This window comes from Xenorhabdus sp. Sc-CR9 (assembly GCF_963897815.1).
In the GTDB taxonomy this organism is placed as follows: domain Bacteria; phylum Pseudomonadota; class Gammaproteobacteria; order Enterobacterales; family Enterobacteriaceae; genus Xenorhabdus.
In genome coordinates, this window is sequence record NZ_CAWQTY010000044.1 from 1 (window position 1) to 56660 (window position 56660).

Here is a 56660-nt window from a genome sequence, read left to right on the forward strand (position 1 = left end):
TACGAGAACACAACATGCTTTTACTCTATCTTCCCGCTTACAGCCCAGAGCTGAATCTGATTGAAATCGTCTGGAAACAGGCCAAATACCGCTGGCGACGTTTTATCACTTGGACTCAGGATACCATGGAGTATGAGTTAAATACTTTGTTGAAAGGTTATGGCGACAAATTTGCAATTAACTTTTCTTGAGTACTTAATAAGAATACTAATGGGTTAATCAGACAATATTTTACAAAGGTGACTTATTTTATAAAAGTAATTAATATTATAAAATTAACTGAGCCAGAAATCAATTTTGTTTTAAACCGATTAAATAATCGTCCTCGTAAAACACGAGATTACAAAACACCGAATGAGTTATTTAAAGGAATAGCCACTCATTTACTTCGTTCATTACGGTGTTGCGCTTAGTATGTGAATCCAAGTTGCACTTATTATGTGAACTCACCGACAATTATTTATTTTCATTACTCTATAATAAATAAAGTGTATTCAAACGCTGGGATCTGATTAAAACCAGATCCCAGTGTGTTTTTCATCTCTTTTCTATTTATGCTCAGTGAATTAGCCTATTATTTATCTGCCCGATGAATTGACAGGTATTAGGCATTAGAGTCAGGGAATACAACTCAGATTCAATCAGAATAATGCCCAACAATGTCATAAATCCCCGGATTAGCCTTAGCAAGCGCCATGGTACGTTTTGCGTATTCTGCTGATGCTGGGTCAGCCTGAGTTGCCTGAACATCCGCAATGCTTTTCCATTTCGCAATATTTACAATTCGACTACCATCCTTGCTTGCTAACAAGGTAACTGAAATGAAGCCTGGCCGCTTACTAATAACCTTATCTGTTCCCTCTTGCAACAGCTTGATGACTTCAGCTTGCTTACTTGGATCGACTTCAATGATATTGATGAATGTAACTTCAGACATTATAGTTCTCCTTAATGCGTAATAATTATGCCAGCTTTTTGCAGGCAGAGATTTACTAACTTGTACCTTGTTAGATCTAGTACAAAGACGATTCAGTAGTACAATATGTCAGGCCATTCGAAAAAATATTTATTTTTAAGTTTGGAAACTGACATTTTCACACTAATTATCGTCATTAAAGTTTAGAACACTTTTTGAAAGAGGCTAATAAATTGTTAGTACTTCATATATACATACAGGATATTTTATTGTATACACTGTGGGAATAATTAATGACTTATTAGTTTCTGTATTATTTACAAAACTCTTTCCTTGTTCCTAAGAAAAGTAATTTAACATCAATATTATTTACTTTTGTTATAAGATCAAAAGATAGCGATATCTAGATAGCGTTTCAAAATGGTAGTTTACAGTCCTAAGTGATGTACTGGGCTGTAAACTATCACTATTATGGAAACTTATTTAAGTTTAAATTATTTTCCTCAGTATTGAGTTAAGAAAAATAGAATGAGTAAGAAGAAACAAATGAATAAATTTAAGGAAGAAAATCCGGCTCAAGTTTATTCCAATCGCTCCAAACTTGAATCGCTGGCATATAGATTTTTGGGCACTATTCCAGATGCTGAAGATGCTGTACAGGAGACCTATCTACGGTGGCACAGACTTACTCAAACAGAACGCGAACAAATTGTATCCCCTATAGCCTGGCAACGAACAACACTCACACGGATTTGTTTTGATCAACTTAAGTCGGCCAAGTCAAAACGTGAAATCTATATCGGTGATTGGTTGCCTGAACCTGTCTCACAATACGAGTGTTGGGTATCTGCTGTTGAATCATCTGAAACAACCGATCCTGTTGATGATCTTATTTTGGAAGATTCAGTTTCTATGGCGTTGATGATAGTCTTGGACAAAATGACTCCTGCTGAACGTGTCAGTTTTATTCTCCATGATGTCTTCCAATATTCTTTTGGCGAAATCAGTGAGATTGTTAATAGAACACCACAAGCATGTCGTCAATTGGCTTCATCTGGACGAAAGCGAGTCAATCAGGAATGTCATTTTGCGTACTCTTCAGAGGAGCACCGGCGTGTTAATAGTGCTTTCCGCTCTGCATGGCTCACAGGCAATATTAGGGAGCTGGTCGCAGTTTTAGATGAAAGAGCCTGTGCCATTACTGATAGTGGAGGCCTTACCAGCGCAGCTACCGGACCACTGTTTGGCCGGGATGCAATTATCAATTTTTTCCTCTCAGCATTCGAACGCCAACATAACCTCCAGATCGAAGAAGAGTATGTTAATGGTGAGCCAGGGCTTGTCGGCAAAGTGGCGGGTCATACTGTTACTGTGATCTCTACCTATATACAAGAAGGACGGATTAAAAATATCTGGGTTATGCGTAATCCGGAAAAATTGACTGTTTGGCATTAGCCAATTGATTCAAAAGAGGTTAGTTACTATGGCAGCGATAACTGATTGTGAGGGTAAAGTCGTCATTGTTGGTGCTGGAATCGGAGGGGTAACTCTTGCTGCCCTGCTTTCTTTATCTGGCATAGAATGTGACATTTATGAACAGCGGATGAGGTTTTCTGAAGATGGGTTTGGCTTGAATATTCAACCTGAAGCAATATCAGTCTTATATCGTTTGGGACTTGCTGAAAAGTTGGATTCTTGTGGGATACAAACCAGAGCACACCGCTATGTTGACCATTTAGGAAATCTTCTTTTCGAAGAAGCAAGGGGGATAGAAGCGGGTTTTGATACTCCTCAGATGTCTATATCTCGTTCCAAACTGCTTAACCTAATATTTTCTATAGCTAAAACAAGAGCAACCTTTAACTTTGGCACGAAGTTTTTTACTGATGTTTTACATAAAACAGAGTGGGAAAAAAACCTTATCGTGGGCGCTGATGGCATACATTCGGTAGTTCGACAAAACTTATTTACAGATTCTATGCAACTCAATTCCGGTAATATGATGTTATGGCGGGGAATTACTCCCATGCCAAAGTTTCTGGATGGCCGAACAATGATTATCGCGAATAGTGAAGAAGGGGTTCGTCTCATTGCATATCCTGTTTCCAAATCTCATGATCTACGTGGGGAGAGCCTTATTAATTGGGTTATCCTTGTTCCTATGTCACTTGATAAGCCATTTGATATAACAGTCAATCGCTTCCAGGCGACAGATTTCCTGCTTGACCTCATTAAAGAGTGGCATTTTGACTGGTTAAATCTCCAAACATTAATAACCACAAGTAAAACACTGATGCGAACCGCGATGGTAGACAGGAACCCACTGGATAAATGGAGCTACAACCAGTGTGTTCTAATAGGTGATGCTGCCCATCCCATGTTCCCAATCGGTGCAAATGGGGCAACTCAATCTATCATTGATGCCGAGGTCCTTGCCTCTGCTATATATGAAACCCCTGACTTCAAATCTGCAATAACGAAATATGAGCATATACGCATACCTGCAATATCCAGAATTGTAATGGCAAACCGAGAAATGAACTTGCGTGAACTTGCTAGTCAGGCTCTGAATCAACAAGAGCGTGTTCAAGAACTTGTCACCACAACAACCCATTACAAAGCTGAAACAAAAAAGATGTATTCGGATTGACTCTGTTATTTCAATAATAATAACCCATAAATGAATCTATAGAACTGGAGTTCTGAAATGAGTGAACAATCTTCTCTTCCCCAATTCGATGCTATTGTCATCGGTGCAGGTCTTTCTGGTCTTTTTGCAGCCCACAAAATTCATAACGAGTTGGGATTAAAAGTACTTGGTCTTGAAAAAGGTAAAAATGTCGGCGGTACTTGGTATTGGAATCGTTATCCTGGTGTTCAGGCAGATACCGAGGGCTTTGCTTATCGTTACTCCTTTGATAGAGAGGTTTCGCCAAATTGGGATATATATGCTCGATATCAAACTGGTGAACAGATGCGGGATTACTTGGAGAATGTTGCAAGCCGGAACAATATTTTTCAACTGTTCCGTTTTGAAACAGGTGTCAGCGAAGCTATCTATGATGAGGCCAAAAATATCTGGCAGGTTAAAACTACCGATGGAGATATTGTTACAAGCCGATATCTGGTAAGTGCTGTTGGTGTATTATCTGAGCCGGTTCTTCCAAAAATCAAAGATCTTGATCAATTTAAAGGGCAGATTGTACATACTGCACGTTGGCCAGATAACCTGAAAATGGATGGGCTCCGTGTCGGGGTATTAGGGACCGGCTCAACGGGAGCACAGCTTATCGTTGCAGCCAGTCAGGTTGCATCCCATCTGACTGTGTTTCAGCGGTCAGCCCAATATATTGTCCCGGCGGGACAACGTCGCTTGACAAAAAATGAAGTGGAAAAGTATTTCTCAAATTTTGAAGAAATATGGAAAGAATGGCGGGAAACCCGTCTGGCATGTGGTTTCGACGAACCCAATGTAGGGGCGGTTGATGTCTCCTTAGACGAGCAGAAGACTGTCTTTGAACGTGCCTGGAATGAAGGTGGGGGATTCGGTTTTATGTTTGGGACTTTCAATGATCTTGCTGTCAATCTTGATTCCAACCGCGCAGCCTGTGAGTTTATAGCCAAAAAGCTCAAAGATATTGTTAAAGATCCTGATACGGCACGCCGTCTTACACCAACAGAATACTACGCTAAACGACCTGTATCGGTGGATGGATACTATGAAGTTTATAATCAACCTAATGTGGAATTAGTCAGCTTGTTAGATACACAAATAGTTCAGGCAACAGAAAAAGGTCTTCTTACCGCTGATGGCGTTGAACATGAAATTGATATTCTTATTTTTGCTACAGGATTTGAAGCAGTTGAAGGTGCTTACCGGAATTTCAAAGTAGCTGGACGTAATAAAGGTACTCTCCTTGATACATGGGGAGAAAATCCTGCGGCTTATTTAGGTGTTTTTACTCCGGGCTTTCCAAATTTCTTCACTCTCCTTGGCCCTCAGGGAATATTTTCTAATCTTGCAGCAGGCATTGAAGCACAGGTAAATTTTATCGGTGATATTATTTCGTGGTCTGAAAGTCATCAAAAGACAGTTATTGAAGTGACACCTAAAACACTTTCAGAGTGGTCAAAACATTGCGAACAATTGGCAAATCATACCGTCTTTTCTCAGGTGAAATCCTGGATATTCGGAACAAATCGACATGGTACCCCACCCCGTGTTCTCTTTTATTTCGGTGGCCTTAAGGAATATATTGCAGTTTTTGATCATGAACGCAGTAATAATTTCTCTGGCTTTAATAACAGTCATTAAAGTACAGCTAAAAAAGCTTATATCTCAGCTTTAAGGAACAAATAGAAATTTACAAGCATGAGAGGATATAACTGAGAAATTATACGTTATATACGTAGAGAGCAGATACTGTCTTATGAATTAATATAATAATCGCAGTATATTGTACTAATAAACTTAATGACAAATTAAGCTGCGCGGATAGTTATACCCACAGCTTAATTATTTTTTATTAAATGTAAATTACGTTAGTTTAGTTATTATATCATATTAAAAGCATTGAGAAATGCTTAGTTATATATGGCTAACAAAAGTAACAAAATGATGATAAATCAGATGGAAATTATTTTTAATCATCTTCTAAAATTCTTGCTCCAGCTCCTGTTTTTCCCAAAATATCATTAGGATTATGCAAAGGACAATCTGTCAGTGAAAGACATCCACATCCGATACAACTACCTAAATTATCACGCATTCGGATTAATTTCTTAATGCGCTGATCTAATATATGCTGTAACTGTGAAGAAAACATTAACCATTGCTCTGATGTCAATTTATTATTAGGTGGGAACTGATTAAATATTTTATGTATATCTTTCAATTGGATGCCAGTACTTTGCGCAGCCTTGATAATTGCAATATAACGTAACACAATTGAAGAGAAACGGCGTTGATTACCTTGATTACGTGAACTTCTGATTAACCCTTTCGATTCATAAAAATGGATTGCTGATATCGCAATTCCGCTACGTTTTGACACTTCTCCAATCGTCAACATCCTATTACAACCAATGTCTTTATTTTTACTCATCTCTCTTGACCTCAAGTTAACTTAAGGTTTTATAATGTATATTTGTTATGTCTGTCAATCGGAAAAAAGCATTCTGCTTCGTACTTAAACATATCACTATTATTGGAGATTGTTGGCAATAGAAATACAGAAATTACGAATTATTTGAGAAAACCTCAAAACGTAAGAAAATATTTCACATAATGAAAAGGTTGATATAAATGATAGGAAAAAAAATCGTTGTTAGCCTAGGAATTGCTTTATTGCTTGTAGTTGGAGTTTTCGTTTATAGACTAAATAGTTCTGCTAATAATGAATCAGGATATATGGCCTACCCACCTGTAAAGGTAGCTTTGGCTGAAGTAAAAGAAACGAATCTCCCTAGAACATTATATGGCGTCGGCGAGCTTGAAGCTGATAGGCAAGTACACTTGGCGTCAGAAACCAGTGGCAGAGTCATTAGTATTGAGTTCCAGTCTGGTCAATATGTGCAGAAAGATCAGTTATTGGTGCAAATTAACGATTCGGTTGAGCAGGCTGAACTTGTCCGTTTACAGGCTCAGTGGAAAAATGCTGACAGGTTATATCAACGTACCAGCAAGTTATTTACCAACAAGGTTGCTGCTGCTGCTGAATTGGATAATGCTCTGGCAGAGCGCGATATGGCCTTGGCTGCTATTCGTCAGACTGAAGCACTCATTGCCCAGAAAGCAATTCGGGCACCCTTTTCGGGAGTCATGGGAATTCGACAGGTTCATATAGGAGAGTTTCTGCATGCGGGTAATTCTATTGCCAATTTAGTGGATGCAAAACATCTTAAACTGAACTTTTCGTTAGATGAACAGGCAAGCCCTGAACTACAGATTGGGCAGATAGTGAATGTACAGGCAGATGCTTATCCAAACGAAAATTTCCCCGGTAAGATAAGTGCCATTGATCCCTTGATTGGCAAATCCCGTACTGTACAAGTACAAGCACTTCTGAATAATCTTGATGGAAAACTTAAAGCAGGAATGTACGCCAATATACAAGTTATGCGTCAAAATAATATTCCAGTTTTGACAATACCGGAAACGGCTGTGACCTATACTGCTTATGGGGATACTGTTTTTGTGGTTCAAAATACAAAACAAGACGCGGAAAAATCTGTAAAAACGGCAGAACAACAACCAATGATAGTAAAGCGGGTTTCTGTTGAAGTCGGACAACGCTGGAATGGTATGGTAGAAATAAAAAAGGGGTTGGCCCAGAGAGAGCTCGTTGTGACATCAGGCCAATTGAAATTAAATGATGGCGCACAAGTGGTCGCAGTTGCTGATGACACATTAAATATCGCGAAATCATCTGTAACGGACTCTTAATGGAGGCGGAAAAATGACATTTACCGATCTTTTTGTTCGCCGACCAGTGCTTGCTCTGGTAGTTAGTACATTGATCCTGTTATTGGGGCTGTTTGCTCTGAGTAAACTTTCTATTCGGCAATACCCACAATTAGAAAGTTCAACAATTACTGTCACAACGGAATATCCGGGAGCTTCATCCGACTTAATGCAAGGATTTGTAACTCAACCTATTTCACAGGCAGTTTCTTCTGTAGAAGGAGTAGATTATCTATCTTCTTCTTCGGTACAAGGTAGAAGTATCGTGACCATACGTATGGAACTTAATCGCGATTCGACCCAAGCCTTGACACAAGTGATGGCAAAAGTGAATCAGGTCAGATATAAGTTGCCAAAACAGGCTTATGACCCTGTTATTGAATTGTCATCAGGGGAATCAACGGCTGTCGCTTATGTTGCATTTTCCAGTGATACCTTACCGGTATCGGCTGTGACGGATTACCTTTCAAGAGTGGTTGAACCTATGTTTTCTTCCATTGAAGGTGTCTCAAAAGTGCAAGTAATGGGTGGACAACAACTTTCTATGCGCTTATGGCTGGATGCGGATCGCCTTGCTGGGCGTGGATTGACTGCAGCGGATGTTGCAGCAGCGGTGAGGCAAAATAATTATCAAGCCGCGCCTGGTAAAGTGAAAGGAGAATATGTTGTTTCAAATGTACATGTTAATACCGATCTCACTAATGTTGAGGAGTTCCGTGATCTAGTTATCCGCAATGATGGCAATGGGTTAGTTCGCCTCAAGAATGTTGGTACAGTAGAACTGGGTTCGGCAGCAACTGAAACCAGCGCTATGTTGAATGGTAAAGCTGCTGTACATTTAGGGTTATTTTCAACACCAACGGGTAACCCACTTATTATTGTCGATGGTATTAAACGTTTGTTGCCTGATATCCAAAAAACGCTTCCTCCGAGAGTTAAGGTTGACTTAGCATTTGAAACTTCTCACTTTATTAAAGCTTCGATTGATGAAGTTACTAATACTCTGTTAGAAGCATTAATTATTGTTATGACAGTGATCTACCTCTGTCTCGGGTCATTGCGCAGTGTACTTATTCCGATTGTTGCTATTCCTTTGTCAATGTTAGGAGCAGCAGGGTTAATGCTGCTATTTGGTTTCAGTATTAATTTATTGACGCTATTGGCGATGGTTCTGGCAATTGGACTTGTAGTCGATGATGCGATTGTAGTCGTTGAAAACGTACATCGTCATATTGAAGGAGGAATGTCGCCTGTTGCAGCAGCCTTAACTGGAGCAAGAGAAGTAGCAGGTCCTGTGATTGCAATGACAATCACTCTTGCTGCAGTTTATGCACCGATTGGTTTAATGTCAGGATTGACAGGGGCTTTATTTAAAGAATTTGCTTTAACACTGGCAGGTGCTGTTATCGTATCAGGTATAGTGGCTCTGACTTTATCACCAGTCATGAGTTCTTTTTTATTACAGCCGAAACAGCAAGAAGGAAAAATGGCACAGGCTGCTGAGGCATTTTTTGATAAATTAGCTCACTATTATTTTCGTTTACTTAATGTTTCTTTGCGTCATCGCTGGGTAACAGGCATATTTGCTTTATTAGTCGTTATAAGTTTGCCTTTACTTTATAAGCAAGCGCGTCAGGAATTAGCACCAGTGGAAGATCAGGCTGGTGTGCTGGCCGCAATTAAGTCACCACAACATGCTAATTTGGATTATGTAGAGCGATTTGCTCGTAAACTTGACCAAGTATTTAATGAAGTTCCAGAGATGGTCGGTACATGGATTATTAATGGAACTGATGGGGTTTCTTCAAGTTTTAGTGGAGTGAACTTGACAGAATGGAGTCAACGTAATCGCTCGGCCTCGGATATTCAAGCACAATTGCAAATGGCAGTGAACGATGTAGAAGGAAGTAGTATTTTTATATTCCAGCTTCCACCATTACCAGGCTCCACTGGAGGGCTACCCATCCAGATGGTACTGCGTAGTTTGCAGAATTATCCCATCCTATACCAAACAATGGAAGAAATTAAACAGCAAGCGCGTGAAAGCGGGTTATTTGTCGTTGTAGACAGCGATCTGAATTATAACAACCCAGTCGTGCAAATACGGGTTGATCGTACTAAAGCCAATAGCTTGGGAATTAGAATGCAAGATATCGGTGAATCATTAGCCTTGTTGGTTGGAGAAAACTATATTAACAGATTCGGGATGAACGGCCGTTCATATGACGTGATTCCACAAAGTATACGTAGTCAACGATTAGCACCAGAAGCCTTAGCAAATCATTTTGTAAGGACCGAAAAACAAGAGATGATCCCACTTTCTACAGTGGTCACAATTTCAACGAAAGTTGAACCAAATAAATTGACTCAGTTCAATCAGCAGAATGCGGCAATTTTTCAAGCTATTCCAGCACCAGGCGTAACCTTAGGGCAAGCTGTGACTTTCCTTGAGGGAACACTAAATAATTTACCAGCAGGATTTAGCTATGATTGGCAATCTGACTCCCGTCAATATAAACAGGAAGGTCATGCACTGATTTTTGCTTTTTTAGCTGCCTTAATTATCATTTATTTAGTACTGGCTGCTCAATATGAAAGCCTTATTGATCCCTTAATTATCTTGATCACTGTACCACTGTCTATTTGTGGTGCTCTGATACCATTAGCTATGGGATATATTACGCTTAATATTTATACTCAAATTGGGTTGGTAACGTTAATAGGGCTTATTAGTAAGCATGGTATCTTAATGGTAGAATTTGCCAATAAGTTACAGGAAATTGAAGGAATAGATAAGCATTCAGCGATCTTAAAGGCGGCAAAAATCCGTCTTCGTCCAGTATTGATGACGACGGCAGCAATGGTGATCGGCTTAATTCCACTGTTGTTTGCTAGTGGTGCTGGTGCAAATAGCCGTTTTGGTATTGGGTTAGTGATTGTATCTGGTATGTTGGTGGGAACATTTTTTACTTTATTTGTATTGCCGACAGTCTATACATTCTTGGCAAAAAACCACTCTGCCTCTGCAATGACACCGAGAAAACAACAATTGATCGAAGCTGACAAGATGCTGAATATACGAGATCTCTGATTTTGGCTTTTAAATTCTCGTTTTCTCGACAAATACTTCAGGCGTTTTACCTTTTAAGCAACCCATGTGGTCTGCAATAATTGTAAAACGCCTCCTACTCAGAGCCAATTGGCTTCTAAGTAACCTTATATTTTGATAGACACTGATCAAAGAATGCGGTTCCTTTCCAACTGAGCATTACGCGCAGCTTCCCTTGCCTCACGCTTTTTACGGGCATCACAGGGTTCAGGGCAATCACAAACTTTTTCTACACCAATGCTTCCCAGACCACCACAGCTTCCTTGAATGCTCTTACGTTTAAAGATATAGCCCAGCGCCATTCCTGCAAAAGCCAGCAGGAAAAAGATAAAAGTGGCGATAAAGACTTCCATAACTTTCCCCTATCTCATTTTTTCTGTAAGTATGACTTAAAAGCAGCACTATAGCGCTCTTCAAAACCATCTTTGGTTTTCACAATCATAAAAACGGGAATGTTCAACTTCTCAGCCAATTCCATTCCTTTTTCCGGCCCTAATACATCCAAGCCCGTCGAGAAGCCATCTGCGCTCATGCATGTCGGTGCAATCACGGTAATTGAAACCAGATTATGTGTGATTGGTCTGCTCGTTTTAGGATTAATGGTGTGAGAATAACGCACTCCATTCTGTTCAAAATAATTCCGGTAATCACCTGATGTTGCAACAGACATATTGCCCGGCTCAATAATTTCCTGAGCGCTCTGTGCCATGCCTGTATCCGATGGTTTTTCAATCGCTATCCGCCACGGATTTCCTTTACCATTGTTACCCAATGTACGAACTTCGCCACCAATATCAACCATATAATTTCTGATGTTCTGGGCTTCCAGATACTCCGCTACAGCATCAACACCATAACCTTTGGCAATAGAAGAAAGATCGACGTAAAGTTCAGGAATAGCTTTAATCAGATTATTGCCTTCAACAGACAAGTTCCCGATACCCGTCCATACACGGCGAGTCGCTAATTCCTCATCTGTTGGTGCTTTGGTTATTCGTCCTTCCGGCCCGAATCCCCACAGATTGACCAATGGGCCAACAGTGACATCCAACGCACCTTCTGTCAGTTTATTGATTCGAATAGCTTCTTTAACGACTTTCGCCGTAGCGGAAGACACAGGAAAAGGTTTATTCACTTCGCGGCTTTGATTAAAACGACTCAATTCAGAATTTGGCCGATATGTAGACATCTGGTCATTTACTTCTTCCAGTAGCCGATCAATCTCTTTTTGCAGGTTTTCCGGAGCAGGGACAGATGAATCAGCGACATATTTAACGGAATAATAAGTCCCCATCGTCTGCCCATTAAGATTTTGTTGTTCAGGGCCACCACATGCTGCCAGCAGTATAACCGCAAACAACAATGCTCCCCAGTTGATCATTTTTTTACTCAACATAACTTACTCTTTCTGGATCGTCAGCGCCCACAAATGTGGGCGCTTGTCGTTAAATCAATGTATATACCCGCCGTCTTTCAAGTTGCAGCTTGGAATCCATTGGGTATACAACCATCAGCCGCCGAAATCATCCAGCATGATGTTTTCATCTTCTACACCGAGGTCTTTCAACATTTTGATTACCGCAGCGTTCATGACCGGAGGCCCACACATGTAGAATTCACAGTCTTCTGGTGCCGGATGATCTTTCAGGTAGTTCTCATACAGGACGTTATGAATAAAGCCTGTGTAACCATCCCAGTTATCTTCCGGCAAAGCATCAGACAATGCCACATTCCATGTGAAGTTCTCGTTTTCTGCTGCCAGTTGGTCGAAATCTTCGGTATAGAACATCTCACGCTTAGAACGTGCACCATACCAGAAAGAGATCTTACGCTTGGAGCTTAAACGATTGAGCTGGTCAAAAATGTGGGAACGCATTGGTGCCATACCTGCACCACCACCGATGAAGATCATTTCTGCATCAGTGTCTTTCGCAAAGAATTCACCGAATGGGCCGGAAATCGTTACCTTATCACCCGCTTTCAGTGACCAAATATAAGAGGACATAATGCCCGGTGTAACATCTGGGTTTCTTGGTGGTGGAGTTGCAATACGCACGTTCAGCATGATAATACCGTGCTCTTCCGGATAGTTCGCCATTGAATATGCACGAACTGTCGGCTCCTTGACTTCAGAGACATAACGGAACAGATTGAATTTATCCCAATCTTCACGGTATTCCTCTGGTACGTCATAGTCAGCATAACGGGCAACGTGTGGCGGACATTCAATCTGAATGTAACCACCTGCGCGGAATGGAACCACTTCCCCATCAGGCACTTTCAGCTTCAGTTCTTTAATGAAAGTCGCTTTGTTATCGTTGGAGATAACTTCACATTCCCATTTCTTGACACCGAAAATATCTTCTGGCAATTCGATTTTCAGATCTTGCTTAACGTTGACCTGGCATGCCAAACGGCAACCTTCTTTTGCTTCACGCTTATTGATGTGGGAAAGTTCAGTTGGCAAGATATCACCACCACCTTCCTTAATTTTCACACGGCACTGACCACAAGAGCCACCGCCGCCGCACGCAGAGGAAACGAAAATTCCCTGATTGGAAAGCATGTTCAATAATTTGTCGCCGGCGGGGGCAGAGAAACTCTTATCCTCATCGCCATTGACTTCAACTTTAATATCCCCGGTGTTCACTAACTTAGATTTTGCGAACAAAATCAATGCCGTCAGTACCAACACTATCAGGGTAAACATTACTACGCCTAGAATAATTATATCCATGAATTCTTCTCGCCTTTAGAGCTGCACACCGGAGAAGGACATAAAGCCCAATGCCATCAAACCGGTGGTGACAAAGGTAATCCCCAACCCTTTCAGACCTGCCGGAACATCCGCATATTTCAGTTTTTCACGGATAGCAGCCATCAGAACAATCGCCAGCATCCAGCCCATGCCTGAACCGAAACCATATACGATGGATTCACTGAAGTTATAGTCACGCTGCGCCATGAAAGAAACGCCACCGAAGATTGCACAGTTCACTGTAATCAACGGCAGGAAAATCCCCAATGCGTTGTAAAGTGCCGGAACATAACGGTCTAAGATCATTTCCAGGATCTGTACCAGTGCAGCAATTACTCCGATAAAAGTGATGAAGTTAAGGAAGCTTAAATCCACCCCATCCATCAGTGCCCCATCTCGGAGTACCAGATTGTAGACAAGATTATTGGCAGGAACAGAAATCCCCAGGACAACGGTTACAGCAACACCCAGGCCAAATGCTGTTTTAACGTTCTTTGATACCGCCAGAAACGTACACATACCGAGAAAAAAAGATAACGCCATATTCTCGATAAAGACTGCGCGGACAAACAAACTAATATAATGTTCCATTTTGTTTGTTACTCCTTCTCAACCTGCGCAGGTTTCAGAGTCCGCAGACCCCAAATCAGCATACCAATAATGAAGAATGCACTCGGTGCCAGCAGAAACAGACCATTTGGCTGATACCAGCCGCCATTTTTGACAGATTCCAGTACAGTAATGCCGAACAATTTGCCTGAACCAAACAGTTCACGCAGGAAACCAACCAGAACCAGAATAACGCCGTAGCCTAAACCGTTGCCGATACCATCCATGAAACTTTCAACGGGTGGTGACTTCATGGCATAGGCTTCAGCACGTCCCATTACGATACAGTTCGTGATGATAAGGCCAACAAACACCGATAGCTGTTTAGAAATTTCGTAGGCATAAGCCTGCAAAATCTGATCTACCACAATAACCAGTGATGCGATGATTGCCATCTGTACAATGATTCGCACACTGCCGGGAATGTAGTTACGAATCAATGAAATGAAAAAGCTAGAAAATGCAGTAACCAAGGTTACAGCAAGGGTCATAACCAATGCAGTTTCCAGTTTGGTGGTAACAGCCAATGCTGAACACACGCCCAAAACCTGCAATGCAATTGGGTTATTATCAAACAGCGGCCCAAGAAGAACGCGTTTTATCTCTTTACTATCAGCCATCTTTCAAGGCTCCCTCACGTACTTTTTTCAGGAACGGGCCAAAACCGTTATCACCCAGCCAGAAATCAAACATATGCTGAACACCGTTAGAAGTCAGGGTCGCGCCGGACAGACCATCTACACCGTAAGGGTTATCACCTGCTCCGCCACGAACGATTTTCAGTGCCGGCGCACCTTGCGGGTTATAGAGTTTTTTACCTACCCACTGTTTGCGCCATTGCGGGTTATCAACTTCGCCACCCAAACCCGGGGTTTCACCATGAGAGTAGTAAGTAATACCGTGGGATGTAACACCGTCTACATCAATGGAAATGAAGGCATACATCATTGACCATAGACCTGAACCGTATATTGGCAGAACCAGTTCTGTTGTTTTGCCATTTTCACTTTTGACCAGATAGATCTCTGCCATATTGGCGCGACGACGAATTTTTGCCAGATCCTGCTCTGATGATAAAGCGATACTGGTTTCATCACTACGCAGAGCATTACTCAAATCAAAATTACCATCACCTTTTTCCAGCGTTGCGGTTTTTAAATCAAGCAATTCAGGCTGGATACGGCTGTCATAGGTTGCTTTGATTTCCGTACCCGTCATGCCAGGTTTCAGCAAACCTGCCACATCCAGAATATTGCGCTGCTTATCCAGCAGCTTCTGTTCCTGCTGCTGCGCTTTCAAACCTACGGCTGACCCTGCAACTATAATCGAACATACAAGGCACAGTACAAAAACAACGATAAACGTTCTGCCAATGCTGTCATTATTTTTTGGTTTATCATTAGCCACGGGCTTTTCTCCGCTTAATATTGGCCTGTACGACCAGATAATCGAACAGTGGCGCGAACAGGTTAGCGAACAGAATCGCCAACATCATCCCTTCTGGATAAGCTGGGTTGACTACCCTGATCAAAACACACATAACACCAATCAGAATACCGTATGCCCATTTTCCTTTATCTGTAAATGCAGCGGATACCGGGTCAGTCGCCATAAAGATCATACCGAAAGCGAAACCACCCAGAACCAGATGCCACTCCCACGGCATAGCAAACATTGGGTTAGTGTCAGAACCAATCACGTTGAACAGATAAGACGTTGCAATCATACCGAGCATCACGCCAGCAACGATGCGCCATGAAGCGACACGGGCAAACAGAATAATGGCACCACCGATGAAGATCATCAGTGTTGAGACTTCACCAATTGAGCCGGGAATATTACCAAGGAAAGCATCCATCCATGTCACAGGCTGACCAGTGATGGTATTTACCAGACCGTGGCTGCCCGCAGTTGCCCATTGGGACAAAGGAGTTGCACCAGAGAAGCCGTCAGCCGCAGTCCAAACCAAATCACCTGAAATCTGAGCTGGATAAGCAAAGAACAGGAAAGCACGACCAGCCAGTGCAGGGTTAAGGAAGTTTCGACCAGTACCACCGAAGATTTCCTTCGCAACCACAACACCGAAAGTAATTCCCAAAGCAGCCTGCCATAATGGCAGTGTTGGCGGAACAATCAGTGCAAACAGGATGGAACTGACAAAGAAACCTTCGTTGATTTCATGTTTGCGGATAATGGCGAACAGGACTTCCCAGAAACCACCCACCACAAAAACAACAGCATAAATTGGCAGAAAGTAAGTTGCGCCCAGCAACATTTTACTGCTCCACCCTGCATCTGGTGTCAATGATGCACCAAGATACTGAGCAAGCACATAGTGCCAATCAGAAGCCAGGATCTGCTGTAAAGCATCTCCGTTGTATAAGTGAGTCAGGGCAGGTATAGCCTGATTCCCAACGTTATACATCCCCCAAAACATTACAGGGAAAACAGATAGCCATACCAGAATCATCATACGTTTGAGATCAATGGCATCACGAACGTGGGAATTCCCTTTTGTCACTGTTCCCGGCGTATAGAAAACGGTGCTCACTGCCTCATAGAGAGGATAATATTTCTCCAGCTTGCCACCGGCCTCAAAGTGGGGTTCTACTTTTTCAAATAAATTTTTCAGGCCCATGAATTACCCTTCCAGCTCAATCTTAGTCAGTACGTCACGCAATACCGGACCGTACTCATATTTGCCGGGGCAAACATAGGTACACAATGCCAAATCTTCCTCATCCAACTCCAGACAACCCAGCGCCTGAGAACCATCAGTATCGCCTGCAAGCAAGTCACGCAATAGGTGAGTTGCCATAATGTCCAGTGGCATTACCCGCTCATAGTTGCCAATTGGCACCATGGAACGTTCCCCGCCATTTGTCGTGGTTGAGAAAGCAAAACGTTTCTTTTTCAGGAAATGACCAATTGTTGTACGGGTAATGGAGAACTTATTAGCCCCTGGTGCAATCCAACCGAATAACTCTTTTTCACGGCCTTCAGCGAGCACTGAAACCAGAGTATGAAAACGACCAAGATAATGACAAATGTCATCTGATTTTGTACCGCAGAGCACAGAACCAGAAACAATACGGTTTTCACCCTCTTTCAGCTGATCTTGCGTTAACTCAAGCAAATCAGCACCCAATTGAGTACGCATCAAACGCGGTGTTTTAACTTGAGGCCCCGCCAGAGATATTACGCGATCAGTATAAAGCTCACCTGTTGTAAACAACTTACCGATAGCAATGACATCCTGATAGCCCAAATGCCATACCGTTTTATGTGCACTGACAGGTTCGATGAAATGGATATGGGTACCAACCAGCCCTGCCGGATGTGGCCCAACAAATTGGTTATATGTGATTTGAGCGTTGTTTCCTGAGCTTGGAATATTTCCAGCGCCATGGCAGACGTGGACTTTTCCTTCTGTCAATTTTGACAGAATATTCAGGCCATCAACAAAAGCCTCTTCCTGAGTTGCAATAACGACCAATGGATCAGCAGACAAAGGCTGAGTATCCATTGCCGTAACGAAGATTGCCTTTGGTGTGGAACCGGGAACAGGAGAACGACTGAAAGGACGTGTACGCAATGCTGTCCATAATCCTGATACAAGCAGATTTTTTTCTACCTGTTCACGGCTCAGATCAGCAAGTTCCGCACGATCATAACGATCAAACATCACTTTCTCATCACCATTCATTTCAATCACTACAGATTGTAGAACACGGCGTTCACCACGCCCGATAGTTACTACTTTCCCGCTTGCGGGACTAGTGAAAACAACCCCTGGATTCTTCTTATCTTCAAAAAGAATTTGACCTTTTTTGACATGCTCACCTTCCTTAACCAGCATAGAAGGACGCATTCCAACATATTCTTCGCCCAGCAAAGCGACATGGCGAATCGTCGGACCGTCTTCTATAACTTGCGCAGGAGATCCTGCTATCGGGAGGTTGAGTCCTTTTTTAATTTTAATCATAAGATTTGCACAAATTTATCAGTTAAATCATATGCTACAGATTATCCTGCGATATCCCTTGGGTATTTCCTCAGGTAATGCGTAGCGACTTCAGTAATTAAAAACATCTTGAGCGACATATGCCTCAAGTTATTCACTCCGATAATCGTTACAATTTTCTCTTAATTTTCGCCGGCGGTAATTCTAACATCTCCCCCACAGGCTGTCTGATTAATCAAGTGACATAGCTCAAGCAAATAGGAATAATTTCTCTGCTAAATCGTTAACTATTCGAGAAAGACGAAATGAATCCTCATTTTTTTCTACAACAGAGCAATTTTTCACCAAAAATTAACTTCACAGAGGTAGGGTATCATTGCTATCTTTTACTCAAAATTTCACCAAAAAATTTCGTAAAAATAGGACATCCCTCAAACCAGATATTTCATCAATCCTTACTCTTTTACATGGTTACATTATGAAAAAAATAATTTTTTCTCTTTCATTAATCCTGTCATTATTCCATATTCCACTTTTTGCCACAGTACAAACAGTCATAATACAAAACCCTTCATCGTGGCTTAAGTTATCGCCCGATAAACCACCATTGAAACAAATAAGTGCCGAGATTTTCATTCAAATACTCAAAGAAGAGAAACTCCTTGAACTTTATACAAAAAACAACGCAGGTCGTTATCAATTGGTTCAAAGTTACCCGATCTGTAATTACTCTGGTGGGCTTGGTCCCAAAACACTGACTGGTGATTTCAAAAGCCCCGAAGGGTTTTATCATGTTAGCCTTAAACAGTTAAAGCCGAATAGCCGCTATTACCGAGCTATTAATCTGGGCTTTCCCAATGAATTTGATAAATTCAAAGGATATTCCGGCAATAGCTTAATGATTCATGGTGAATGTAAATCCATTGGTTGCTATGCCATGACCAACCGTTATATGGATGAAATATATCAATATGCAAAAAATGCATTTTATCATGGACAGCATGAAATCAAGATCAATATTTATCCTTTCCGAATGACACCACAAAATATGGGGCGGTATAAAAATAACGACAATTATCCGTTTTGGAAACAATTACAGCCCGCCTATGAGTACTTTGCCAAGAATGGCATACCTGCCGGTGTCAGAGTAATAGACGGGCAATATATTGTTAATGCTAAACCTAAAAATCCATAATCTTTTTAATTAATTGTATTAAGCTACCCGCTCACCAAGATAAAATAGCGCATAGCTACCTGGCTCAATACGATGCCAAGTCTCATTTCCGGTTAAAGGTTGGGTAGCAATCACTGATACTACATCCCCCGGTTGGGTGTGCTGCTGAAAATCGATTTCAACATCCTGATCAAGCAATTTGGCACAACCAAAAGGCGCCCGACGAGTGATCCAATGCAAATGAGTCGAGCAATAAGCCATGACAAACTGCCCATCTGACAACAGCATATTGAAAACACCTTTTTTCCTCAATTTGTCAGCCAGAGAAGCAATAAACTTAAATACAGCTGACCAATTGGAAGGGCGCTTGGGATATTTCAGAGACAATTGATGTAATATCCAACAAAATGCCCATTCACTGTCTGTCTCACCAACAGGACGGAGAGTTCCGGTTTTCAGACCACGATATCCCTTCAATTGCCCATTATGGGCATAAGTCCAATATTTTCCCCATAATTCACGGGTAAATGGATGTGTATTTACCAGCGAAACATTGCCTCGATTTGCCTGACGGATGTGAGCCACAATCACTTCTGATTTGATCGGGCAGCCCTGCACAAATTGAGCCACCGGTGAGTCACAACTAGATTGGTGGTCTTTAAAAGTTCTGTATCCCAATCCCTCATAGAAAGTAACTCCCCAACCATCCTTGTGAGGACCGGTATACCCACCACGCTGGATAAGCCCACTCAGACTAAAAACGATATCTGTTGGTACATTGGCACTCATACCAAGTAATTCACACATTGCCTACCCCTAACGCCTGCTCCTGACGCCTATTCCCAATGGACAGCAATCAGGCTTTTACCATTTCTTTTTCAATCAACTGAATCAAAATATGAATCACTTTAATGTGAATTTCCTGAATACGATCCGCATACCCAAAATGTGGTACTCGAATTTCAACATCTGCTGTTCCTGCCATTTTTCCGCCATTTTTACCCGTCAGAGTAATAACTTTCATGCCTTTGGCACGAGCGGCTTCTATTGCTTTGATAATATTGCTCGAATTTCCGGATGTCGAAATGCCCAATAACACATCGCCTTTCTGACCAACAGCCTCAACATAGCGAGAAAAAACGTAATCATAGCCAAAGTCATTGCTCACACAGGATAAGTGACTGGGATCGGAAATTGCGATACCAGGGTATCCCGGACGATTTTCTCGGTAACGGCCTGTCAGTTCTTCTGCAAAATGCATCGCATCACAATGCGAACCACCATTGCCACAGGAAAGCACTTTTCCTCCGTCTTTGAACGAATCCGCCAACAAAACAGCGGCTTTTTGAATGGCGTCAATATTTGTATCATCGTTAAGGAATTTAGCCAGGGTTTCTGCGGCTTCAGATAACTCACTACGGATCAGATCTTGATACATGAAACTTATACTCCTGAAAGGTCTTCGGGATTAATAACATCAGTCACTCAGTGTAACGGATTCCCCCCCTTGAAAGAAGACCATCACATCTCTGTGAAATTATCTCATGCAAAACTGAAATGACTTTGTGAGCTAGATTGTAATTAAGATGTAAAAACATTGATAAATACATTTTCCTCATCTAAAACAGAAGGACATCACAACAGGTCAGACCTCTGACAAGTCAACCTGAGATTTACAGGAGTTTTACTATGACCGCTCTCAGCATTATTTTGTTTTTAGTCTTGATTGGCGGGCTTTGTTATCGCAAAGTCAGCCTGACTATCAGTAGCTTCCTGCTTGCTGCCTACACATTAGTGCTGGGCATCACCGGCCTTTGGAGTTACTGGTTGCTGTTACCACTTGCCATTGTCTTATTCCCTCTTGTCTTTACACCAACACGTATCTCTCTATTCTCTGCACCCGGCTTAAAAGCTTTCCGTAAAGTCATGCCAAGCATGTCCACAACAGAAAAAGAAGCCATTGATGCAGGAACAACTTGGTGGGAAGGCGATCTGTTCCGTGGTAATCCTGATTGGCAAAAACTGCATAATTACCCAAAACCACAGTTAACCGCTGAAGAACAAGCATTTATTGATGGCCCGGTAGAAGAAGCCTGCCGCATGGCAAATGATTTTCAAATTAGCCACGAATTGGCCGACTTACCTCCGGAACTTTGGACTTATCTGAAAGAACAGCGCTTCTTCGCCATGATCATCAAAAAAGAATATGGTGGTCTGGAATTTTCCGCTTACGCACAATCTCAAGTGCTGCAAAAACTGTCTGGTGTCTCTGGCATTCTGGCAATTACTGTCGGTGTACCCAACTCTTTGGGACCCGGTGAATTGCTGCAACACTATGGTACTGATGAGCAGAAAAAACATTATCTGCCGGGTCTTGCCCGCGGCGAAGAAATCCCTTGCTTTGCCCTGACCAGCCCTGAAGCCGGTTCAGATGCTGGTGCGATTCCAGATACAGGCGTTGTCTGTATGGGTGAATGGCAAGGTGAGCAAGTTCTGGGTATGCGTCTGAACTGGAATAAGCGTTACATTACTCTTGCCCCTATCGCTACCGTATTGGGCTTGGCATTTAAGCTGTACGATCCTGAGCATCTGCTGGGTGACATCGAATCATTGGGTATTACCTGTGCCCTGATTCCAACTGATACTCCCGGCGTTGAAATTGGTCATCGCCATTTCCCTCTGAATATCCCGTTCCAGAATGGCCCAACCCGTGGTAAGGATATCTTCGTACCTATTGATTACATCATCGGCGGACCTAAAATGGCTGGCCAAGGCTGGCGCATGCTGGTTGAATGTCTGTCTGTTGGCCGTGGTATTACCCTGCCATCAAACTCAACAGGTGGATTGAAAAGTGCTGCTATGGCAATTGGTGCTTATTCTTACATTCGTCGTCAGTTCAAACTGCCGATCGGAAAAATGGAAGGCATCGAAGAACCGTTGGCACGTATTGCAGGTAACTCTTACCTGATGGATGCGGCTGCAACCATGATTACCAGCGGTATCATGCTCGGCGAAAAACCTGCCGTTCTGTCTGCTATTGTGAAATACCACTGTACCCACAGAGGACAACGTTCCATCATTGATGCAATGGATATCGCTGGCGGTAAAGGTATCTGCCTTGGGCCATCTAACTTTCTTGCCCGAAGCTACCAAGGCGCACCTATTGCTATCACCGTCGAAGGTGCGAATATCCTGACCCGTAGTATGATTATCTTCGGTCAAGGTGCAATCCGTTGCCATCCTTATGTATTGGCTGAAATTGCGGCGGCAGAAAGTAATGATGTGAAAGCCTTTGATAAGGCACTGTTTGGTCATTTGGGGCATGTCGCCAGCAATACTCTGCGCAGCCTGTGGCTTGGTATCACCAAAGGCAGAACCAGTGGTTCTCCAGTAAATGATGCAACACGCCGTTATTACCAGCATATTAATCGCTTAAGTGCCAACCTTGCCCTGCTTTCTGATGTTTCAATGGGCGTATTGGGTGGCAGCCTGAAACGTCGTGAACGTATTTCAGCTCGTCTGGGAGATATTCTGAGTCAAATCTTCTTAGCTTCCGCTACACTGAAACGCTATGAAGACGAAGGCCGCCCGACAGAAGATCTGCCATTAGTACAATGGGCAGTTGAAGATAGTCTACATCAGGCAGAACAGGCCATGAGCGACTTATTGCGCAATTTCCCTAACCGCTTGGTGGCTGGTTTAATGCGAGTGATTATCTTCCCATTGGGTCGTTCACATACCGCCCCATCCGATAAACTGGATCATAAACTGGCTCAGATATTACAAACTCCTTCCGCAACGCGTAGCCGGATCGGGCGTGGGCAGTATCTGACTCCAAGCGAATACAATCCCCATGGGTTACTGGAAGAAGCACTGCTCGATATCATTGCTGCGGAGCCAATCCATGCACGCTTGAGCCGCGAAGCAGGTAAAAAGCTGAGTTTTACCCGTCTGGATAAATTAGCCGAACAAGCATTAGCAGAACACAAAATTTCTCAGGAAGAGGCAGATATCCTGAAACGTGCTGAAAACAGCCGCCTGCGTTCAATTAATGTTGATGAATTTGAGCCGGATGCATTTGCTGTACCAAATTCAGCAAAAAAGCCTGAAAATCAGCATGAAACTAAAGTAGCCTGATGCTGACAAGAAAATACTTGAAAAACGAAGGGTATATAACCTGAATAAAATACGGGGCAATAAAATGTCCCGTATTTTTTCAAAAAGACTCCAGCGATAACAATTCTTCTATTGTTTGTCGACGCCGAATCAAGCGAGTTTTCCCTTCAGAAAACAGAACCTCTGGGAGCAAGGAACGGCTATTATAATTCGAAGACATTGATGCACCGTAAGCGCCAGTATCGTGGAAAATCAGATAATCCCCGATATTAACCTGAGGCAACATTCGTGGCATAACTTCTCCTCCTTCCAGTTGAGTAAAAACATCACCAGACTCACATAATGGCCCTGCTACCAATGTTTCTTGTAGACTTGTTTCCTGTAAATTTGCATTATTATCGTCGTATTCTACAGATAACACTGAAATATGGTGATAACTGCCATACATTGCAGGACGCATCAAATCATTAAAACCCGCATCCACCAGCACATAATTGCGGTTTCCCATGGATTTTACCGCCCGCACTTCCGCCATCAGAATACCCGACTCAGCAACCAAAAAACGGCCAGGCTCAATCTCAAGTTCAACATGATGCCCCAAATGCTGTTCAATACGCTGACGAATCTCATGCCACAGGCTGTAATAGTGTTCAGTATCTACGGCTTCCTCACCGATTTCATAGGGGATTGATAACCCACCTCCTGCCGAAATGGCCTGAATATCCTCACCACACAGTTTGACCTGCTCCAGCATCGCATTACATACATTGGCAAGATGCTGATAATCCACACCCGAACCGATATGCATATGCAAACCCACTAATTTCAACCCATACTCGTGAATTTTCTCAATCGCCAAAGGAAGATCCTGATACCAAATCCCATGTTTGCTATTTTCACCGCCAGTATTCGTCTTTTGGCTATGTCCGTGACCAAATCCGGGATTGATGCGTAACCAGACCGGATGACCGGACTGGCGCTTCCCAATCTGCCCCAACATATCTATAGAGCCAACATTGACCGGAATATCCAACTCAATCACACGATTAAGAGTTGCCACATCAATGACATCCGCAGTGAATACAATTTCAGATTTATTACGCCCCGGCTGAAAACCGGCATAAAGTGCTCTCTCAATTTCTCCCAATGACACGGCATCTACTTTCACTCCCTGCTCTTTCATCAAACGCAGGATATGGGTATTGGAACACGCTTTTTGTGCAAAGCGAATAACATCAAACTGCTTTAATTTACTGATTTGTTTAATTATATTATCGCCATCATAAATCCATAGCGGCGTTCCATATTGAATTGGTAATCGAAGTAAATTTTCAGGGGTAAAATTCTCCCCTAAATCATGAGTGGAAGTTGTTGTTGCCATTGGCGTGCCTCACAAAATCAGCGAATACATCATTATTGTCAATAATAAGACAGGAATAAAAATATCCATTTGGCTATAGTCTATTCATTTATGATATCGGTTTGCCTATTTTTACTACTATTACGTTTTTAAATCCTGACAATATTGTGTTTAGCTATTACGGGAGACGTATTTGACAACGCGGTATATATTAAAGAGGAAAACATATGCATTCCTGTTCATGGCGACATATTGAAATTTTCCACGCAGTGATGACCACTAATAACCTGACTGATGCAGCGATATTATTGAAAACGTCCCAACCAACGGTGAGCCGCGAACTTGCGCGCCTTGAAAAATTATTGAAGTTTAAGTTGTTTGATCGCATCAAAGGACGCTTATCTCCCACGGCGCAGGGGTTACGATTATTTGAAGAAGTACAGCGCTCTTATTATGGGCTAGAAAGGATAATCAATGCGGCTGGCAGCATTCGTCAATTCGAACATGCACAATTATCCATCGCCTGTTTGCCTATGTTCTCACAATCTCTGCTGCCCAAAGCATGCAGTAGCTTTATTCAATGCTATCCTGAAGCAAAATTAACCATTACTCCTCAGGAATCCCCCCTATTGGAAGAATGGCTTTCGGCACAACGTCACGATATTGGCTTAACCGAACACTTACAAACTCCCGCAGGTACTGAGCAAGAAACATTGATAACCTTAAATGAAGTGTGTGTCTTACCCCACAATCATACACTAAGCCAAAAATCAGAACTGACACCTGAAGATTTTCACGGACAAAATTTTATCAGTCTGTCGATCACTGACAGTTATAGACAGCTCATTGATACGATATTTACTGAACACCATGTCAATCGCAAGATGGTAATGGAAACTCACAGCGCAGCCTCAATTTGTGCCATGATCAACGAAGGAATTGGTGTATCGATTGTAAACCCGCTCACTGCCCTTGATTATTTAGATAAAAATTCAGGGATCTGCATCCGGCCATTCAGTATCGAAATTCCATTCACAGTGAGTTTAATTAAACCTATACATCGACCATCTTCAGAACCAGTAGAAAGTTTTATTCAGCACTTAAAACAACAGACCGCCCTATTTCACGAAAAATTGGTTTCAGCTTTTCAGCATTAACTGCAACTGCTGCCAGTGAGGTGATGTGGCAAACCAATCTACCAGAAAATCCAACAATGCCCGCAGAGTCACAGGCATATTCTGGCGGCTGGTATAAATACCATAAATCCCCATGGACTGAGGTTGATACTCAGGCAATAACTCAACCAATTGCCCGGATATTAAATAGGGAGAAACAGAATAGTAAGGCTGCATTGCTATTCCTGCGCCCTGCAAAGCAGCTTCCATTAACACAGTAGATTCATTGGCACTTAATGTTCCACTGACCGGAACGGAATATTGCCCATGCTGTTTTTCAAATAACCATAAACTTTTGCCAAAAAAGTTATAAGTCAGGCAATTATGCGATATTAAATCCGTCGGATTTTGAGGAATAGATTTTCCTGCCAAATAAGAAGGTGCGGCACAAACAACCGAGTGACAGGTTGATAATGGTCGGGCAATCAGATTTGGTTCCAAGTTATTGGTAATACGAATCGCGAGATCAATACGCTCCTCAATTAAGTTAATAGCCTTATTGTTAATTTGCAGATTGACAACAATTTGCGGATATATCCGCATAAATTCAGGAATGGCAACTGATAACGCACTAATACCCAACGATTGAGAACAACTCACACGCAACAGCCCCCTTAAGGTTTGTGTTTCCGAAGATTGTTGTACAGGCATTGTTTCCGCTAATTCCACCAGTTTAAGGCTACGCTGATAAGCACTCTCACCTACCGAAGTTAAACTGATCTTACGTGTCGTGCGATGCAATAAACGAACTCCTGCCCACTTTTCCATTTCTGCCAAATAGCGCGATACCATTGCCCTCGACATATCCAAATTCTCTGCCGCTGCAATTAAACTTCCCCGCTCAACAATCGTAACAAAGACCTGTGCTGCTATGATCCTATCCATTTTACCCGACCTACTTTTCGCTCTAATTAGCTCGATATGTGCAACGAATAATTGCTGATTTTGTGGTTTTTAAATCGAAAAATGCAACCTATCATACATATCACTCAAGCAGATAAGCATTTTGATATAGGAATTCAACGATGGCTCGCAAAACAACATTAAATATCGCTCTTGCGGCGACCCTTTCTCTGGGAATGGCATCACTGTCTCAGGCTGCCAATCTCAAATTAGATATCTACAATCCAGGTGAAGCAGGCATTTTCCCTGTATCTTCTGAAATTATCAGTGGCGATCATGAAGTTGTTCTGATCGATGCTCAATTCAGGAAAAACGATGCTCAAGAACTGGTAAAAATGATTCAGCAAACTGGCAAAGAATTAACAACGATCTACATCAGTCACTCTGATCCTGATTTCTACTTTGGGCTTGATGTGATCACAGAAGCTTTCCCTAAAGCTAAAGTCATCGCATCTCCGGAAACCATTAAAGCAATCAACAACACCAAAGATGGCAAACTAGCCTATTGGGGCGGCGTTCTGGCCGATCAGGCCCCCAAAAAGATCATCGTTCCTGAGCCATTGAAAGGAAACGCTTTCACTATCGATGGAGAAAAGCTGATTGTTGAAGGCTTAGACGGCGCAACCCCAGATCGCACTTTTGTTTGGGTACCTAAACTGAAAGCCGTTGTTGGTGGTATCGCTGTTTCTGACAATATCCACGTCTGGACTGCGGATACTCAAACTAAAGAATCACGTCAACACTGGGTGCAAACACTGGAACGTATCAATAAATTGAAACCTGATACTGTTGTGCCAAGCCACTATTTAGGAAATTCATCCATGAAGTTGGATTCTGTGACTTTCACACAAAACTATCTGACAACATTGGAAAAAGAATTACCGAAAGCAAAAGATTCCGATGCGCTGATTGCCGCTATGAAAAAGCACTATCCTGACCTTGCCGATGAATCCAGCCTTGAGCTGAGCGCCAAGGTATTGAAAGGGGAAATGAAGTGGCCTCAGTAAGTTGAAAATCCCAACGGACGTTGCACAGAGCAGCGTCCGCCTGTAATACCTTGCAGCTTGTTGCTTTGTTAACTGCAACTTGAAACCCATTGGTATAGCTCTCATTTAATTATCAGATAACGCTCATATTAAATAACATTAAACAAATTTAATAGATTTCCCTGTAGAAAGATTTTTTGCATTTGGTTCACTATTTGTGACACAAAAAACTGTGGCACAAAAAATCTATTGAATATCAATGTTATTATTTAAGTAAAGCCCTACTAGAACTATTGCGGATAAACATAAATAAGGCCCAAACGCCATAAAATCAGGGTAGGATTTTCTTTTCAATCTGATAATCATAAAACCAAATAATCCAGATAATGAAGCCATCAGCATCAGTATTGGTATCATTTCTACCCCAAGCCATGCACCAATAGCCGCTGTCAGCTTTAAATCACCATAACCAATCCCCTCTTTCTTTAAAAAAGACCAACATAACCAATACAAAAACCACAGAAATAAATACCCTGATATGGCGCCGTATATTGCACTCTTGATCGGAATCCAATTACTTTCGATATTAAATAAAAGCCCAAGCCATAATAAAGGTAACGTGATAATATCTGGCAAGAGATATGTTTTAATATCGATAACAGATAATAAGAGCAAGGTACTACAGAAAAACATAATTACCATATAATCAACATCTATTAAAATAATAAACCATCCTTTTATTTATATTTAATTTAAGAACCTGTGATTTTCAAATGACATCCATGTCATGATATTTTTCCCTTATTTTCTGACCTCAATCAGAACAGGAATAATATTAATCTCTTCATTCAAACTTTGACAATAAAAATTTAGTTAAAACAGTCAGTACAAAATAAATATGCGAACCGGCTCGCAAGAGGCTATCTTGTATCCCAGAGACCGAGAGATAACTTGATCATGCAAACAGCGCTCATTTATCATGGCGGTGAATCAACTTTGTCATATGGCAATTTACGCCATACCGGATACTTCCGGAAAAAAGAAGGAAAGAAGAAATATGCGAACTCCCCGCATTTATCACCCTGAACCGCTTTCAGTAGGAATTGAAACCTATCTGAGTGATGATGCTGCCAATCACGTCGGGCGCGTACTCAGAATGAGTCATGGGCAGGAATTACAACTTTTTGATGGCAGCAATCAGATTTTTAATGCAGAGATTACTGAAGCCAGTAAAAAAGCGGTCAAAGTACGCATTCTTAATGGCAAATTGTCTGATCATGAATCACCACTGAATCTGCATTTAGGGCAAGTTATGTCCCGCGGTGAAAAAATGGAATTCACAATCCAAAAATCCGTGGAATTAGGTGTCAGTACAATCACACCATTACTTTCTGAGCGCTGCGGGGTAAAACTGGATGCGGAAAGATTAGAAAAAAAATTACAGCAATGGAAAAAAATTGCTATTTCTGCCTGTGAACAGTGCGGGCGTAACCGTATTCCTGAAATCCGCCCTGTTATGTCACTTGAAGCATGGTGCAAGGAAAATGATGGCAGCCTAAAATTAAACCTGCATCCCCGCGCCAGCCAAAGCATCAATACCCTTCCACTACCTGTGGAAAAAGTACGACTGCTGATTGGGCCGGAAGGGGGATTATCCGCTGAAGAAATAGAAATGACAGCAAAATATCAATTTACTGATATTCTGTTAGGGCCTCGTGTTCTGAGGACGGAAACTACGGCACTTACCGCAATTACTGCCCTGCAAGTCCGTTTTGGTGATCTGGGTTAAGGAGAAAAAATGATCAAGCTCGGTATAGTGATGGACCCGATTTCATCCATCAACATTAAAAAAGACACTAGTTTTGCCATGCTGCTGGAAGCACAAAAACGCGGATGGGAAATCCATTATATGGAGATGAATGATCTCTACCTGCATCAAGGCGAAGCCCGTGCCCGTACTCGTTTGCTCACAGTGGAACAAAATCCACAACAATGGTACCAATTTGGCAGTGAACAAGAGATAGCCCTTGATACTTTGCACGTTATTCTGATGCGCAAAGATCCACCTTTTGATACTGAATATATTTATGCGACTTATATTCTGGAAAGAGCAGAAATCAAAGGTAGCCTGATAGTCAACAAGCCCCAGAGCCTGCGTGACTGTAACGAAAAATTATTTACAGCCTGGTTCCCGGAATTAACACCCGATACATTAGTCACTCGCAATGCAAAAAATTTACGCGAATTCCATCAAAAACATGGTGATGTTATCTTTAAGCCATTGGATGGAATGGGAGGCGCTTCCATCTTTCGCCTGAAGCAAGATGACGCCAATGTAGGCGTTATTATTGAAACCTTGACGGAACATGGCAGCCGTTATTGCATGGCACAAAATTTCCTGCCAGCAATTAAGGATGGGGATAAACGTGTGTTGGTTGTTGATGGCGAACCTGTACCTTATTGCCTCGCCCGTATTCCGGCTCAGGGAGAAACTCGTGGCAACCTTGCAGCAGGTGGACGTGGAGAAGCCCGCCCATTATCAGAAAGTGATTGGGCAATAGCCCGTGCAGTTGCTCCGGTATTAAAAGAGAAAGGATTAATCTTTGTCGGACTCGACATCATTGGTGATCGTTTAACTGAAATCAATGTCACCAGCCCGACTTGTGTACGTGAAATAGAAGCGGCATTCCCGGAAGTTTCAGTAACGGGTATGTTAATGGATGCTATCGAAAAGCGATTGGAAAAACAGGTAGCGCAATAGCCCAAACAACTTTCATTTTCTGGCAACATTTGCCATTTATAATATTAGCCCACATACTGCTGGGACTTTTTAAGATGTTATGTATTGATTACAAAGGGATTTTGTAAAAAACATCCACATCTCATCCACTTTATAACTGAAACCTCTAGCTAAAGCCCTTCTATTTGTGAAGGGCTTTCTTATTTCACCACCATCAAACAACTAGATCGGTTTCACATCTAGGTTATGTAAAACTTGTTCAATGATTAGAATATGTAATATTTGTCTATGCTCACTCAATAGTGAATTTTAATGAAATGAATAATTAAATTAGATAGAGAGTAATCTCATGAAAATAGTAAGTTGCTGGAAATGTAAGAAAGAGGTTTCAAAGGATGAAAAAGTATGCTCTCACTGCGGAGAGAAATATCCCGGTGCAACAACCCTAGATGCTTTGTTAGGTTTAGCTGCACTCGTCGCGATTGGGGCAACCATCTATTATTTTGTCAGTGGAGACGATAAGAAAGATTCTTCCACCAAAGAAACTACCGTCAAAACGGTGGCAGCGCCAGCCCCCAAGCCATTCAAATACGCAGATATGACACTGAAAGAGTATCGGAATGAAGCTAAACATGATAGAGAAAAAATTGTCTCAAACTATAAATCATATAAAGCCCTTTATATAACAAATGCAGAAGTAAACAACTTCTATAATTGCCTAAGCGAGATGTCGTATACAAAATCAGATGAGTTAAAGTTAGGTGAAGTTTTGGAGTGGTGTTATGCAGATTACAGTAAGAACCCATCTTCCTTCGCAAAATACATTAACTTTGATAATTACAGATCTAATTTTAGTTCATGGGATGGCTCATACCGTCCACTGGAGAAAATCATCAAAGAAAATATGCATGATGAATCTACATATAAACATCATACTACAACGACGCGGCGGGTACGGACATCAGATAACAAACTCTACGCAATAATCAAAACAACATTCAGTGGAACTAATCTTTATGGGGCAAGGGTCAAGCAATCTCTCACTGCTAAAGTAGATATAAAAACGGGAGAGATTATAGAATTAATGCCTGAACAATAAACTATTTGTACCATCAGTCTGAGAATAAGCCCCAGTTCTTGCTTATAAAAAATCAAAGGAAAAGTTTAATGAAAAAATATATCTTCGCACTATTGTTGCTGGTCTCATTCGGTGTTTTTGCACAATCAACAACCCAGTCAGTTCTGCAAAAGTACATGAAATCATACCAACCACTCAAAATCAGCGATAAGGGCGGTATCATTACGCTAACGATGAAATCAAATCAGGTAACTACTGACATCTATCATTCAGTAGTTAAGAATGCAATATGTGGTCCACTCTGGCTTGATGACAAAAACACATCATATTTGAAGGAAATAAAAGAGGTTCGTGTACTGAATAAACATAGTTACATTGGTTTTGCTTTTGAAAATCCGCGCTCATCATGTGAAGAGTTAGGCAAAGCAATGGATGATATGGTTGGTATTGTCATTGCTTCCCACACTCATATCTTCACTTCCCACATGAATCGATAGTCTAAAAACAACTCCCAGACTTTGATCTGGGGATTGTTTTTATCGTCTTCAATCAGAATCCAAAACCGATTTGTTCATCACCGTAATGGCTGGCCGGGAACGCCAGTTTCGGGACGGTAAAATCAGCCGGTAACGGCTGGGGTTTGGGGCGTGTCAAAAACCGTTCAAGGGTGGTAATGGTGGTAAACGTACAGCCGCACAGGATATTTTGACATTGGTGATAACTGCGCCGCGTCTCTTCACTCATCATTTCACTGGTACGCGTCTTTGCCACAGCGCCGCATTGGGGACAGATAAACGCCATGAATAACCCTCATCATTGGGGTGTGCCTGCCGGGATTATAACGCATTAGTGCTTGTTATTGGTCACTTTCTGTCATGTCGGTATCCTTAATTTTTAATTCCAGCTCTAACTGAGTAGTAAAGCCACTGTCCCCCACGTTATGGATCACCCGCGTTATCGTCCATTGATGGTTATCTATGGCGGTTTTGAATCCGGTAACGGTAGCAGTCAGATCCGGATAGAGATCAGCCCGTCCCCGTGCCAGCGTAATGGAAAATTCCGCCGCGCCGCGCTGAAGCTTTGCCCATTTGGCCGCCGCTGCCCGTCGTGCCGCTTGCTCGGTTTTGAAGGTCTGGCGCATCACATAGACGTTCCCGTCCGCCCCTTCCAGATATTCCCCTTCACGGCGGCTGGATTTTTCCTGTTTCTGTTTCGGTTTTTTCCGCCGGCGTTTCATTGTGGTTGCGGGTTGCTTGCCAAAGTTCAGATCCAACCAGTACGCCTTGACCCCCGTGTAGGCGGCGCGATCAGCGACCCGGAAACTATGACGGTCGCCACTGTCGCGGGTCAGGGTAATCACGGGCAAGGGCTGGCCGCTTTGTGACACCCCACGCCCCGGAATGAGAAACAGCAACCGGCCATTTTTAATCGTTGCGATGGCACCCAACATTTCCGCCATGCGGGACAAAAAACTGATGTCACTTTCATTCGTCTGGTCGGCATGGTCAATTTCAATGTCCATCAACGGGCGGCTTACGGCGGGTTGCAGGTTGTAACGCCCGGCAATGGCGCTGACCACATCCCCGACGGTGACATCGTGCCAACTGTATTCACGCTTAATGTTGAACTCTTCCCGAAAATCGGCACTGCGGGCGGTGATTTCCAACCGATCCGGCGGGCCATTGTGGCTGATTTCATCCACGACAAACAGCCCCTTTTCAATCAGCGGCTCGCCCTGCCAGCCCAGCCTGACCACGATTTTCGCCCCACGGGGCGGCAGGTCAATCTTGCCGTCCGTATCGTCGATCACCAGTTCCAGTGTGTCCGCTTCAAAGCCGCGGTTGTCAGTCAGGGACAGGGATATCAGCCGGTCATTGAGGGCGGTGATTTGGCGTCCGCCTATTTGCAGGTCAAACGCCGGGATTTTCACATAATCCGTGCTGGTCAGTATGTCAATGGGGCTCATGGTGTGCCTGTCTGTTGAAAGTGTGCCCCATGATTGCCCTGCGCGGGCGCGCAGACAACGCCCGTTCGGTGTCGCGGGTCGGTGACAGGCGGCATTGCGTGATTCTCAACGCCAGGCGGCGCAACATAACCCCATCACAAACCCGATGAGGTAAATTTTATGTCATTTCATCATGGCGTCTCGGTCAGGGAAACCACCCAGCTCAGCACGCTGATCCGCGACCTTGACACGTCGGTGATTGGTGTGGTGTGTACGGCTGATGATGCTGATGCTGAGGCGTTCCCGCTGGATACGCCGGTATTGGTGACCCGTATCAACCGCGTGATTGGCAAGGCAGGCAAAACCGGCACGCTGTACACCACACTCAAGGCCATTTCTGACCAGTGCAGCCCAAAAGTGATTGTCATTCGCGTAGCTGATGCGGCCAACCTGGCCGACGGCGACACCAAACTGACACAAGATCAGCTGATTATTGGCGGAGTCAATGAACAGGGCCGCTATACCGGACTCTATGCCCTGCTGGCGGCCGAATCGAATATTGGCGAGCACCCGCGCATTCTGGCCGTGCCGCAACTGGATACCCAGCCCGTCGCCCTGCAACTGGCGATTTTTGCCGAAAAGCTGCGCGCCTTTGCCTATATCAGCGCCTACGGCTGCAGGACACTGGCGGCAGTGAAGAAGTACCGCGAAAACTTTAGTCAGCGTGAAGTGATGATCATTTACCCGGATTTCATCACCTACAACAGTCAGTCAGGGCAGAATGAAACCGTGCCGGCGACCGCCTTTGCGCTGGGTCTGCGTGCCCGTATTGATGCTGATCAGGGCTGGCACAAATCGCTGTCCAACGTGCCGGTCAATGGCGTGCTCGGTATCTCTGCGGATATCTACTGGACATTGCAGGGCACAGACACTGACGCCGACGACCTGAACAGCAAAGGGGTGACCACACTGATTAAGCGTGACGGCTTCCGCTTCTGGGGCAACCGTACCTGTGATGCCGAAACCTATTTCTTTGAGGTATACACCCGCACTGCCCAGATACTGGCGGACATGATCGCCGAAGCGCATTTTTCCTATATTGACAAAACACTGACACCGTCATTGGTGAAAGATGTGGTGGATGGCATCAACCGCAAAGGGGCGCAATTGGTGACGGAAGGGAAATTGCTGGGTTTTGACTGCTGGTATGACCCGGCAGATAACCCGAAAGAAAATTTGCGCGATGGTACGGCGTTAATCCGCTACAAGTACACGCCCGTACCGCCACTGGAAAACCTGCAACTGGTGCAGACGTTTACCGATGAATATTTTGCTGTTTTCGATCAGCTAGGCTAAGGGGATATCCGCATGGGGATGCCGAAAAAACTCTTTATGTTTGACGTCTATATTGATGGCCAAACGTATCTCGGACAGGTCGAGGAGGTGACGACGCCAAAGCTCACCCTCAAGACCGAAGATTATCAGGGGGCAGGAATGCCCGGATCGGTTGCCGTTCTGATGGGGATGGATGGCGGCGCACTGGATATGGAAGTGACCATGGGCGGACTGGAAGCGAATCTGCTGAAAACCTGGGGCGGCACCATTGACAGCCTGCAACTGCGCTTTGCCGGTTCGTACTATGACGACGCCACCGGGGAAGCGGTCGCGTGTGAGATCCAGACCCGCGGCCGGTTTACCGAAGTCGACTGGGGCAGTGCCAAAGCCGGGGAAAATACCCAGCACAAGTACACGCTGAAAAATACCTACTGCAAGATCACGCTGAACAATGAAGAGCTGCACGAAGTGGATATGCTCAACTTAGTCTGGCGGGTCAACGGTCAGGATTTACTGGAAAAACACCGCGCCAATATTGGCCATTAACAGGATGGCGGGGCATCGCCCGCCCACCGGAGAAGATTATGTCAAAAAAAGTTATTTTTTCTGAACCGCTGAAACTGGCAAACGGCAGCACGCTCAGCGAAGTGGAGATCACCGAAACCATGCGTCAGGTCGGGGCATTGCGCGGCCTGAAACTGTTCGATGTGATGACCAGTGATGTGAACTCGCTGATCACGTTGCTGCCGAGGGTGACGCATCCACGCCTCAGTGAAGCCGATGTCGCGACGATGCCCATTCAGGATTTCACGCAACTGGCCGCGGCGATTGCAGATTTTTTAGCGCCCACCTCGCCAGCCAGCGAGACGAACGAACCGGCCGACAGTTAATTCCCTGCCCGGCGGTCGATACTGACGATATTATTGCCGATATTGCCACCGTCTTTCACTGGTCGCCGTCAGAGTGCGATGGCATGACGGTCAGCGAATTACTGAAATGGCACGAACGCGCGGCGGCCCGTAACGGACACGAATCATGACCGATCGTAACTTGAATATTCGGGTTTCGCTGAGCGCGGCAAACCGACTCTCCGGCCCCCTGAATGCCGCCAGCCGGGCGGCGGCGGGGCTATCCTCCCAAATCAAAAATACCCAGAACACCGCCCGCAATCTGCAAAGTCAGGCACGCACCTTTGAGCGACTCTCCGACGCCGTTAAAAAGAGCAGCGAGAGTTACGAAGAGGCCAAAGCCAAAGTGAAAGCGCTGGCCGCTGAATTTCCTCGTTTCAGAGAACAGACGGAAGAGCAGCGCCGGGTCTTACTGGCTGCCCGGCAGGAACGGGATCGCTATGGCCGCACGCTGAAAAACGAACAACAACGTTTAAACAGTGTGACCGCAGAGTTATACCGCCACGGCATTTCAGCCCGTAACAGCAGTGACGTCACAGGACAGGTTACCCGACGCACGGAAGCCTATAACCGGCAACTGGCGGAACAGCAACGGCGATTAACGGCGGTCACGGCTGCCCAGGCACGTTACACCGCCGCCAGAGAGACGCGCGGTAAGCTGGCGACAGCCGGGGCGGCAGCAGCGGGAGCGGGTGCAGCGTCCATGTATGGCATGTCGCGTTTTATTGCACCGGGGCGCGATTTTGATGCCCGCATGGCCAATGTGCGCGCACTTACCAATCTGGATAAAAATAACCCGCAATACGCTATGCTGCGTGAGCAGGCAAAAGAACTCGGCGCCTCAACCTCATTCACGGCAACGGATGCCGCAATGGGGCAAAAGTTTCTGGCCACGGCCGGCTTTACTCCTGACTCTATCAAGGCGGCCTTGCCGGGCATTCTGAATATGGCGCTGGCGGGTGAAGTCGATTTAGGCGAATCCGCCGATATGGGCGCAAAAATTTTATCCCAGTTCAAACTCAACCCCGATCAGATGGACAGGGTATCCGATGTCCTGACCGCCAGCTTTACCGGTGCGACAACCAACCTGCGAGAACTGAGCGAGGCGATGAAAGAAGCCGGCCCCATGTCATCCCTGTTAGGGGTCAGTCTGGAAAGTACGGCGGCTATGCTGGGTGTCATGGCCGATAACGGCCTAAGCGGCAGTGTGGCGGGCACGGCGTTCCGGGGCGGAATGTCCCGCATGGTGGCCCCCACGGGCGCAGCGCTGGACGCGATGGCCGCATTGGGTGTCAAGGTAAAAAAAGCCAATGGCGAACTCAGAGATGCCGACGAAATCCTGAAGGATATGGCGGTCAGTCTGCGTAAATACGATTCGGCCAGCCAGATTCGGCTGAAGAAGGACATTTTTGGCGAAGAAGCCATGATTGCCATGAGTGGCTTGCTGGACGGCATGCTGAACGGCAAATACGCCGAGAAAAAAACCAACAATGACAATGCCAACGATCTTGCGAAAAAAATTGCGGACACCAACGCTGATAGCTGGGATGGTGACTTAAAAAGCTTGGCCTCAGCCTGGGAGGGGTTAAGGATAGAAATCAAGGAACAGGTTGATCCCGTATTGCGTTCGGTCACCCAGAGTATCACCGGCATGATACGCCGGGCCACGGAATGGGCAAATAAAAATAAAGAACTGACGAAGACACTGGCCCTGGGGGCGGCCGCTATCGGCATTGCTGTGACCGCACTCGGTGCACTGGCATTGGCTGCGGCGGCGGTGATTGTGCCGTTTGCCGCGCTCCGGCTCAGTCTGTTTATGCTGACCCGGGGCGGTGGGCTGACGGCTTTATTTCCCTCACTGGGGCGGTTGTCCGGCGGATTACGAAGATTACTGCCTTCCCTCGGTGGTGTCAGCCGGAGTGTGAACGGTTGGAAACCGATTTTTCGCAGTGCAGGCACAGCCATTCTCAATCTTGGCAACCAGATAAAAGGATTAGCCACCGGGGGATGGGCTGCATTAAGAAAAGGGGGAATGGCCGCAGGGCGGGGTTTATTGATGGTTTTCACGCAACCGATGACCGCATTACTTATGTTAGGTAATGGGTTAAAAGGGCTGGCAACTGGCGGCTTTGGGACACTAATCAATGTGGTACGCGTTGGCCTTACCACGATGATGGGTGGTTTTTCACTGTTACTTAGCCCAGTAGGGTTACTCGTCATCGCGATTGTCGCCGCGGCTCTGCTCATCTGGAAATACTGGGAACCCATCAAGGCGTGGTTTTCGGGCTTTTTCAGTGGGTTAATGGAAGCCATCGCGCCCGTGCGTGACACCCTCGCGGCGGCATTTGCGCCATTCGCCCCGATTTTTGACGCCATCGGCAACGCCATCAAAAAGGTCTGGGAGTGGGTCACCGCCCTGTTTGAGCCGGTCAATACCTCGTCGGAAAGCCTGAAAGCCGCTACTGAAGCGGGCCAGACATTCGGGCGGTTAGTCGGCAAGGCCATTGCCGGGGTAGTGGATGTGATTGCAGCCGTAGCAAAAGGTGTGGGCTGGTTGCTCGAAAAACTGGGCATGATCCCCGATGCCACCCAAGCCGCCGTTGACGCCGCCAATGCAATGGGGCCGGTTAACCTGCCCGAAGTCCAAAAGTCGGTCAAGTGGGTCTGGGATGACAAAACCCAAAAGATGATTAAGCAGGAATGGACACCCACACCACCGGACAATGCCATCACGCAGGCCGGTGACAAGGCCGCCGAGAAAAAACCGGCAGTCACGCCGCCTGCTGCGGATACCCCCTCATTTGGCCCGCTGGTTTACGATCCGAACGAAAACAAGAAAAAAGGCAAAAACGAGTCAGGCTCGGTGGTTGCTGCTGGTCAGGCCGCCACATCGACTGATCCCAATAGACTGGGTGAGATTGTCTTTAAAAACCGCCCGCCGGTGATCGCCATTGACGGTGCTTATCAGGAACCCCGACTACAGCAACCGTCATTGTTAAGCCGGCTGACGGAAAAATTGCAGCCGTTACAACCGGCTTTAAGCGGCATCCCGATCCCCATTACACCCGCGGATATGGGCAACAGCCCCAAAGCCCATGACGACCGCTACACCATTAACCTGCATTTTCACGGGGTTGATATGAAAGATGAGCATTCCCTTGCGAACAGGATCAGAACAGAAATTGAAAAAATCATGCGGCAAAAAGGCGTGCGCCGCCGTTCCAGTTTGTACGATGAGGATTAATACCATGATGATGATTTATGGCCTGTTTGTTTTTATGCTCAATACCACGCCATACCAGTCAATGAACCGCAACATGGACTGGCGGCACGTGAAGAATGACCGGATAGGCAAATCGGCCAAATGGCAATACATTGGCCCCGGCGAAGACAGCATCACCTTAAACGGGATGCTGTACCCTGAAATCACCGGCGGCGATATCTCGCTGGAAGTCCTGCGCACAATGGCCTTTTCCGCCAAACCGTGGCCATTGATTGAAGGCACCGGCATGATTTACGGTATGTTTGTTATCGACAGCCTGACTGAAAACCGCACCGAATTTTTTGCCGATGGTAAGGCGCGACGCATTGAGTTTACCGTGTCGCTGAAGCGGGTGAGTGAAGATATCCGGGAGGGGTTGCACGCAGTGACGGCGGATGATGTGCTGGGACTGGCAAAATTGGCGCTGAAATAGCCCGATTTTAGATTATTCCTTCCGCTAAATGTGGCCGTAATTCAATCAAATCAAATTAATGCAACTCAATATAATTCGTTGTTTTGGTTATTTATTGATGCGTGAATATTCTATGGCCTGAACAACCGAAATAATGAAAGGGGCTTATGCCCCTGATAATCACTCTGGTGCTTTAGGCCAGTCAATATCTGGCGCTGCTGAACAGTTTACATCTGACAATTTGACGCTGTAAAACTCCCACTTCCGCAATAATGCAATGTCCCGCTCCGTTGCCATCTCCAATCGTTTTTTACGTTCCAACATTACGATCCGCTGTTCTGTTGCGTGCAGGAATGATTGGCGTTTATTTTCTGCTTGTTGTACCTCATATTCTTGTTGTTTCGCGGCATCTGTTACCCACCGCTTACCATTCCATTTATCAAATTGGGTTTTAGGTGCCAATCGTGTATGTTCTGGCTTTAATTCGCCGATATAGTCAATCGTCAGTACCTGCTGTGTTCCGGTATGATGCGCTGTTTTGCCGCGATGATCGGGGACATGCTCCCACGCCAAATTATCGCCAGTACGGAAAATCGCCATTCCTGCACTGGCTGCGGGCGGTTCATCTGTACATGAATGTGCCGGAATGCCTACACCAACCGCCAGATATTCCACTGTAGCGGATAAATACTCTCCGGTGACCTCAGCGTAGTTATAAACAGTAATCACTCCTGCAATGGACGCAATATTATTCTGACCTAAAACAGCACTGTTCATTATGCAGCCCTCACAATATAATTAAACGCGATGTTTCGCGGACGAGTTTCAGGACCCCCTGAATATTCAGTTGTGATAGCTATATTTGCTAAATAGCCACCTGCATCCGCACCAACAGGATGCCTCCCGCCTGTAGGGTCAAGTCCAGTTGCAGCCCATGAATGACTAAAAAAATGATCATGCGCCTTAAATGAATCGTCCTGTGATGAAAGAAGCATTCTCCCCCTATCAACATTTCGTTTCTCACTCCATCCACGAATAAACTCACCACGCAAATCGGGCAATACTCCTGATGGATAGGCTAGGGTTAGTTTCGGATATTTTTCCCTATCGAATGTCGAACCGTTACATTTGAGCCATCCGGTCGGGGGAATTTCTAACGGCCACGGAACAGGCACACCAACCGGCAACGCTGAACCTTCCCCTAAACCAAGATTTTTCACAAACACATCTTTGTTTGGAATATCCGCCCCATTTTTGCTTTTCTCCAGACGAGCATTTGCTAAGTTTTTCGCTTCATTGACCCGCGCATCAGTTTCGCCTTTGTTATACGCACCCACATCACCGGCATTCAGTGAAATATCCGCATGCAGCGCCTTGCCGTTCACCTTACGCCCTGCCGGAACGCGCCCATTGGCATTATTATTCGCGGCATTAGCAACGTCATAAGCTGCTTTCACGGCTTTCGGTGTGGCGGCCTGCGTTTCACTGTTACTGTCCACGGCGTTGCTTAACACCACAAAGCCTTTTTCTCTCAATGTGGCATCAGGATGGCGGCGGCTTTTCTCGTGCTCATTGATGGCATTCTTGACCACCGCATCGGCATACTCCCGCGTGGCCAATACCACGGAGGGGTCGATTTTCAGCGTCACCGCCTCGGTATGGCTGACTATCAGTACCATGCGAATAGTTTGCGTGCGGCCGGAGCCTTCCTGTAACTGCGGCTTGTAGGTCTCCGCACAGTTGCCCACCGCAATCAATATGCCGTCCTTGTCAAACAGGCCAATTTCCCGTATCCACCAACCGCCTTCGCTTTCCGGTATCACCTGCTCGGCGATAATCTGGTGGGTGTTCTTGGGGTCAACGCTCAAGACGTTAATGGCGGCACGACGGCGTTCGTTCACCAGTCTGGTTTGCGTGGTGTCTGGGGTCGGCAATGTCCCGCCGCCATCCCCCACGGCCATGTGGGTGATATTCAATTTCGTGCCCAATGCGGCGGCATTGGCCAGTTTGTCCGCTCCCAGTCGGGTGAGCAGAGCAAAGTATTTCGTTGTCATGCATTAATCCTCATTTCATCAATCACATGCACCGCTGCACCGACGATATCAGCGCCGGATACGGTGATTGCTTGCGGTAAATAGGGGTAAACGGTCAACACATCCCCGTCATAGCTGGTGACGGCGCAATAGGCCGAGCCGCCCGTTTCCAGTTGAATCGACATGCCTATCAGATGGCGTGATGCGGGCTTGGCGTCAAAAATCAGCCGTTCCAGTTCAAAGTAGGTTTCTTGGGTAATGCCGGTTTCCATCACGCCGATATCCAACCGGAAAGTGCCGGGCGGGTCTTGGTTCTGCCACCATTCCGTGACACGGATTAGGTAACCGAATGGCTCAACCACACGACGGATAGCGCCTATAGTGCCCTTGTGCTTGTGTACGAACATCGCCACCTTGATGGCCTCGCGTTTGGTGCTTCCCGACCAATTCATGTCCCAGCGGTCAACCGACCAGGCCCACGCCAGATAGGGCAGCAACCGCACCGGACAACGGTCAGGGTGCCACAGGTCGCGGATAGGCACGGGAATGGTCGCCAACGTCGACAGGGCTTCTGCGGCGGCCACTTCCAGCGGCGACGAACCGACCGGTAACAGGCGGTTATTCATCCGAGCCTCCCATCGTCACCTGCGCATGGGTGCAAAAGCTGGCTTGTGTCTTGCTCAGAATGAGGTCTTTCGCGGGCTTTTTCAGTTCCACTCGCTGGACGCCGGGCACATGCAGGGCGGCAAAAATCGCACTGCGCACGATATCGCGGCCAAGTCGGTGCTGAGCAGCGGTGTAGCGTGCCAGCCGGGCGTTGGCATCCTGCAAAATGGGTTCATATTCCGGCGTCGGGTAGAGGTACAGCACCGCGTCAATGGCGTAATCGACAATTTTAGCCGACTGCACAGTCAGGCGATCCGCCACGGGGCGCACGTCCTCATCATTCAGAGCACGGCTCACCACCTTAATCAATTCCTCACTGGCCGCGCCGTTCCCGTCACGGGATAAAATACTGACCGTGACATACGCCGGTGCCGGGCTGATGACTGACGCATCGGCGACCCGGCCGTCAGCACTGAGGGCATGGTATTCATAGGACGCCACGGGTCCCGCCACGCTTAAGCCCTCAAATGCCTGTGGGATACGGACCCGAAAATCGGCATCGTTTTCCAGTACAGCGGGGACAGGGGGCACCGCCTGATTATCGGCTGGCTGCAATACTAACCGGCTGACATTGTTGTTGGCACCCAACTGATCGAGATCGGGACCTTGGGCAAAGGCGACCATCGCCGCCCGCGCCGCCTCATTGATGCGCTGGCGCAACAGCAGTTCGCGGTAGGCGTTTTCCTGTAACAATTTGGTGATGGGTTCCGATTCCAACGCCAACGTGCGGGTTATCGCGTCGCGTTGAGCCGGCGGATAAAGCGCAATCAACGCCGCTTTGCGCTCGGCAAACAGGATTTCAAAGTCCAGTGGCTCGATAACATCCGGCGGCGGCAACTGGCTTAAGTCAATCGTCGGCATGGTGTCACCTCACCGGAATGGACAGGGAGAGTGGCGTATCGTTCTGCACATTCACCCCGCTGATTTCGACGGACAGCGCCCCTTGCTCTGCATGCTGATAGCGGATGTTCTGCAAGCGGATGCGCGGCTCCCAGCGCAACAAGGCCATATAGCAGGCACTCATGATTTTGAGTCGCAGCGCGGGATTTTGCGGTTGGTCAATCAGATTCGGTAGCAGGGAGCCGTATTCCCGGCGCATTACCCGTGACCCTATCGGCGTCATCAGAATATCCGCGATACTCTGGCGAATATGCTCGCTGTCTGACAGGGCACGGCCGGTGTGGCTGTCCATACCGAGATAATTCATGATACCGGCCCTCCTGTGGTGCTGTCCCCGCTGCGCACGCCGCTATGGCGATGGCTATCGACGATAACACCGTTGGAGCTGAACGCCCCGCCGGTATGGGTGACCGTGCCCTGCATCGTGCCGCCTTTTTTCACTTCGAGACTGCCGGTTGTCAGGTGGTTGGTACAGATCACGGTCGGTGTATCCAACGTAATTTGTTGGCTGGCCGTGCAGGTAATTTCAGGCGCCGTGACATGCACCGACACCGCGGCATTCACGGTCGCGGTGTTAATACCCGTGACGGTTAACGCACTGGTTTGCGGTTCATACTCCATCACCGCCCCATCAGGAAAGGTCAGGTGTACCGCCTCCGCCGAGGCTGACGGGGCCGCATGGGCGGCAGAATACAAGGCGCCTGCCACAAACGCGGTGGTCAGTTCGCCGCCGATGGCCAACACCACGACCTGCTCCCCCGAACTGGGCGCCCACCATGAACGGGACGTGCCGGCACGTTGGGCTGTCCAGCGTAGCCAGTCGGTCTGCAAACCACTGATGTGCACGCGGCAACGCTGGTTTTGCAGGTCAACGGCGGATACCGTGCCCACACGCACGACATTCATCAGTAATCGGTAAAGTTCGGCCAGTGTCATCATGCCTCCGTCAAATCGTGATAAATCAGTTCAATCAGTTTTAATTTTTCGTGTTCACTCAGCCCCAGCAATTCGCGTTGCGGGTAGCGTGTCCGCGCCAGTGCATTAATGCTGCCTTCCAGTCCATACTGATGCTGCCGGGCAATGGCGGCGGCCTTTCCCTGAAACCCCACGACGGCCGAATCTGCCGATGTACGCATTTTTAGGAGTCGGGCCGTTCTCAGACGCGGGAACATCGGGTCACGCCGGGTCGTGGTTTTACGGGTTTCGCTGTGGTCAATCTCCAGATAGCGATCAATCTCGCTGCGCCAGAACGACCGCACCGCGCCGCGGTCTTCATCAAAGCCGGTTATCATGCGTCCCCGGCGGCCACGGGTTGCCCGCCAGTTTTTTAAGTGACGAACACGCCCCCGGTAGATAAAACGAATTCCCCGCTGGGAGCGCAGGACACGGCGGCGGCGGGGTTCATAGCCGGAACCATCCACATTTTTCTGACTGCGGATGCGCTTTTGCTGGTCAGCCCGGATAGCCGTGGCCAACTGACGGGCGAGCCGGCTGCGATAACCGGGCGTGGTCGTGGACAACAGGCGCTGTAATTCATTTTCCAGCGATAACAACAGACTGCCCTGACTCATGCCATCCCCTCATCAATAAACAACACATCCCACGCGGTCAGTAAAGGCGAATCCTGCTGTGGTTCGTCGATATGCGTCGGAATCAATCGCCCAGCGTCTGCACTGACAATCACGCGCTCAGAGGCGGGCAACGTAAACAGGATGTCTGCGGTGTCGGTATTGAGTAAATCCACTTCAAAGCGAAAGCCGTTTTCGCGGCGGTCAGCATTGAACAACAAATCAGGTTGGTGCCGCCGCGCCCAGGCCAGGATGGGAATACTCAGATTGTCGAGCGGATTCGGGTAATCCAGCGCCAGCACCTCCAGTTGATATTGGTAGAGAAAAGAAGCGGATTTTGTTCCCGTGGCAATCAGATTGCCCTTGGTGACAAACACTTCCAGCCTGTCCGGGTTTTGTCTGAAGAACGGTTCATGACTGACAATCATTTCACGCAATAAATTCGGCTTGAGCATGGTTCACCTTATCGGCACTGTGTTTTGATATAGTCCTGCAACCCCTGCATCATGTGCTCTGAGGTGGCAATGCGCTCTCTGAGTAACCAATAATTTCGGACAGCGGCGTCAGTAGGTCGGGCGGTGGCTGCATCAGCCATGCCGGCGGGGGCAGTGGTTTCAGGCACGGGACATTTGGCCTTGATGTACACCCGCTCAGGATGAGCCAGAGAAGCGGTATGCAAACGCGCAATTTCAGATTTGGCATGCGTTAACTCCTGAATACGTTTGGCATCCTGTTCAGCGAGATGCCGCAATTGCCCTTGCTGATGGGCGATAAGAGCGATTTGTTCTGACAACGACTGCTTCAACGTCGCATTGGCCTGTATTAACCGCCCGTTTTCCACATACACACTATAGAAGCCTTGGACTGCCCAGCCCAGCAAGGCAACGCACACCATCACCCCAACTGCTTTTACTTTCCACGTCATAGCAGGTCAAACGCCCGCGTGATCATGTCATCAGAATAAGGTTGCTGGCCGTTCTCCATCTGGATAATGGCTTTCACCAGCTTGCGCATCGTGGCCAGATTATCCACATCAATCACCGCACTGCTGGATACGCCCACCTTCCCGCATACGTAGGTAATATAACCTTCGGTGTCGTTTTCATTGGGCGGTGCCCAGCGGGCAATCATCTGGCGTATCGTGTTATCGCTATACTTGCGTTCGTAAGTGCGCAGAATTTTCAGCATGGCGCGAATGCCCCACTCCGGCGCGATAAACTGGCAAAAATCCTCATCAGTCTGGCGCTCGCGCAAGCCCTGCCATTTATCCCTGTGGCGAATATTGCCCGGATTATGGTTGCGAATACCTCTACTCATGCGGTTTGTCTCCCAAACGTTTATTGATGGCGCGTACCGCGAATTCACGCAGTTTTTCCACGCCGATAAAGCCAATGGCACCCCCCAGTGCCGGCGAGACCGTGCCGGGGATGCCGAACACTTCCAGCCCGCTGGTGATGCCCCATGACAGCGCCCCGCACAACAGCGGTTCAACCCAGCGGTTGCGGCGCTCTACGCCGTCATAAATCAGCCGGCCATAGCAAATCAGGACAGCCAGTCCGGCGCCGGAAATCTGTGGCCATGCGTTCTTCAGGCCATTTACCATCTCGACCCATAAATCAGGTTGCTCTTTCATTGTCCGTGTCAGTCCCATAATTGAATGATGTCCTGACGGGGCGGTGGGGTGATGTCCGGCAGCACGACCCATTGTCCGGCGGCCAGTTGGGTGCTCAGGCAGAGGCCGGGGTTGGCGTCGAGCACCTGCTCTACCACGCCCTGCGTGCGGCCATAGTGACGCCAGCACAGCAAATCCACCGTATCCCCCTGAAATGCCCTGATCCGCATTAGACCAACTCCGCTATCATGCGATGCTGACCCAAAATATCCCGGATGGCGTTTTGCCCATCCCGCCGCAGGTCATCAATTTGTGTACTCAGTGCCTCGGCGTGTTTTTCCCCGTCACGCGTGGTGTCAATGTCGCGGTAGTTTTCAATCAGCATGGCCTTGGTGAAGCTGTACACCGCATGGCGATAGCGGAACACCTGCGCCGTGGTGTCATTGATAGCCGGCGAAGGCACGGTATCCAGCGATGTAACGCCGTGTTGTTCCTGTACCTGCTGCCATGTGGCCAACTGTTGGTTGACGGACAGCACCGACTCGGTGGCCATGTGCATCAAGCGGTCGGTTGTGACTGCTCCATTAAGACGCATGGCATTGCGCAGGTCAGCCAGCTTTATCACCGGCCAAAAATCCCCGGATCTCACCTCAGCACCACCGTCATTGATATCCGCAGGCGATGACATCGGGTGAGTTTGTTTGGTGGCCACTAAGCTCATCATTTCCCCTTTCTGAAAGAAAAACGGCGGTGAACGGCATAACAATGCCCTCAACACAGAACTGTGATGCCGTGCCGCCGGGCACGCGGGGTGCATTCGGTTAGCGGGAAGTCTTCGCCTTCGCCGCGGTTGTCTTGGTTTTGCTCTTGGTGTTGCCCGACGTCGGTTTCTTTCCTGTCACGGGCGGTGTCGTCTTGGATAATGGGATGGCCGGGTTTTTTGGCTCCCCGGCGGTCTTTTTCAGTTCCCGCGTCAAGGTTTCGATATCTTTTTTCACCCCGATATGGGTAAACAGCAGCAAGGCTTGTTGCATCAGGGACAAGGCGCGTTCTTTGTCGGCCTGTTGTTCGCTGGGGCGCAAGGTATACGCCAGTGTCTTGAACAATTTCGCCCTGACCTGATTGGGCATGTCCAGCGGCTCAACCAATTCGGCCAACTGTTCCAATATGGCCAGCGGCACAAGCTCAATGGTCGCATCGCCGGCGGAAAGCAGGGTCAATGCCTTGTCACAAATCTCGTCCACCAATAACGCCCCGACCGTGCGCTTGTAATGATCCGGTAACGGCAGGTTATGGCGGATAACATACTCGGCCAATGTTAACGCGTGCGCATAATCGCCCGTGTCGATACGCCAAATCATGATATGCGTCAGCACCTCATCCGCCTGTCCGGTATCCGCAGCCAGTACGCCGTCAATCCAACTGTCATAAAAGGCCATCACCTCGCGCTTGTAATCCGCTTTGCGCTCATTGGATTGCAGATCAGACAAACGGGCCTTATCAATACGCAGACGGTGTAGCATCTGCTCATAGGCCGTCAGCGTTTCCGCTAAAAAATTGTCATCGCCACGGCGGGAGGCCATGACTTGTTGCCAGTGTTCTTGTGCCGGTGTCAGCATAATTCCCCCTCGTGCCGTGCCGGCTACGCCCGGCACGTGTTCAATCACTTATTCGTTGCTGCCTGCTGCGCCCGCGAAGGTAATCCCTTCAATCAGACAACTCAGGCCGAAATCTTCAATGACATAGCCGTCATTGCTTTGGGCATAGGTAGCAATGCGGTTGTATTCCGGCTCATTCTTGACGTAACGGTTGTATTTCCCTTTCTGCCAGTAAAGTGACAGGTTTTTCAGGGTGGTGATAAAGATCGCCCCGTCAGGGAAAAACGGCACCCGGAAGATAGGCAATCCTCCCAGTGTGCTGAGTTTCATCAGCTCATTGCCGGCCAACAATTCCATGTTGGGGTTCTGCTGGCTGTGCTGGTTCAGAATTTTGAAATTCTTTTGTGTCGTCAGGCGGGCGCCGGTGATCGCAATCAAGCCGGGCGCGTTCTGGTGCCACGGGTCGAGTAACGAGTTCACCGCGTCGTACACCACCGCATCATAGTTACCGTATTGGCCTTTCTTGATGATTTTCCCGTCTTCATCACGGCTGGTGATAGTCATGTCTTTCATCACCCGATGCGGGGCGGCATTGCGCAGGTGCTGCAACCAACCAATGTTGATGTCCTGCAACAGCGGGTTTTTCTCCCGGTCGGATTTCACCGCCACCGAAGTGCCATTAAAGCCAATCATCAAGCGATCATTGGCCTCTTGCTGGACAATCTGCTGGCTGATCAGCTGCTGAAACTCCGGGTGTCCGGCCCACGCATCAATTTGCGTATAGCTAATCGCGGTATCAAAATTCGTTTGCTCGCAGCGGTAGCGGTTCGCCTTTAAATCATGCACGCTGACCGGTTCGCGGCGCTCGGTGGTTGAGGTATTGCGACTGGCAATCGTGCGGCGGATACCGACCCCGACTTTTTCCCCTTCCTGCTCGGTCACCCCGAGCGAATTGATTTCTTTTAAAAAGGGGCTGGACTCCATCTTGGCTTTTTCCAGACGCTGCTGAACGGCTGGATCGACCGAGAGCTGAATGCTGTCGCCTTCACGCTTCACCCCGTTTAATTTGCCCTGCTGGTCAAGGTAGGACAGGTATTGTTGACGCCCTTCGTTACTGAGTGACATGGGTAATTTCCTGTAATCAATTAATAATCGGCCAACATTTGGGTTGAACCGTCCGCCTGTGGTCGCTGGGATGATGAGCTGTCCTGCTGGCTGAGTTGGCTTTTGAGCGTGGACAATTCATTTTTCAGTGCCGTGATGTGTTCTGACTGGCTGGCAATTTGTGCTTCCAACGCAGACAGTTTTTGCCCCTGATTGAGGGCTTCACCGCATTTTTCCGCTGTTAACTGCACCATTTCACGCAGGGTATTCAGTTCTGCACTGTGATGCTCGCGGTGCATGCCCAGCGCCTTCTTCACGGACAACACGAACTTTTCGCCGAGGGATTTATCGGCGGCAGGAGGCTGTTCGGTGCTTTCCATCAATTCAATTGCGGTTTCCAGTGACGCGGACAGATAGCGGTCGTCACGGGAGGGTAACCCGCGCTCCTGAAGACTGAGTTTAATCAGCTCGGTGCCCACAGCGGCCGGGGTATCGGTCACCGCGACACCGGTAAGATAGGCGCTGTTGGTTGCCGGAAAACGGCCGTAAAATTCGATGCTGGAAAAGATTTTCTGGCCACTTTGGTTCAGCTTGATCAGGTTTTCATCCTGCTTCTCATCCAAATCGACTGACACCTCCAGCGCCAACTTGCCCTGCAATGGCCCGCTCTCCACTTCATACGCCCGTGCCGACTGCACCAAGGCGTAATGCCGGAACAGGCTGTCAGGGTAGAGGCTTTTCACGTGCTCCAGATTCAGGCGGGCGGCATACAGGCTGGGGTTATAGCTGTCTGCCATCTGTTGGATCTGTTCGCGGGAGACGGCAAACCCGTTCAGGGTCATGCCCTCGGTACAGACCGTCAATGTAATGTTTTTTGGCATGGTGCTCTCCAACGCCGTGCGGTTGAGTTGATGCCGTTATCTTCGCAATCCCTTGCGACTGACTCAAAGCATTGGGTCTGTCGCAGGCGGGCGACAACGGGCAGTCATGGCAGTTCGCGCGCGGGCTGTGGGAAAGTAGCGGCATGATGATGACAGAACACGACCCCCGACAAACCGCCAAAAGTTTATATTGGCAGGCCTACAGCGTTGCACAGATAGCAAAACGGCTGGGCATCAGTGTGAACACCCTTTATTCATGGCGCCGGCGGGATAAATGGGATGAAGCCAACCCGATTGAACGGGTCAGCGGCGAGCTGCACGTCAAAATCCTGCGGATGCAGGCCAAGGACACGCTGACCCCGCACGATTTCAAGACCTTGGATTTTCTTTATCGTCAATTGGAACGCTTCGACAAGCTCGACACCAAGAAGACTGAAAAGAAAAAAGCCAAGACGCCGAAAAATCACTTTAGCGAAGAGCAAATCAGTGAGTTGCGGGCGTTGGTGTTTGATTCCCTGTATGAATACCAGCAACGCTGGTACAAGCAGAAAGAACGGCGTAACCGCATGATCCTGAAATCGCGGCAGATTGGTGCAACATGGTACTTTGCCCGCGAAGCGCTGATCACGGCGCTGGAAACCGGCAACAACCAGATATTTCTGTCAGCCAGCCGTTCGCAGGCGTACCAGTTCAAGAAGTTTATCCAGATAGTGGCCCGGCAGGTCGGGGTTGAACTCAAGGGCGGCGATGAAATAATGCTGTCCAACGGGGCGACACTCTATTTTCTCGGCACCTCGGCCGCCTCGGCGCAGTCCTATACCGGCGATCTCTATTTTGATGAATTCTTCTGGGTCAGCAACTTTATGACACTGCGTAAAGTGGCGGCCGGGATGGCGACCCATATCGGCCTCCGGCGCACCTATTTTTCCACGCCCTCCAGTGAAGAGCATGAGGCTTACCCGTTCTGGACAGGCGAGTTTTTCAATCAGTCCCGCCCCCACAAAAAACAGATTACGATTGATACCCGCCATGAAGCCTTGCAGTCCGGCGTGTTGTGCGGGGATAACATCTGGCGGCAGATTGTCACCATCCACGATGCCCTTGACTTGGGGCTGGATCGGGTCGATTTGGCCGAAATTGAGAGTGAAAACAGCCCGGCGGATTTTGACAACCTGTACCGCTGCCATTTTGTGAAAAAGGGGGAGCGGGCCTTTGATTACAACGAACTGATCCGCTGCGGGGTTGACGGCTATAACGAGGACGTCTGGCCGGACTGGAAACCTTACGCCTTGTGGCCACTGGGCCATAAGCCGGTACATATCGGGGCTGACCCCACCGGCACCGGTGGCAACGGGGACGGTCTGGGGCTGGCCGTGCTGGCACCGCCGTCGGTCAAGGGCGGCAAGTGGCGGGTGATTGAAGCGCTGCAATTTCGCGGCATGGCCTTTGAAAAACAGGCCGAGGAGATCCGCAAGCTGACCGAACGCTATCACGTGCAAAGCATCACCATTGACGGCACCGGCGGCACGGGTGAAGCCGTGCACGAACTGGTCTGCCACTTTTTCCCGGCCGCGACCTTACTGAAATATTCCGCGCCGCTCAAGCGCATGCTGGTCATGAAAGCCCAAATGTTGATCCGTGCCGGGCGGCTTGAATATGACGCCGGCATGCAACAGGTGGCCACCTCGTTTATGTCCATCAAGAAAATCATTACCCAAGGCGGTGTGGTGACCTATGCTGCCGACCGCGTGCGCGGCATTGATCACGGTGATATCGCATGGTCAGTGATGAATGTCCTTCATGGTGAACCGATAGCCAGTGATGCCGGCGGGCACGAATCCTTTGTGACGGAGTTTTAAACATGCACACCTTTTTGCCGGCTGAACCCCAGCCTGAAATGACGAACACAGCGAACCTTCCTGACGGCACGGCCCAGTGCGCGGCGTTTACCTTTGACAACCCCACGCCGATTATCTCCGGCTGGGATTTGTTGGATTGCATGGAGTGCGCCAAAAATGGCCGCTGGTATGAAACCCCGATTGATTTTTATGGGCTGGCGCGGGCATTCTCATCGGCGGTCTACCATCAGTCGCCCCTGTTTTTTAAACGCAATGTCATCATGAGCTGCTTCCAACCGCACCCGCTGCTGTCCCGGCGGGACATGGCCGCCTATGTGCTGGATTATCTGGTCTTTGGCAATGCCTATCTGGAACGGCGCACCAATCGGCTGGGCGGCTTGCTGGCCCTGAAACATGCCCCGGCCAAATACACCCGGCGGGGGGAACAGGCTGGCCAATACTGGTTTGTTGAAAGCTGGCTCAAGGAATTTGAATTTCGGCCAAACAGTATCTTTCATCTGATCAACCCCGATATCCATCAGGAAATTTACGGCTTGCCGGAATATCTGGCGGGCTTGCTGTCGGCCAACCTGAACCGTTCTGCCACGGCGTTTCGAATGAACTACTACGATAACGGCAGCCATGCCGGGGTGATTGTCTACCTGACCGATCCGCTCACGGACACAAAAGGCGTGGAGAACCTGAAAAACGCCTTGCAAAAATCCCGCCGGGATGGGGCGTTTAAGAACCTGTTTGTGTATGCGGCCAACGGCAAGAAAGATGGCTTGCAAATCCTGCCGTTCAGCCAAATCAGTGCCAAGGATGAATTCAGCAACGTCAAGGAAGCGACCCGCGACGACTTGCTGGCCATGCACCGGGTGCCGCCGCAACTGATGAGTGTGATGCCATCGGGCAATGGCAACTACGGGGACGTTGAAAAAGCCGCGAAAGTGTTTGCCATCAATGAACTCAATCCGATTATGGAAAGCCTGAAATCCGTCAATGACTGGGCGGGGGAGGAAGTGGTGCGCTTTGCCCCCTATGCCTTGCTGGATGCCCTGACCGGCACGTCATAACACCGCCAGATTCACATCCACCAAGCCCACACCGCCGATTAGCGTCATTCAATCGCGCGGTGTGGGTTTTCTTCACTCATCTTCTCCTGACCTGACTCACACGCCAAACGGGCGGCTGCGTGCTGTTCACCGTGGTATGAAAGCCGCTTTTTCGATGACCGCCATTCCCTCGGCAAGCTGGTCGATCCCCACCCGTTGCGCGCGCTTGCTCCCCCGCCTCGCCCGCACACAAAAGGGGCGTGTTTTTGTGCAGTTATGCAGGGGCGGGGAAACTTTGCCCTTGCTGGGTTTGTGTGGGATTGGAATATCAAGAAAAACTGTGCAAGTTTGTGATGAATTGTGAGGTGTTTTTTTTGAGGAAAAAAGATATGAAATTAAAACTGTGATTTCGAACAACATTTACCCCATATTTTCCTTTATGATAATTACATTTGTAATTATATCCATCGTAAGGAGTATTTTATGGCTGGATCACTTACCGGCCCTGCCCGCATCAGAAATTTTATTGAACGGGAAAGGAGGGCTGGAAGGTACTGGGTACAATACGATGATGTGTTTTCTTTTGCTTACAATGGCTCTGCAAATATCATCCGGTACGTGTCTTATCCATTTTTGTATATAAAATTTTCTCATCAAGGCACCGCATTGTTGATATCCTATATTACCGGGCTAAGTTCGGGTCTGAATTTATATCAACTCCCCGGTTGGAACAGAGACAATGTAAGGCAACTTCCAGCCAGTATGCGTCACATCATTGGGGATATACACCATAGCTGGTAACTCACATAGATAGTGCTCATATTTACGCATTAATTTATTATCGATATTCTGCTGATCAAAAACGGGATTGAATACAATCCCGTGACATGTCACACCATCACAATTTTACTTCATGCCAGCCCCGTGTAGCCCAGCACGCAGCCTCACCAGAAAAACAACATTCGGACACCGGAAGGCACTCGCCACATTTTCCACATTGCTGCGCTGATAATGCCTGCATTTTCTGCTGCAATTCCACATCATCTTTGCGTATCAGTAACGTCAGATATTCAACCACCTCATACGGATCACGTCCCGGTCGCCTTAACTCACAATTGCGTTTTAACATCTCCAGTTCTTGATTATCGACCAGTAATTCTATCTTAGTTACGCCAGAATATTTCTGGCGTTGACGTTGGGCGGCTTTACGTTCTGCGGGGGATTTAGCCATTGGGTTTACCACCGCGCATGAGGTAATCGACATAAAAATAGTTCTTCAAAGTCCTTGCGTGACCATGCCTTCATCAGGTTTTCTTCATCCAAAAAATTGTCATTATCAAACAACATGACCGTATCGAAAAATGCGGATTCACCTTGGATACGATTCAGGGTAAAGAACCGCTTATAAGCCGCCTCGCCGTTATCTCCTGAACATCTGGAGGAATAAAACGTTCTATGCCATTTCTCATGCATTGATAGATCCAACGCTAATTGCACCAGCCGAATAGGGTTATCCGACCAAGCCCACTCAGACACATAAACATCACCACACAGGGCAGCGACATAGCTGTTTTCATGCACAAAGCGAATTTCAGCGCCATTACTGAGCGTCAATAACCGGATTTCTTCGGCATGTTCGATTAACGTTGCTTGCTGTTTCGGGAAATACTGCGCAATACAGTGAACAAAGTTCGGCAATAATTCCTTATTTGACATAAAAAACTTATTCCGGCCCGTCCGGCAGGCATCACTTAACGCTTCCAGCACGAAATAATAATCAGCACCCGCCTGTCTGCATTTATGTAGAAAGCGATTACGGTGATGTTGATTGGCTTTCCAGCGTTTCTGCCAGACAAATAAATCCAGCACAAATTTACGGTTAATGTTGTAAACAATATCGTGAGTTAAATTTAAGGTGATGTTATTCATTTATCCATCTCTATTTGCATCAAAATTCGTTTCCCAATCCATGCCATCACAGGCACGGCCATTGAATTGCCGATTGCCCGGTAACGATGGCCATCCGGGCAGTTTTCTGCGGTTTTCCCGTTCCACGGAATTTGGGTGTGATTATCGGGAAAACCCTGCAACCGCTCGCACTCAATAGGCGTCAGGCGGCGAACAGCATCCTGTGTTGTTATCAAATCCGTGGCACTTTTATCATCCCTGGCACTTAAGGTTGACGAGATATCATCTGTCCGGTATTCGCCAAACGAGAGCAGACGATAGGTAGATACCAGCCCGCTGCCTCTTTGTGAAAATATCTCCTGATTGCTCATCCCGATACCGCCCGTATTATGGCTCTGGTTTAACGTCGGGTGCGGGTTTAGCCCTGAGTCCCAGTGACTGCCGATAACAGCGCGGCCGCCAGCATGGGTGGTAACTGCTTTTTCCGCCGTTTCGCACGGTTCAGAATACCGGCGCACGCTGTCTGGCTCAAAAAGTACCGTGGCGGGACAGAAGTCGGCTCGAGCACTTGCGACAACAAACACACGGCGGCGTCGCTGGGCCACTCCGAAATATTGAGCGTCGAGCACGCGCCATGCGATGGATCTTTGTGGTCCAGACACATAACCCGCGTTCGTCCATTTCTTCCCTGATGGCTGCAAAGGTTCATCCTCGCCGGCCAGTCCTGCAAGAAAGCAGCCGAAGGCGTTATCTTTGCTGGATAAGGTGCCGGGTACATTTTCCCAGACGATAATGGCAGGCTGTTCGCCGTTTGCTGCTCTGACGGAATCAATGACATTGGCCAACTCCACAAATGATAAGGTTAATTGTCCCCGCTCATCGCCCAGCCCATTACGAAGACCGGCAATACTAAATGCCTGGCAGGGTGTGCCGCCGACCAGAATATCCGGTGCCTCGGCCTTATTTTCGGCAAACAGGGCGGGAATTTTGGTCATATCGCCCAAATTGGGCACATAAGGCCAGTGATAGCGCAGTACTTCTCCAGGGAATTTTTCGATTTCGCTGAACCACACCGGAGACATACCGAGTGGTTCCCATGCCACACTGGCGGCCTCAATACCGGAACAAACTGATCCGAAGCACATCATTGTTTGTCTTCCTGCACCCTGTCATACATCTCTATGACTTGCAGGGCAACTGCAGCTACTTGCACCATCTCCGCGCGCGCCGTTCCTGCATGTTCACCGCCATATTCATCATGCAAAATGGCCTGGGCGAATTCGCCAACCTCTTCACTCAATATCGCTTGCCAGACAAACGGGGATAAATTACGGTCAGCACCCCATTTTTCATCCTGACGGTTCATTTCTGTCAAAACATCGCGGATAGCGGACGTTACGCCATGTTTGTCTATGGTTTTCTGTTTTTCCCCACACAACCATTTATCTCCGAAGTCATCCCGAATCCAACAATCAGAGATTTCTTGCCTCAATTGTTCGGCTGCGCCATCTAACATTTTTGCGATATTGCGAACTTCTGATTCTGATTTATCAATGGAACCATTCAAATAAGCGGCAATTAACCTATCACGGGCATATTTAATGCCCTGACGTTGTGGCTCTTTAACATCAATATCAAATTTCGTTATTTGAAATTTAAAGCAACTCCATTCGCCAGCCATCTGCTCAGCCGCTTCATGGGAGTAAAAAACACCAACAACCTCAGGCGCACCGATCCCCCATTCTTTAATCGGAAATTCTTCCAGTACAAATACACTCATTACACTTTCCTCACTTCACCAAGTTTATTAATCCGCTGCCGCAACGCATCGCGGCGCGCCTCTTTCTGCCGTTCCGTTTCGACGGGAATAAAACTGCCGTCCGTCCACAACCTGAATTTCTGTTCACCAAGGTTAATGTGCCCCCCGATGAGTAATGATTTCGCCATCAACCGACTAAAATTCATCCCGATTGAATCCGCATAATCGATAACTTTTTCCACTAAACCTTTATCTTCGTTAATCGTCCTTCGTGCCTCCGTACAGTTATTGACAGAACTCCAAGGGGCGGCGTTGCCGCCAGATAAAGGCAAAACCCCACCGCTGACCGTGCCGTTATCGGCTGTTAACTTCGGCACTATCTGCCAGCGGTGTTCACGGGTTGAAATAAAGGGATCATTGATAAGGTAAGGGGAGGTGATCCCCTGAATGCGTTGCGTGTCCTCACCGTAAGGGCTGCCACCTTCCACACGCTCATAAGAAAGACGCGCGGTCAGATCGCGGCGG

Annotated in this window: 61 protein-coding genes and 2 pseudogenes (1 of these 63 running past the window's edge); 25 read left to right on the forward strand and 38 right to left on the reverse strand. The window is 47.1% G+C overall.

Features of this window, described 5'->3' with window-relative positions; all coding sequences use genetic code 11:
• Both AACQ81_RS19650 and AACQ81_RS02180 read left to right on the forward strand, forming a co-directional pair.
• A partial coding sequence (locus AACQ81_RS19650; RefSeq protein ID WP_443089527.1) for a transposase occupies window positions 1-191 on the forward strand: 191 nt, incomplete at its 5' end.
• A 3-nt stretch (window positions 192-194) separates the two neighbouring features.
• Window positions 195-413 (forward strand): annotated as a pseudogene (locus AACQ81_RS02180) (IS30 family transposase); the annotation flags it as partial.
• A gap of 224 nt (window positions 414-637) precedes the next feature.
• Here the strand turns inward: AACQ81_RS02180 and AACQ81_RS02185 are convergent.
• On the reverse strand, window positions 638-937 hold the full coding sequence (locus AACQ81_RS02185) for an antibiotic biosynthesis monooxygenase family protein (RefSeq protein WP_237386121.1): 300 nt from the start codon (window positions 935-937) through the stop codon (window positions 638-640).
• A 525-nt stretch (window positions 938-1462) separates the two neighbouring features.
• Here AACQ81_RS02185 and sigJ point away from each other — a divergent pair.
• The 3 genes from sigJ to AACQ81_RS02200 are packed head-to-tail and all read left to right on the forward strand — an operon-like array spanning window position 1463 to window position 5231.
• Complete coding sequence (gene sigJ / locus AACQ81_RS02190; protein WP_237386122.1) at window positions 1463-2371, forward strand: RNA polymerase sigma factor SigJ; 909 nt, start codon at window positions 1463-1465, stop codon at window positions 2369-2371.
• A 28-nt stretch (window positions 2372-2399) separates the two neighbouring features.
• Window positions 2400-3566, forward strand: coding sequence for an FAD-dependent monooxygenase (locus tag AACQ81_RS02195; protein ID WP_237386123.1), 1167 nt, complete (start codon window positions 2400-2402; stop codon window positions 3564-3566).
• A gap of 57 nt (window positions 3567-3623) precedes the next feature.
• On the forward strand, window positions 3624-5231 hold the full coding sequence (locus AACQ81_RS02200) for a flavin-containing monooxygenase (RefSeq protein ID WP_237386124.1): 1608 nt from the start codon (window positions 3624-3626) through the stop codon (window positions 5229-5231).
• 328 nt (window positions 5232-5559) lie between these two features.
• Here the strand turns inward: AACQ81_RS02200 and soxR are convergent, their stop codons facing one another.
• Window positions 5560-6021: a redox-sensitive transcriptional activator SoxR gene (gene soxR / locus AACQ81_RS02205; RefSeq protein WP_237386125.1), complete on the reverse strand. Its 462-nt coding sequence runs from the start codon at window positions 6019-6021 to the stop codon at window positions 5560-5562.
• Between the two features lie 200 nt (window positions 6022-6221).
• Here soxR and AACQ81_RS02210 point away from each other — a divergent pair, with 200 nt between their 5' ends.
• A complete protein-coding gene (locus tag AACQ81_RS02210) occupies window positions 6222-7361 on the forward strand; it encodes an efflux RND transporter periplasmic adaptor subunit (RefSeq protein WP_237386126.1) in 1140 nt (379 codons plus the stop codon).
• Window positions 7362-7374: 13 nt separating this feature from the next.
• A complete protein-coding gene (locus AACQ81_RS02215) occupies window positions 7375-10470 on the forward strand; it encodes a MexW/MexI family multidrug efflux RND transporter permease subunit (protein WP_237386127.1) in 3096 nt (1031 codons plus the stop codon).
• Window positions 10471-10616: 146 nt separating this feature from the next.
• Here AACQ81_RS02215 and nqrM read toward each other — a convergent pair whose 3' ends face one another.
• The 8 genes from nqrM to AACQ81_RS02255 all read right to left on the reverse strand — a co-directional run bounded on the left by nqrM (window position 10617) and on the right by AACQ81_RS02255 (window position 17840).
• The gene (gene nqrM / locus AACQ81_RS02220; protein ID WP_237386128.1) at window positions 10617-10841 is read right to left on the reverse strand and encodes a (Na+)-NQR maturation NqrM; all 225 of its coding nucleotides are present in this window, start codon (window positions 10839-10841) and stop codon (window positions 10617-10619) included.
• 14 nt (window positions 10842-10855) lie between these two features.
• The gene (locus AACQ81_RS02225) at window positions 10856-11884 is read right to left on the reverse strand and encodes an FAD:protein FMN transferase (RefSeq protein ID WP_237386129.1); all 1029 of its coding nucleotides are present in this window, start codon (window positions 11882-11884) and stop codon (window positions 10856-10858) included.
• Between the two features lie 114 nt (window positions 11885-11998).
• On the reverse strand, window positions 11999-13225 hold the full coding sequence (gene nqrF / locus AACQ81_RS02230; RefSeq protein WP_237386130.1) for an NADH:ubiquinone reductase (Na(+)-transporting) subunit F: 1227 nt from the start codon (window positions 13223-13225) through the stop codon (window positions 11999-12001).
• Between the two features lie 15 nt (window positions 13226-13240).
• Window positions 13241-13837 (reverse strand): NADH:ubiquinone reductase (Na(+)-transporting) subunit E, encoded by a 597-nt coding sequence (gene nqrE / locus AACQ81_RS02235; RefSeq protein WP_010846626.1) that lies wholly within the window; start codon window positions 13835-13837, stop codon window positions 13241-13243.
• Window positions 13838-13845: 8 nt separating this feature from the next.
• Window positions 13846-14475 (reverse strand): NADH:ubiquinone reductase (Na(+)-transporting) subunit D, encoded by a 630-nt coding sequence (locus AACQ81_RS02240; protein ID WP_237386131.1) that lies wholly within the window; start codon window positions 14473-14475, stop codon window positions 13846-13848.
• On the reverse strand, window positions 14468-15262 hold the full coding sequence (locus tag AACQ81_RS02245) for a Na(+)-translocating NADH-quinone reductase subunit C (RefSeq protein ID WP_237386132.1): 795 nt from the start codon (window positions 15260-15262) through the stop codon (window positions 14468-14470). The genes AACQ81_RS02240 and AACQ81_RS02245 overlap by 8 nt, the downstream gene beginning before the upstream one ends.
• Window positions 15255-16493, reverse strand: a complete 1239-nt coding sequence (locus tag AACQ81_RS02250) for an NADH:ubiquinone reductase (Na(+)-transporting) subunit B (RefSeq protein ID WP_237386133.1) — start codon at window positions 16491-16493, stop codon at window positions 15255-15257. Before AACQ81_RS02250 ends, AACQ81_RS02245 begins: the two co-directional genes overlap by 8 nt.
• Before the next feature lie 3 nt (window positions 16494-16496).
• Window positions 16497-17840: a Na(+)-translocating NADH-quinone reductase subunit A gene (locus AACQ81_RS02255; protein WP_237386134.1), complete on the reverse strand. Its 1344-nt coding sequence runs from the start codon at window positions 17838-17840 to the stop codon at window positions 16497-16499.
• 457 nt (window positions 17841-18297) lie between these two features.
• Here AACQ81_RS02255 and AACQ81_RS02260 point away from each other — a divergent pair, with 457 nt between their 5' ends.
• Complete coding sequence (locus AACQ81_RS02260) at window positions 18298-19014, forward strand: L,D-transpeptidase family protein (RefSeq protein ID WP_237386135.1); 717 nt, start codon at window positions 18298-18300, stop codon at window positions 19012-19014.
• Window positions 19015-19032: 18 nt separating this feature from the next.
• Here the strand turns inward: AACQ81_RS02260 and AACQ81_RS02265 are convergent, their stop codons facing one another.
• Together AACQ81_RS02265 and lpcA are read right to left on the reverse strand one after the other, a co-directional pair.
• Entirely contained in the window at window positions 19033-19800 is a 768-nt protein-coding gene (locus AACQ81_RS02265) for a class II glutamine amidotransferase (protein ID WP_237386136.1), read from the reverse strand.
• A gap of 49 nt (window positions 19801-19849) precedes the next feature.
• A complete protein-coding gene (gene lpcA / locus AACQ81_RS02270) occupies window positions 19850-20431 on the reverse strand; it encodes a D-sedoheptulose 7-phosphate isomerase (RefSeq protein WP_237386137.1) in 582 nt (193 codons plus the stop codon).
• A gap of 251 nt (window positions 20432-20682) precedes the next feature.
• Here lpcA and fadE point away from each other — a divergent pair, with 251 nt between their 5' ends.
• Window positions 20683-23130 carry an acyl-CoA dehydrogenase FadE gene (gene fadE, locus AACQ81_RS02275; protein WP_237386138.1) on the forward strand — a complete coding sequence of 816 codons (2448 nt, stop codon included), beginning with the start codon at window positions 20683-20685 and terminating at the stop codon, window positions 23128-23130.
• Between the two features lie 79 nt (window positions 23131-23209).
• Here the strand turns inward: fadE and lysA are convergent, their stop codons facing one another.
• Window positions 23210-24490: a diaminopimelate decarboxylase gene (gene lysA, locus AACQ81_RS02280; protein ID WP_237386139.1), complete on the reverse strand. Its 1281-nt coding sequence runs from the start codon at window positions 24488-24490 to the stop codon at window positions 23210-23212.
• A 206-nt stretch (window positions 24491-24696) separates the two neighbouring features.
• Between lysA and AACQ81_RS02285 the strand changes: the two genes are divergently transcribed.
• On the forward strand, window positions 24697-25626 hold the full coding sequence (locus AACQ81_RS02285) for a LysR family transcriptional regulator (RefSeq protein ID WP_237386140.1): 930 nt from the start codon (window positions 24697-24699) through the stop codon (window positions 25624-25626).
• On the opposite strand, the gene AACQ81_RS02290 is transcribed toward AACQ81_RS02285, so the two are convergent.
• The gene (locus AACQ81_RS02290; protein ID WP_237386141.1) at window positions 25609-26529 is read right to left on the reverse strand and encodes a LysR family transcriptional regulator; all 921 of its coding nucleotides are present in this window, start codon (window positions 26527-26529) and stop codon (window positions 25609-25611) included. The genes AACQ81_RS02285 and AACQ81_RS02290 overlap by 18 nt on opposite strands.
• Window positions 26530-26669: 140 nt before the next feature.
• Between AACQ81_RS02290 and AACQ81_RS02295 the strand changes: the two genes are divergently transcribed.
• Window positions 26670-27554: an MBL fold metallo-hydrolase gene (locus tag AACQ81_RS02295; RefSeq protein ID WP_237386142.1), complete on the forward strand. Its 885-nt coding sequence runs from the start codon at window positions 26670-26672 to the stop codon at window positions 27552-27554.
• A 225-nt stretch (window positions 27555-27779) separates the two neighbouring features.
• Here the strand turns inward: AACQ81_RS02295 and AACQ81_RS02300 are convergent, their stop codons facing one another.
• The gene (locus AACQ81_RS02300; RefSeq protein WP_237386143.1) at window positions 27780-28235 is read right to left on the reverse strand and encodes a prepilin peptidase; all 456 of its coding nucleotides are present in this window, start codon (window positions 28233-28235) and stop codon (window positions 27780-27782) included.
• Window positions 28236-28590: 355 nt separating this feature from the next.
• On the opposite strand from AACQ81_RS02300, the gene rsmE reads away from it, so the two are divergent.
• The 4 genes from rsmE (at window position 28591) to AACQ81_RS02320 (ending at window position 31848) form a co-directional block, all read left to right on the forward strand.
• Window positions 28591-29322, forward strand: coding sequence for a 16S rRNA (uracil(1498)-N(3))-methyltransferase (gene rsmE / locus AACQ81_RS02305; protein ID WP_237386144.1), 732 nt, complete (start codon window positions 28591-28593; stop codon window positions 29320-29322).
• Between the two features lie 9 nt (window positions 29323-29331).
• Window positions 29332-30294, forward strand: coding sequence for a glutathione synthase (gene gshB / locus AACQ81_RS02310; protein ID WP_237386145.1), 963 nt, complete (start codon window positions 29332-29334; stop codon window positions 30292-30294).
• A 328-nt stretch (window positions 30295-30622) separates the two neighbouring features.
• Complete coding sequence (locus tag AACQ81_RS02315) at window positions 30623-31372, forward strand: hypothetical protein (RefSeq protein ID WP_237386146.1); 750 nt, start codon at window positions 30623-30625, stop codon at window positions 31370-31372.
• A gap of 68 nt (window positions 31373-31440) precedes the next feature.
• Window positions 31441-31848 (forward strand): hypothetical protein, encoded by a 408-nt coding sequence (locus tag AACQ81_RS02320; protein ID WP_237386147.1) that lies wholly within the window; start codon window positions 31441-31443, stop codon window positions 31846-31848.
• Window positions 31849-31900: 52 nt separating this feature from the next.
• Here the strand turns inward: AACQ81_RS02320 and AACQ81_RS02325 are convergent, their stop codons facing one another.
• Complete coding sequence (locus AACQ81_RS02325) at window positions 31901-32152, reverse strand: ogr/Delta-like zinc finger family protein (protein WP_237386148.1); 252 nt, start codon at window positions 32150-32152, stop codon at window positions 31901-31903.
• Window positions 32153-32207: 55 nt separating this feature from the next.
• Entirely contained in the window at window positions 32208-33317 is a 1110-nt protein-coding gene (locus AACQ81_RS02330; RefSeq protein ID WP_237386149.1) for a phage late control D family protein, read from the reverse strand.
• 159 nt (window positions 33318-33476) lie between these two features.
• Between AACQ81_RS02330 and AACQ81_RS02335 the strand changes: the two genes are divergently transcribed.
• From AACQ81_RS02335 to AACQ81_RS02360, 6 genes are read left to right on the forward strand one after another with little or no spacing between them, the layout of a single operon-like run.
• Window positions 33477-34652 (forward strand): phage tail sheath subtilisin-like domain-containing protein, encoded by a 1176-nt coding sequence (locus AACQ81_RS02335; RefSeq protein ID WP_237386150.1) that lies wholly within the window; start codon window positions 33477-33479, stop codon window positions 34650-34652.
• 12 nt (window positions 34653-34664) lie between these two features.
• Complete coding sequence (locus AACQ81_RS02340; RefSeq protein ID WP_237386151.1) at window positions 34665-35177, forward strand: phage major tail tube protein; 513 nt, start codon at window positions 34665-34667, stop codon at window positions 35175-35177.
• A 38-nt stretch (window positions 35178-35215) separates the two neighbouring features.
• Complete coding sequence (locus AACQ81_RS02345) at window positions 35216-35521, forward strand: phage tail assembly protein (protein ID WP_237386152.1); 306 nt, start codon at window positions 35216-35218, stop codon at window positions 35519-35521.
• Between the two features lie 41 nt (window positions 35522-35562).
• Window positions 35563-35670: a GpE family phage tail protein gene (locus tag AACQ81_RS02350; RefSeq protein WP_336885669.1), complete on the forward strand. Its 108-nt coding sequence runs from the start codon at window positions 35563-35565 to the stop codon at window positions 35668-35670.
• Window positions 35667-38783, forward strand: coding sequence for a phage tail tape measure protein (locus AACQ81_RS02355; RefSeq protein ID WP_237386153.1), 3117 nt, complete (start codon window positions 35667-35669; stop codon window positions 38781-38783). The genes AACQ81_RS02350 and AACQ81_RS02355 overlap by 4 nt, the downstream gene beginning before the upstream one ends.
• A gap of 4 nt (window positions 38784-38787) precedes the next feature.
• Window positions 38788-39234, forward strand: a complete 447-nt coding sequence (locus AACQ81_RS02360; RefSeq protein ID WP_237386154.1) for a phage tail protein — start codon at window positions 38788-38790, stop codon at window positions 39232-39234.
• 159 nt (window positions 39235-39393) lie between these two features.
• On the opposite strand, the gene AACQ81_RS02365 is transcribed toward AACQ81_RS02360, so the two are convergent.
• The 16 genes from AACQ81_RS02365 to AACQ81_RS02440 all read right to left on the reverse strand — a co-directional run bounded on the left by AACQ81_RS02365 (window position 39394) and on the right by AACQ81_RS02440 (window position 49575).
• Window positions 39394-39990 carry a tail fiber assembly protein gene (locus AACQ81_RS02365; RefSeq protein WP_237386155.1) on the reverse strand — a complete coding sequence of 199 codons (597 nt, stop codon included), beginning with the start codon at window positions 39988-39990 and terminating at the stop codon, window positions 39394-39396.
• Window positions 39990-41267, reverse strand: coding sequence for a phage tail protein (locus tag AACQ81_RS02370; RefSeq protein ID WP_237386156.1), 1278 nt, complete (start codon window positions 41265-41267; stop codon window positions 39990-39992). The genes AACQ81_RS02365 and AACQ81_RS02370 overlap by 1 nt, the downstream gene beginning before the upstream one ends.
• Window positions 41264-41872: a phage tail protein I gene (locus AACQ81_RS02375; protein WP_237386157.1), complete on the reverse strand. Its 609-nt coding sequence runs from the start codon at window positions 41870-41872 to the stop codon at window positions 41264-41266. The genes AACQ81_RS02370 and AACQ81_RS02375 overlap by 4 nt, the downstream gene beginning before the upstream one ends.
• Window positions 41865-42773, reverse strand: a complete 909-nt coding sequence (locus tag AACQ81_RS02380) for a baseplate assembly protein (protein ID WP_237386158.1) — start codon at window positions 42771-42773, stop codon at window positions 41865-41867. The genes AACQ81_RS02375 and AACQ81_RS02380 overlap by 8 nt, the downstream gene beginning before the upstream one ends.
• 4 nt (window positions 42774-42777) lie before the next feature.
• Complete coding sequence (locus tag AACQ81_RS02385; RefSeq protein ID WP_237386159.1) at window positions 42778-43119, reverse strand: GPW/gp25 family protein; 342 nt, start codon at window positions 43117-43119, stop codon at window positions 42778-42780.
• Window positions 43116-43751 (reverse strand): phage baseplate assembly protein V, encoded by a 636-nt coding sequence (locus AACQ81_RS02390; protein WP_237386160.1) that lies wholly within the window; start codon window positions 43749-43751, stop codon window positions 43116-43118. Before AACQ81_RS02390 ends, AACQ81_RS02385 begins: the two co-directional genes overlap by 4 nt.
• Window positions 43748-44383: a phage virion morphogenesis protein gene (locus AACQ81_RS02395; protein ID WP_237386161.1), complete on the reverse strand. Its 636-nt coding sequence runs from the start codon at window positions 44381-44383 to the stop codon at window positions 43748-43750. Before AACQ81_RS02395 ends, AACQ81_RS02390 begins: the two co-directional genes overlap by 4 nt.
• The gene (locus AACQ81_RS02400; protein ID WP_237386162.1) at window positions 44380-44835 is read right to left on the reverse strand and encodes a phage tail protein; all 456 of its coding nucleotides are present in this window, start codon (window positions 44833-44835) and stop codon (window positions 44380-44382) included. Before AACQ81_RS02400 ends, AACQ81_RS02395 begins: the two co-directional genes overlap by 4 nt.
• 8 nt (window positions 44836-44843) lie before the next feature.
• The gene (locus AACQ81_RS02405; protein WP_237386163.1) at window positions 44844-45305 is read right to left on the reverse strand and encodes a lysis protein; all 462 of its coding nucleotides are present in this window, start codon (window positions 45303-45305) and stop codon (window positions 44844-44846) included.
• Window positions 45302-45697 carry a structural protein gene (locus AACQ81_RS02410; protein WP_237386164.1) on the reverse strand — a complete coding sequence of 132 codons (396 nt, stop codon included), beginning with the start codon at window positions 45695-45697 and terminating at the stop codon, window positions 45302-45304. Before AACQ81_RS02410 ends, AACQ81_RS02405 begins: the two co-directional genes overlap by 4 nt.
• Window positions 45690-46013, reverse strand: coding sequence for a phage holin, lambda family (locus AACQ81_RS02415; RefSeq protein WP_237386209.1), 324 nt, complete (start codon window positions 46011-46013; stop codon window positions 45690-45692). The genes AACQ81_RS02410 and AACQ81_RS02415 overlap by 8 nt, the downstream gene beginning before the upstream one ends.
• 8 nt (window positions 46014-46021) lie before the next feature.
• Window positions 46022-46222, reverse strand: a complete 201-nt coding sequence (locus AACQ81_RS02420) for a tail protein X (RefSeq protein WP_237386165.1) — start codon at window positions 46220-46222, stop codon at window positions 46022-46024.
• Window positions 46222-46713, reverse strand: a complete 492-nt coding sequence (locus tag AACQ81_RS02425) for a head completion/stabilization protein (protein WP_237386166.1) — start codon at window positions 46711-46713, stop codon at window positions 46222-46224. The genes AACQ81_RS02420 and AACQ81_RS02425 overlap by 1 nt, the downstream gene beginning before the upstream one ends.
• Window positions 46714-46813: 100 nt before the next feature.
• The gene (gene gpM, locus AACQ81_RS02430; protein ID WP_237386167.1) at window positions 46814-47611 is read right to left on the reverse strand and encodes a phage terminase small subunit; all 798 of its coding nucleotides are present in this window, start codon (window positions 47609-47611) and stop codon (window positions 46814-46816) included.
• A 48-nt stretch (window positions 47612-47659) separates the two neighbouring features.
• Window positions 47660-48715 (reverse strand): phage major capsid protein, P2 family, encoded by a 1056-nt coding sequence (locus AACQ81_RS02435; protein WP_237386168.1) that lies wholly within the window; start codon window positions 48713-48715, stop codon window positions 47660-47662.
• Window positions 48716-48735: 20 nt separating this feature from the next.
• On the reverse strand, window positions 48736-49575 hold the full coding sequence (locus AACQ81_RS02440; protein ID WP_237386169.1) for a GPO family capsid scaffolding protein: 840 nt from the start codon (window positions 49573-49575) through the stop codon (window positions 48736-48738).
• A gap of 143 nt (window positions 49576-49718) precedes the next feature.
• On the opposite strand from AACQ81_RS02440, the gene AACQ81_RS02445 reads away from it, so the two are divergent.
• The 4 genes from AACQ81_RS02445 (at window position 49719) to AACQ81_RS02460 (ending at window position 53269) form a co-directional block, all read left to right on the forward strand.
• The gene (locus AACQ81_RS02445) at window positions 49719-51434 is read left to right on the forward strand and encodes a terminase large subunit domain-containing protein (RefSeq protein WP_237386170.1); all 1716 of its coding nucleotides are present in this window, start codon (window positions 49719-49721) and stop codon (window positions 51432-51434) included.
• Between the two features lie 38 nt (window positions 51435-51472).
• Entirely contained in the window at window positions 51473-52489 is a 1017-nt protein-coding gene (locus AACQ81_RS02450) for a phage portal protein (protein ID WP_237386210.1), read from the forward strand.
• Window positions 52490-52550: 61 nt separating this feature from the next.
• Entirely contained in the window at window positions 52551-52832 is a 282-nt protein-coding gene (locus tag AACQ81_RS02455; RefSeq protein ID WP_237386171.1) for a hypothetical protein, read from the forward strand.
• Window positions 52833-52951: 119 nt separating this feature from the next.
• Entirely contained in the window at window positions 52952-53269 is a 318-nt protein-coding gene (locus AACQ81_RS02460) for a hypothetical protein (protein WP_237386172.1), read from the forward strand.
• Window positions 53270-53366: 97 nt separating this feature from the next.
• On the opposite strand, the gene AACQ81_RS02465 is transcribed toward AACQ81_RS02460, so the two are convergent.
• From AACQ81_RS02465 to AACQ81_RS02485, 5 genes and pseudogenes are all read right to left on the reverse strand, one after another.
• A complete protein-coding gene (locus AACQ81_RS02465) occupies window positions 53367-53699 on the reverse strand; it encodes a hypothetical protein (protein ID WP_237386173.1) in 333 nt (110 codons plus the stop codon).
• A gap of 5 nt (window positions 53700-53704) precedes the next feature.
• Window positions 53705-54397, reverse strand: coding sequence for a terminase large subunit domain-containing protein (locus AACQ81_RS02470; protein ID WP_237386174.1), 693 nt, complete (start codon window positions 54395-54397; stop codon window positions 53705-53707).
• 23 nt (window positions 54398-54420) lie between these two features.
• Window positions 54421-55521 (reverse strand): annotated as a pseudogene (locus AACQ81_RS02475) (DNA cytosine methyltransferase); the annotation flags it as partial.
• Window positions 55521-56156, reverse strand: coding sequence for a MazG-like family protein (locus AACQ81_RS02480; RefSeq protein ID WP_237386175.1), 636 nt, complete (start codon window positions 56154-56156; stop codon window positions 55521-55523). The gene AACQ81_RS02480 and the pseudogene AACQ81_RS02475, both read right to left, overlap by 1 nt.
• On the reverse strand, window positions 56156-56660 hold the 3' end of the coding sequence (locus tag AACQ81_RS02485) for a replication endonuclease (protein ID WP_237386176.1). 1622 nt of this gene lie beyond the right edge of the window; the window shows 505 of its 2127 coding nt (coding positions 1623-2127); its start codon lies beyond the right edge, outside the window; it ends in the stop codon at window positions 56156-56158. The genes AACQ81_RS02480 and AACQ81_RS02485 overlap by 1 nt, the downstream gene beginning before the upstream one ends.

Bases quoted from the DNA above. Each gene is read 5' to 3' on its own strand.
- AACQ81_RS02410 (WP_237386164.1), bottom strand. From the start codon at position 45,697: ATGAGTAGAGGTATTCGCAACCATAATCCGGGCAATATTCGCCACAGG.
- AACQ81_RS02445 (WP_237386170.1), top strand. From the start codon at position 49,719: ATGATGATGACAGAACACGACCCCCGACAAACCGCCAAAAGTTTATAT.
- AACQ81_RS02300 (WP_237386143.1), bottom strand. From the start codon at position 28,235: ATGGTAATTATGTTTTTCTGTAGTACCTTGCTCTTATTATCTGTTATC.
- soxR (WP_237386125.1), bottom strand. From the start codon at position 6,021: ATGAGTAAAAATAAAGACATTGGTTGTAATAGGATGTTGACGATTGGA.
- AACQ81_RS02215 (WP_237386127.1), top strand. From the start codon at position 7,375: ATGACATTTACCGATCTTTTTGTTCGCCGACCAGTGCTTGCTCTGGTA.
- fadE (WP_237386138.1), top strand. From the start codon at position 20,683: ATGACCGCTCTCAGCATTATTTTGTTTTTAGTCTTGATTGGCGGGCTT.
- AACQ81_RS02285 (WP_237386140.1), top strand. From the start codon at position 24,697: ATGCATTCCTGTTCATGGCGACATATTGAAATTTTCCACGCAGTGATG.
- AACQ81_RS02315 (WP_237386146.1), top strand. From the start codon at position 30,623: ATGAAAATAGTAAGTTGCTGGAAATGTAAGAAAGAGGTTTCAAAGGAT.
- gshB (WP_237386145.1), top strand. From the start codon at position 29,332: ATGATCAAGCTCGGTATAGTGATGGACCCGATTTCATCCATCAACATT.
- AACQ81_RS02260 (WP_237386135.1), top strand. From the start codon at position 18,298: ATGAAAAAAATAATTTTTTCTCTTTCATTAATCCTGTCATTATTCCAT.
- AACQ81_RS02255 (WP_237386134.1), bottom strand. From the start codon at position 17,840: ATGATTAAAATTAAAAAAGGACTCAACCTCCCGATAGCAGGATCTCCT.
- AACQ81_RS02345 (WP_237386152.1), top strand. From the start codon at position 35,216: ATGTCAAAAAAAGTTATTTTTTCTGAACCGCTGAAACTGGCAAACGGC.
- AACQ81_RS02265 (WP_237386136.1), bottom strand. From the start codon at position 19,800: ATGTGTGAATTACTTGGTATGAGTGCCAATGTACCAACAGATATCGTT.
- AACQ81_RS02450 (WP_237386210.1), top strand. From the start codon at position 51,473: ATGACGAACACAGCGAACCTTCCTGACGGCACGGCCCAGTGCGCGGCG.
- AACQ81_RS02395 (WP_237386161.1), bottom strand. From the start codon at position 44,383: ATGAGTCAGGGCAGTCTGTTGTTATCGCTGGAAAATGAATTACAGCGC.
- AACQ81_RS02360 (WP_237386154.1), top strand. From the start codon at position 38,788: ATGATGATGATTTATGGCCTGTTTGTTTTTATGCTCAATACCACGCCA.
- AACQ81_RS02425 (WP_237386166.1), bottom strand. From the start codon at position 46,713: ATGAGCTTAGTGGCCACCAAACAAACTCACCCGATGTCATCGCCTGCG.
- AACQ81_RS02240 (WP_237386131.1), bottom strand. From the start codon at position 14,475: ATGGCTGATAGTAAAGAGATAAAACGCGTTCTTCTTGGGCCGCTGTTT.
- AACQ81_RS02480 (WP_237386175.1), bottom strand. From the start codon at position 56,156: ATGAGTGTATTTGTACTGGAAGAATTTCCGATTAAAGAATGGGGGATC.
- AACQ81_RS02415 (WP_237386209.1), bottom strand. From the start codon at position 46,013: ATGAAAGAGCAACCTGATTTATGGGTCGAGATGGTAAATGGCCTGAAG.
- AACQ81_RS02440 (WP_237386169.1), bottom strand. From the start codon at position 49,575: ATGCCAAAAAACATTACATTGACGGTCTGTACCGAGGGCATGACCCTG.
- rsmE (WP_237386144.1), top strand. From the start codon at position 28,591: ATGCGAACTCCCCGCATTTATCACCCTGAACCGCTTTCAGTAGGAATT.
- AACQ81_RS02470 (WP_237386174.1), bottom strand. From the start codon at position 54,397: ATGAATAACATCACCTTAAATTTAACTCACGATATTGTTTACAACATT.
- nqrM (WP_237386128.1), bottom strand. From the start codon at position 10,841: ATGGAAGTCTTTATCGCCACTTTTATCTTTTTCCTGCTGGCTTTTGCA.
- AACQ81_RS02420 (WP_237386165.1), bottom strand. From the start codon at position 46,222: ATGCGGATCAGGGCATTTCAGGGGGATACGGTGGATTTGCTGTGCTGG.
- AACQ81_RS02465 (WP_237386173.1), bottom strand. From the start codon at position 53,699: ATGGCTAAATCCCCCGCAGAACGTAAAGCCGCCCAACGTCAACGCCAG.
- AACQ81_RS02365 (WP_237386155.1), bottom strand. From the start codon at position 39,990: ATGAACAGTGCTGTTTTAGGTCAGAATAATATTGCGTCCATTGCAGGA.
- AACQ81_RS02225 (WP_237386129.1), bottom strand. From the start codon at position 11,884: ATGTTGAGTAAAAAAATGATCAACTGGGGAGCATTGTTGTTTGCGGTT.
- AACQ81_RS02325 (WP_237386148.1), bottom strand. From the start codon at position 32,152: ATGGCGTTTATCTGTCCCCAATGCGGCGCTGTGGCAAAGACGCGTACC.
- lysA (WP_237386139.1), bottom strand. From the start codon at position 24,490: ATGGCAACAACAACTTCCACTCATGATTTAGGGGAGAATTTTACCCCT.
- AACQ81_RS02290 (WP_237386141.1), bottom strand. From the start codon at position 26,529: ATGGATAGGATCATAGCAGCACAGGTCTTTGTTACGATTGTTGAGCGG.
- AACQ81_RS02185 (WP_237386121.1), bottom strand. From the start codon at position 937: ATGTCTGAAGTTACATTCATCAATATCATTGAAGTCGATCCAAGTAAG.
- nqrE (WP_010846626.1), bottom strand. From the start codon at position 13,837: ATGGAACATTATATTAGTTTGTTTGTCCGCGCAGTCTTTATCGAGAAT.
- AACQ81_RS02200 (WP_237386124.1), top strand. From the start codon at position 3,624: ATGAGTGAACAATCTTCTCTTCCCCAATTCGATGCTATTGTCATCGGT.
- lpcA (WP_237386137.1), bottom strand. From the start codon at position 20,431: ATGTATCAAGATCTGATCCGTAGTGAGTTATCTGAAGCCGCAGAAACC.
- AACQ81_RS02385 (WP_237386159.1), bottom strand. From the start codon at position 43,119: ATGAATTATCTCGGTATGGACAGCCACACCGGCCGTGCCCTGTCAGAC.
- AACQ81_RS02375 (WP_237386157.1), bottom strand. From the start codon at position 41,872: ATGAATAACCGCCTGTTACCGGTCGGTTCGTCGCCGCTGGAAGTGGCC.
- AACQ81_RS02460 (WP_237386172.1), top strand. From the start codon at position 52,952: ATGGCTGGATCACTTACCGGCCCTGCCCGCATCAGAAATTTTATTGAA.
- AACQ81_RS02390 (WP_237386160.1), bottom strand. From the start codon at position 43,751: ATGATGACACTGGCCGAACTTTACCGATTACTGATGAATGTCGTGCGT.
- AACQ81_RS02400 (WP_237386162.1), bottom strand. From the start codon at position 44,835: ATGCTCAAGCCGAATTTATTGCGTGAAATGATTGTCAGTCATGAACCG.
- AACQ81_RS02380 (WP_237386158.1), bottom strand. From the start codon at position 42,773: ATGCCGACGATTGACTTAAGCCAGTTGCCGCCGCCGGATGTTATCGAG.
- gpM (WP_237386167.1), bottom strand. From the start codon at position 47,611: ATGCTGACACCGGCACAAGAACACTGGCAACAAGTCATGGCCTCCCGC.
- sigJ (WP_237386122.1), top strand. From the start codon at position 1,463: ATGAATAAATTTAAGGAAGAAAATCCGGCTCAAGTTTATTCCAATCGC.
- AACQ81_RS02320 (WP_237386147.1), top strand. From the start codon at position 31,441: ATGAAAAAATATATCTTCGCACTATTGTTGCTGGTCTCATTCGGTGTT.
- AACQ81_RS02250 (WP_237386133.1), bottom strand. From the start codon at position 16,493: ATGGGCCTGAAAAATTTATTTGAAAAAGTAGAACCCCACTTTGAGGCC.
- AACQ81_RS02370 (WP_237386156.1), bottom strand. From the start codon at position 41,267: ATGACAACGAAATACTTTGCTCTGCTCACCCGACTGGGAGCGGACAAA.
- AACQ81_RS02435 (WP_237386168.1), bottom strand. From the start codon at position 48,715: ATGTCACTCAGTAACGAAGGGCGTCAACAATACCTGTCCTACCTTGAC.
- AACQ81_RS02355 (WP_237386153.1), top strand. From the start codon at position 35,667: ATGACCGATCGTAACTTGAATATTCGGGTTTCGCTGAGCGCGGCAAAC.
- nqrF (WP_237386130.1), bottom strand. From the start codon at position 13,225: ATGGATATAATTATTCTAGGCGTAGTAATGTTTACCCTGATAGTGTTG.
- AACQ81_RS02195 (WP_237386123.1), top strand. From the start codon at position 2,400: ATGGCAGCGATAACTGATTGTGAGGGTAAAGTCGTCATTGTTGGTGCT.
- AACQ81_RS02335 (WP_237386150.1), top strand. From the start codon at position 33,477: ATGTCATTTCATCATGGCGTCTCGGTCAGGGAAACCACCCAGCTCAGC.
- AACQ81_RS02405 (WP_237386163.1), bottom strand. From the start codon at position 45,305: ATGACGTGGAAAGTAAAAGCAGTTGGGGTGATGGTGTGCGTTGCCTTG.
- AACQ81_RS02210 (WP_237386126.1), top strand. From the start codon at position 6,222: ATGATAGGAAAAAAAATCGTTGTTAGCCTAGGAATTGCTTTATTGCTT.
- AACQ81_RS02295 (WP_237386142.1), top strand. From the start codon at position 26,670: ATGGCTCGCAAAACAACATTAAATATCGCTCTTGCGGCGACCCTTTCT.
- AACQ81_RS02330 (WP_237386149.1), bottom strand. From the start codon at position 33,317: ATGAGCCCCATTGACATACTGACCAGCACGGATTATGTGAAAATCCCG.
- AACQ81_RS02340 (WP_237386151.1), top strand. From the start codon at position 34,665: ATGGGGATGCCGAAAAAACTCTTTATGTTTGACGTCTATATTGATGGC.